General features: G+C 69.9%; 48 protein-coding genes and 4 tRNA genes (2 of these 52 running past the window's edge). 32 read left to right on the top strand and 20 right to left on the bottom strand.

Annotation, left to right across the window (positions count from 1 at the left end; translation table 11 throughout):
- The 4 genes from C3E87_RS06865 to C3E87_RS06850 all read left to right on the top strand — a co-directional run.
- Positions 1–229, top strand: partial view of a sulfate/molybdate ABC transporter ATP-binding protein gene (locus C3E87_RS06865; RefSeq protein ID WP_076060937.1) — the 3' portion only. The gene continues 827 nt to the left of window position 1, outside the view; only the last 229 of its 1,056 coding nucleotides appear in the window; its start codon lies off the left edge, out of view; it ends in the stop codon at positions 227–229.
- Between the two features lie 43 nt (positions 230–272).
- Positions 273–1,721 carry an amidophosphoribosyltransferase gene (gene purF / locus C3E87_RS06860; RefSeq protein ID WP_198928224.1) on the top strand — a complete coding sequence of 483 codons (1,449 nt, stop codon included), beginning with the start codon at positions 273–275 and terminating at the stop codon, positions 1,719–1,721.
- On the top strand, positions 1,718–2,758 hold the full coding sequence (purM, locus tag C3E87_RS06855) for a phosphoribosylformylglycinamidine cyclo-ligase (RefSeq protein WP_076060935.1): 1,041 nt from the start codon (positions 1,718–1,720) through the stop codon (positions 2,756–2,758). The genes purF and purM overlap by 4 nt, the downstream gene beginning before the upstream one ends.
- Positions 2,759–2,863: 105 nt before the next feature.
- The gene (locus C3E87_RS06850) at positions 2,864–3,808 is read left to right on the top strand and encodes a hypothetical protein (RefSeq protein WP_076060932.1); all 945 of its coding nucleotides are present in this window, start codon (positions 2,864–2,866) and stop codon (positions 3,806–3,808) included.
- Here C3E87_RS06850 and C3E87_RS06845 read toward each other — a convergent pair.
- From C3E87_RS06845 to C3E87_RS06830, 4 genes are read right to left on the bottom strand one after another with little or no spacing between them, the layout of a single operon-like run.
- Positions 3,787–4,488 carry an ABC transporter ATP-binding protein gene (locus tag C3E87_RS06845; RefSeq protein WP_076060930.1) on the bottom strand — a complete coding sequence of 234 codons (702 nt, stop codon included), beginning with the start codon at positions 4,486–4,488 and terminating at the stop codon, positions 3,787–3,789. The two genes, C3E87_RS06850 and C3E87_RS06845, sit on opposite strands and share 22 nt — an antisense overlap.
- A complete protein-coding gene (locus tag C3E87_RS06840; protein ID WP_076060928.1) occupies positions 4,485–5,405 on the bottom strand; it encodes an ABC transporter ATP-binding protein in 921 nt (306 codons plus the stop codon). Before C3E87_RS06840 ends, C3E87_RS06845 begins: the two co-directional genes overlap by 4 nt.
- Positions 5,402–8,092, bottom strand: coding sequence for an FtsX-like permease family protein (locus tag C3E87_RS06835; RefSeq protein ID WP_076060926.1), 2,691 nt, complete (start codon positions 8,090–8,092; stop codon positions 5,402–5,404). Before C3E87_RS06835 ends, C3E87_RS06840 begins: the two co-directional genes overlap by 4 nt.
- Positions 8,089–11,445: an ABC transporter permease gene (locus tag C3E87_RS06830; protein WP_076060923.1), complete on the bottom strand. Its 3,357-nt coding sequence runs from the start codon at positions 11,443–11,445 to the stop codon at positions 8,089–8,091. Before C3E87_RS06830 ends, C3E87_RS06835 begins: the two co-directional genes overlap by 4 nt.
- A gap of 145 nt (positions 11,446–11,590) precedes the next feature.
- On the opposite strand from C3E87_RS06830, the gene C3E87_RS06825 reads away from it, so the two are divergent.
- Both C3E87_RS06825 and C3E87_RS06820 read left to right on the top strand, forming a co-directional pair.
- The gene (locus tag C3E87_RS06825; protein ID WP_143570931.1) at positions 11,591–12,295 is read left to right on the top strand and encodes a YceI family protein; all 705 of its coding nucleotides are present in this window, start codon (positions 11,591–11,593) and stop codon (positions 12,293–12,295) included.
- Positions 12,296–12,468: 173 nt separating this feature from the next.
- The gene (locus C3E87_RS06820; RefSeq protein WP_198928223.1) at positions 12,469–13,017 is read left to right on the top strand and encodes a type 1 glutamine amidotransferase domain-containing protein; all 549 of its coding nucleotides are present in this window, start codon (positions 12,469–12,471) and stop codon (positions 13,015–13,017) included.
- Between the two features lie 65 nt (positions 13,018–13,082).
- Here C3E87_RS06820 and C3E87_RS06815 read toward each other — a convergent pair whose 3' ends face one another.
- Together C3E87_RS06815 and C3E87_RS06810 are read right to left on the bottom strand one after the other, a co-directional pair.
- Positions 13,083–14,708 (bottom strand): endo-1,4-beta-xylanase, encoded by a 1,626-nt coding sequence (locus C3E87_RS06815; RefSeq protein WP_076060916.1) that lies wholly within the window; start codon positions 14,706–14,708, stop codon positions 13,083–13,085.
- 239 nt (positions 14,709–14,947) lie between these two features.
- Complete coding sequence (locus C3E87_RS06810) at positions 14,948–17,152, bottom strand: NADP-dependent isocitrate dehydrogenase (protein ID WP_076060914.1); 2,205 nt, start codon at positions 17,150–17,152, stop codon at positions 14,948–14,950.
- Between the two features lie 196 nt (positions 17,153–17,348).
- On the opposite strand from C3E87_RS06810, the gene C3E87_RS06805 reads away from it, so the two are divergent.
- Together C3E87_RS06805 and C3E87_RS06800 are read left to right on the top strand one after the other, a co-directional pair.
- Positions 17,349–17,594 carry a DUF3073 domain-containing protein gene (locus C3E87_RS06805; protein WP_076060911.1) on the top strand — a complete coding sequence of 82 codons (246 nt, stop codon included), beginning with the start codon at positions 17,349–17,351 and terminating at the stop codon, positions 17,592–17,594.
- Positions 17,595–17,707: 113 nt separating this feature from the next.
- Complete coding sequence (locus tag C3E87_RS06800) at positions 17,708–18,556, top strand: alpha/beta hydrolase (protein WP_233120750.1); 849 nt, start codon at positions 17,708–17,710, stop codon at positions 18,554–18,556.
- A gap of 46 nt (positions 18,557–18,602) precedes the next feature.
- Here the strand turns inward: C3E87_RS06800 and C3E87_RS06795 are convergent.
- From C3E87_RS06795 to C3E87_RS06775, 5 genes are all read right to left on the bottom strand, one after another.
- Positions 18,603–18,676, bottom strand: a tRNA-Phe gene (locus tag C3E87_RS06795).
- A 29-nt stretch (positions 18,677–18,705) separates the two neighbouring features.
- Positions 18,706–18,779 (bottom strand) — tRNA-Asp (locus C3E87_RS06790).
- Positions 18,780–18,922: 143 nt separating this feature from the next.
- A tRNA-Glu gene (locus C3E87_RS06785) sits at positions 18,923–18,995 on the bottom strand.
- Between the two features lie 69 nt (positions 18,996–19,064).
- Complete coding sequence (locus C3E87_RS06780) at positions 19,065–20,450, bottom strand: SH3 domain-containing protein (RefSeq protein WP_076060906.1); 1,386 nt, start codon at positions 20,448–20,450, stop codon at positions 19,065–19,067.
- A gap of 360 nt (positions 20,451–20,810) precedes the next feature.
- The gene (locus C3E87_RS06775; protein WP_076060904.1) at positions 20,811–21,458 is read right to left on the bottom strand and encodes a hypothetical protein; all 648 of its coding nucleotides are present in this window, start codon (positions 21,456–21,458) and stop codon (positions 20,811–20,813) included.
- A 42-nt stretch (positions 21,459–21,500) separates the two neighbouring features.
- On the opposite strand from C3E87_RS06775, the gene C3E87_RS06770 reads away from it, so the two are divergent.
- The 3 genes from C3E87_RS06770 (at position 21,501) to C3E87_RS06760 (ending at position 24,153) form a co-directional block, all read left to right on the top strand.
- Positions 21,501–21,576 (top strand) — tRNA-Lys (locus C3E87_RS06770).
- Between the two features lie 69 nt (positions 21,577–21,645).
- Positions 21,646–23,145 carry a CYTH and CHAD domain-containing protein gene (locus C3E87_RS06765; RefSeq protein WP_076060902.1) on the top strand — a complete coding sequence of 500 codons (1,500 nt, stop codon included), beginning with the start codon at positions 21,646–21,648 and terminating at the stop codon, positions 23,143–23,145.
- A gap of 9 nt (positions 23,146–23,154) precedes the next feature.
- Positions 23,155–24,153: a tocopherol cyclase family protein gene (locus C3E87_RS06760; protein ID WP_076060900.1), complete on the top strand. Its 999-nt coding sequence runs from the start codon at positions 23,155–23,157 to the stop codon at positions 24,151–24,153.
- Here the strand turns inward: C3E87_RS06760 and C3E87_RS06755 are convergent.
- Together C3E87_RS06755 and C3E87_RS06750 are read right to left on the bottom strand one after the other, a co-directional pair.
- Positions 24,150–25,613, bottom strand: a complete 1,464-nt coding sequence (locus tag C3E87_RS06755) for a patatin-like phospholipase family protein (RefSeq protein WP_083665459.1) — start codon at positions 25,611–25,613, stop codon at positions 24,150–24,152. The genes C3E87_RS06760 and C3E87_RS06755 overlap by 4 nt on opposite strands.
- Positions 25,614–25,631: 18 nt before the next feature.
- Positions 25,632–28,679 (bottom strand): glycine--tRNA ligase, encoded by a 3,048-nt coding sequence (locus C3E87_RS06750; protein WP_198928230.1) that lies wholly within the window; start codon positions 28,677–28,679, stop codon positions 25,632–25,634.
- 197 nt (positions 28,680–28,876) lie between these two features.
- Between C3E87_RS06750 and C3E87_RS06745 the strand changes: the two genes are divergently transcribed.
- Together C3E87_RS06745 and C3E87_RS06740 are read left to right on the top strand one after the other, a co-directional pair.
- A complete protein-coding gene (locus C3E87_RS06745) occupies positions 28,877–29,818 on the top strand; it encodes an NAD(P)-dependent oxidoreductase (protein WP_076060894.1) in 942 nt (313 codons plus the stop codon).
- 47 nt (positions 29,819–29,865) lie between these two features.
- A complete protein-coding gene (locus C3E87_RS06740; RefSeq protein ID WP_076060892.1) occupies positions 29,866–30,777 on the top strand; it encodes a cation diffusion facilitator family transporter in 912 nt (303 codons plus the stop codon).
- A 132-nt stretch (positions 30,778–30,909) separates the two neighbouring features.
- Here the strand turns inward: C3E87_RS06740 and C3E87_RS06735 are convergent, their stop codons facing one another.
- From C3E87_RS06735 to C3E87_RS06720, 4 genes are all read right to left on the bottom strand, one after another.
- A complete protein-coding gene (locus tag C3E87_RS06735; RefSeq protein WP_076060890.1) occupies positions 30,910–32,097 on the bottom strand; it encodes a galactokinase family protein in 1,188 nt (395 codons plus the stop codon).
- Entirely contained in the window at positions 32,094–32,912 is an 819-nt protein-coding gene (locus C3E87_RS06730; RefSeq protein WP_076060887.1) for a nucleotidyltransferase family protein, read from the bottom strand. The genes C3E87_RS06735 and C3E87_RS06730 overlap by 4 nt, the downstream gene beginning before the upstream one ends.
- A 42-nt stretch (positions 32,913–32,954) precedes the next feature.
- A complete protein-coding gene (gene dhaL / locus C3E87_RS06725; protein ID WP_076060884.1) occupies positions 32,955–33,560 on the bottom strand; it encodes a dihydroxyacetone kinase subunit DhaL in 606 nt (201 codons plus the stop codon).
- A 77-nt stretch (positions 33,561–33,637) separates the two neighbouring features.
- Positions 33,638–33,886 (bottom strand): PLD nuclease N-terminal domain-containing protein, encoded by a 249-nt coding sequence (locus C3E87_RS06720; RefSeq protein ID WP_076060882.1) that lies wholly within the window; start codon positions 33,884–33,886, stop codon positions 33,638–33,640.
- Between the two features lie 48 nt (positions 33,887–33,934).
- Between C3E87_RS06720 and C3E87_RS06715 the strand changes: the two genes are divergently transcribed.
- From C3E87_RS06715 to menD, 4 genes are read left to right on the top strand one after another with little or no spacing between them, the layout of a single operon-like run.
- Complete coding sequence (locus C3E87_RS06715) at positions 33,935–34,924, top strand: AMP-binding protein (protein WP_076060879.1); 990 nt, start codon at positions 33,935–33,937, stop codon at positions 34,922–34,924.
- On the top strand, positions 34,921–35,799 hold the full coding sequence (locus tag C3E87_RS06710; RefSeq protein ID WP_076060877.1) for a 1,4-dihydroxy-2-naphthoate polyprenyltransferase: 879 nt from the start codon (positions 34,921–34,923) through the stop codon (positions 35,797–35,799). The genes C3E87_RS06715 and C3E87_RS06710 overlap by 4 nt, the downstream gene beginning before the upstream one ends.
- The gene (locus tag C3E87_RS06705) at positions 35,796–36,722 is read left to right on the top strand and encodes an o-succinylbenzoate synthase (protein WP_076060874.1); all 927 of its coding nucleotides are present in this window, start codon (positions 35,796–35,798) and stop codon (positions 36,720–36,722) included. The genes C3E87_RS06710 and C3E87_RS06705 overlap by 4 nt, the downstream gene beginning before the upstream one ends.
- On the top strand, positions 36,719–38,251 hold the full coding sequence (gene menD, locus C3E87_RS06700) for a 2-succinyl-5-enolpyruvyl-6-hydroxy-3-cyclohexene-1-carboxylic-acid synthase (protein WP_076060872.1): 1,533 nt from the start codon (positions 36,719–36,721) through the stop codon (positions 38,249–38,251). Before C3E87_RS06705 ends, menD begins: the two co-directional genes overlap by 4 nt.
- Here menD and C3E87_RS06695 read toward each other — a convergent pair.
- Together C3E87_RS06695 and C3E87_RS06690 are read right to left on the bottom strand one after the other, a co-directional pair.
- Positions 38,182–39,942, bottom strand: coding sequence for a TM0106 family RecB-like putative nuclease (locus C3E87_RS06695; RefSeq protein WP_076060869.1), 1,761 nt, complete (start codon positions 39,940–39,942; stop codon positions 38,182–38,184). The two genes, menD and C3E87_RS06695, sit on opposite strands and share 70 nt — an antisense overlap.
- Positions 39,942–40,646 (bottom strand): demethylmenaquinone methyltransferase, encoded by a 705-nt coding sequence (locus C3E87_RS06690; protein WP_076060867.1) that lies wholly within the window; start codon positions 40,644–40,646, stop codon positions 39,942–39,944. Before C3E87_RS06690 ends, C3E87_RS06695 begins: the two co-directional genes overlap by 1 nt.
- A 73-nt stretch (positions 40,647–40,719) precedes the next feature.
- On the opposite strand from C3E87_RS06690, the gene C3E87_RS06685 reads away from it, so the two are divergent.
- Both C3E87_RS06685 and C3E87_RS06680 read left to right on the top strand, forming a co-directional pair.
- A complete protein-coding gene (locus C3E87_RS06685; protein WP_076060865.1) occupies positions 40,720–41,364 on the top strand; it encodes an ABC transporter ATP-binding protein in 645 nt (214 codons plus the stop codon).
- Positions 41,365–41,367: 3 nt separating this feature from the next.
- Positions 41,368–42,999, top strand: coding sequence for a DUF6297 family protein (locus C3E87_RS06680; protein WP_143570929.1), 1,632 nt, complete (start codon positions 41,368–41,370; stop codon positions 42,997–42,999).
- Between the two features lie 54 nt (positions 43,000–43,053).
- On the opposite strand, the gene C3E87_RS06675 is transcribed toward C3E87_RS06680, so the two are convergent.
- Complete coding sequence (locus tag C3E87_RS06675; protein ID WP_233120749.1) at positions 43,054–44,286, bottom strand: isochorismate synthase MenF; 1,233 nt, start codon at positions 44,284–44,286, stop codon at positions 43,054–43,056.
- Between the two features lie 277 nt (positions 44,287–44,563).
- On the opposite strand from C3E87_RS06675, the gene C3E87_RS06670 reads away from it, so the two are divergent.
- From C3E87_RS06670 to nuoL, 13 genes are all read left to right on the top strand, one after another.
- Complete coding sequence (locus C3E87_RS06670; RefSeq protein WP_076060860.1) at positions 44,564–45,853, top strand: geranylgeranyl reductase family protein; 1,290 nt, start codon at positions 44,564–44,566, stop codon at positions 45,851–45,853.
- A 16-nt stretch (positions 45,854–45,869) separates the two neighbouring features.
- Entirely contained in the window at positions 45,870–46,229 is a 360-nt protein-coding gene (locus C3E87_RS06665; protein ID WP_076060858.1) for an NADH-quinone oxidoreductase subunit A, read from the top strand.
- A gap of 12 nt (positions 46,230–46,241) precedes the next feature.
- Positions 46,242–46,796 carry an NADH-quinone oxidoreductase subunit B gene (locus C3E87_RS06660; RefSeq protein ID WP_076060855.1) on the top strand — a complete coding sequence of 185 codons (555 nt, stop codon included), beginning with the start codon at positions 46,242–46,244 and terminating at the stop codon, positions 46,794–46,796.
- On the top strand, positions 46,793–47,494 hold the full coding sequence (locus tag C3E87_RS06655) for an NADH-quinone oxidoreductase subunit C (RefSeq protein ID WP_076060852.1): 702 nt from the start codon (positions 46,793–46,795) through the stop codon (positions 47,492–47,494). Before C3E87_RS06660 ends, C3E87_RS06655 begins: the two co-directional genes overlap by 4 nt.
- A gap of 68 nt (positions 47,495–47,562) precedes the next feature.
- Entirely contained in the window at positions 47,563–48,843 is a 1,281-nt protein-coding gene (locus tag C3E87_RS06650) for an NADH-quinone oxidoreductase subunit D (RefSeq protein ID WP_076061023.1), read from the top strand.
- The gene (gene nuoE, locus C3E87_RS06645) at positions 48,840–49,583 is read left to right on the top strand and encodes an NADH-quinone oxidoreductase subunit NuoE (protein WP_076060849.1); all 744 of its coding nucleotides are present in this window, start codon (positions 48,840–48,842) and stop codon (positions 49,581–49,583) included. Before C3E87_RS06650 ends, nuoE begins: the two co-directional genes overlap by 4 nt.
- Complete coding sequence (nuoF, locus tag C3E87_RS06640; protein ID WP_076060846.1) at positions 49,580–50,893, top strand: NADH-quinone oxidoreductase subunit NuoF; 1,314 nt, start codon at positions 49,580–49,582, stop codon at positions 50,891–50,893. Before nuoE ends, nuoF begins: the two co-directional genes overlap by 4 nt.
- Positions 50,890–53,298, top strand: a complete 2,409-nt coding sequence (locus C3E87_RS06635) for an NADH-quinone oxidoreductase subunit G (RefSeq protein WP_076060844.1) — start codon at positions 50,890–50,892, stop codon at positions 53,296–53,298. The genes nuoF and C3E87_RS06635 overlap by 4 nt, the downstream gene beginning before the upstream one ends.
- A complete protein-coding gene (nuoH, locus tag C3E87_RS06630; protein ID WP_076060841.1) occupies positions 53,295–54,623 on the top strand; it encodes an NADH-quinone oxidoreductase subunit NuoH in 1,329 nt (442 codons plus the stop codon). Before C3E87_RS06635 ends, nuoH begins: the two co-directional genes overlap by 4 nt.
- The gene (gene nuoI / locus C3E87_RS06625; protein ID WP_076060839.1) at positions 54,623–55,183 is read left to right on the top strand and encodes an NADH-quinone oxidoreductase subunit NuoI; all 561 of its coding nucleotides are present in this window, start codon (positions 54,623–54,625) and stop codon (positions 55,181–55,183) included. Before nuoH ends, nuoI begins: the two co-directional genes overlap by 1 nt.
- Positions 55,180–56,001 (top strand): NADH-quinone oxidoreductase subunit J, encoded by an 822-nt coding sequence (locus C3E87_RS06620; RefSeq protein WP_076060837.1) that lies wholly within the window; start codon positions 55,180–55,182, stop codon positions 55,999–56,001. Before nuoI ends, C3E87_RS06620 begins: the two co-directional genes overlap by 4 nt.
- Positions 55,998–56,297 carry an NADH-quinone oxidoreductase subunit NuoK gene (gene nuoK / locus C3E87_RS06615; RefSeq protein WP_076060835.1) on the top strand — a complete coding sequence of 100 codons (300 nt, stop codon included), beginning with the start codon at positions 55,998–56,000 and terminating at the stop codon, positions 56,295–56,297. Before C3E87_RS06620 ends, nuoK begins: the two co-directional genes overlap by 4 nt.
- Positions 56,298–56,355: 58 nt before the next feature.
- Positions 56,356–56,778, top strand: the beginning of a protein-coding gene (gene nuoL / locus C3E87_RS06610) for an NADH-quinone oxidoreductase subunit L (protein WP_076061021.1). It continues 1,434 nt past the right edge of the window; the window shows 423 of its 1,857 coding nt (coding positions 1–423); the start codon lies at positions 56,356–56,358; its stop codon lies beyond the right edge, outside the window.

The following is a 56,778-nucleotide window of genomic DNA, read 5'->3' as shown; positions in this document are numbered from 1 at the left end:
GGTGTCCGTCTTCCGGAGCGCTCCGCACGGGAGCCCCCGCAACGTGCTGCCGGCGGTGGTGGAACTGGTGGAGGACCGGTGGCCGGTGCAGCGCGTGATCCTGCGCGTGGCGGGGCACCGCGTGGCCGCCGACCTCACCCCCGAATCCGTCCGGGAGATGGCGCTGGCGCCGGGGGACCGGGTGCTGGCGGTCCTCAAGGCGACCCAGGTCGCGTTGTATCAGGGCTGATCGCGATGACAGGTCCCAGGCGCTCGGGCGGTAGTCTTGGCGGGTGATCAGCAATGACGATCCCCGCGACTACGAGGGCCCCAAGGAAGAGTGCGGCGTCTTCGGCGTCTTCGCGCCAGAGGAAGATGTCGCCCAGCTGACCTTCTACGGGCTGTTCGCCCTGCAGCACCGCGGACAGGAATCCGCGGGCATCGCGGCCAGCACCGGCAACCGCATCATGGTGTTCAAGGACATGGGCCTCGTGTCCCAGGTGTTCGACGAATCCACCCTGAAATCGCTGCCGGGCCGCCTCGCCATTGGACACACCCGTTACTCGACGCACGGCGCCAGCGAGTGGAACAACGCCCAGCCCACGTTCCGGGCCACGCCCCACGGCGGCCTCGCTCTGGCCCACAACGGCAACCTCACCAACACCGAGGAACTCGAGGAGTGGCTGCACGAGATCGCCCCCGCAGAGTCCGTGCCGCACAAGAGCCGCGTCATGGACTCCACCAGCGACACCGCGCTGATCTCGGCGCTGATCGCCAGCTTCGACGAGGGCAGCCTGGAAGCGGCCGCGCTCAAGGTACTCCCGCGCCTCCGCGGCGCCTACTGCCTCTCGTTCATGAACGAGACCACCCTGTACGCCGCGCGTGACCCGCACGGCATGCGGCCGCTGGTCATCGGTCGCCTCCAGGGTGGCTGGGTGATCGCCTCGGAGACCGCGGCCCTGGACATCGTCGGCGCCACCTTCGTGCGCGAGGTGGAGCCGGGCGAGTTCATCTCCATCGACGAGCGTGGCCTGCGGTCGCAGCGGTTCGCCGCGCCGGATCCGAAGGGCTGCATCTTCGAGTACGTCTACCTGGCCCGCCCGGACACGACCATCGCCGGCCGCAACGTGCATTCGGTGCGCGTCAACATCGGCCGCAAGTTGGCCGAGGAACACCCCGTGGACGCGGACCTCGTGATCCCGGTGCCGGATTCGGGTACCCCGTCGGCCATCGGCTATGCGCAGGGCTCAGGCATCCCCTACGGGCAGGGCCTGGTCAAGAACGCCTACGTGGGCCGCACGTTCATCCAGCCGACGCAGACCATCCGCCAGCTGGGCATCCGCCTCAAGCTCAACCCGTTGCGCGACGTCATCGCCGGCAAGCGCCTCGTCGTGGTGGACGATTCCATCGTGCGCGGCAACACGCAGCGCGCGCTGGTGCGGATGCTCCGCGAAGCCGGCGCCGCAGAGGTACACGTGCGCATCTCGTCGCCGCCGGTGGAGTGGCCGTGCTTCTTCGGCATCGACTTCGCCACCCGTGCAGAACTGCTGGCCCCCGGCCTTTCGCTGGAAGAGATCCGCCGCTCCATCGGCGCCGATACGCTCGGCTACATCTCGCTCGAGGGGCTCACGGAGGCCACCACCGTGCCGGCGGACAACCTGTGTCGCGCCTGCTTCGACGGCAAGTACCCCGTGGCCATCCCACGCGCACAGGCCAAGCTGCTGAACCTGGAGGAAATGTGAACCAGAGTGCCTACGCCGCCGCCGGCGTCGACATCGAGGCCGGAGACCGCGCCGTCGAACTCATGAAGGCCCACGTGGCCCGCACCAACCGGCACGAGGTGCTGGGTGGGCTCGGCGGGTTCGCCGGCTTCTTCGACGCCGCCGCGTTCAAGAAGTACGACCACCCGGTGCTGGCCACGTCCACGGACGGTGTGGGCACCAAGGTCGCCATCGCGCAGGCCATGGACAAGCACGACACCATCGGGTTCGACCTGATCGGCATGCTCGTCGACGACCTGGTGGTCGCCGGCGCCGAGCCGCTGTTCGTGACCGACTACATCGCCTGCGGCCAGGTGGTGCCGGAGCGCATCGCCGCCATCGTGCAGGGCATCGCCGATGCCTGCGTCGCCGCCGGCTGTGCCCTCATCGGCGGCGAGACCGCCGAGCACCCCGGCCTGCTCAGCCCCCACGAGTACGACATCGCGGGCGCCACCACCGGCGTCGTGGAGAAGTCCAAGATCCTCGGCGCGCACCGCGTGCGCGTGGGCGACGCCGTCATCGCCATGGCCTCCTCCGGTCTCCACTCCAACGGCTACTCGCTGGTGCGCCACGTCCTGCTGGAGCAGGCGGGCTGGAACCTGGACCGCCACGTCGACGACCTCGGCCGCACGCTCGGCGAGGAACTGCTCGAGCCCACCAAGGTGTACGCGCTGGACGTGCTGGACCTCATCCGCAACGTCGAGGTGCACGCCATGAGCCACGTCACCGGCGGCGGCCTGGCCAACAACCTGGCCCGCGTGATGCCCACGGACATGACGGCCGTGCTGCAGCGCTCCAGCTGGACTCCGCCGTCGATCTTCCGCCTCGTGCAGGAGGTGGGGAAGATCTCGCAGCCGGACATCGACGCCACGCTGAACATGGGCGTGGGCATGGTCGCGATGCTGCCGCAGAGCGAGGTCGACGCCGCGCTGAGGCTGCTGAACGGCCGTGGCGTCCCGTCCTGGGTGCTGGGCGAGGTCGAAGCCGTGGAAGGCCCCGGCGCCGCCGTCCTCGTCTGACCCCCGCTGCGTATCTGACCGACGCTCGACGAGGTGGGCCCCTCCCGCGGGGGCATAAGCCCCACCGGGGTCAGGGGCCGGTACCCGCCCTGCGATCATCGGAGCATGAGCTCAGCCCTCGGACCCACTCTGGCCAGCATCGTGCCCATCCTCCTGCTGATCGCGCTGGGCGTCCTGCTGCGCCGGCTCAACGTCCTCGACGCCACCACCGTCGAGGGTCTCAAGCGGTTCGTGCTGAACGTCGTCCTGCCGGCCGTGCTGTTCCTCGCCTTCCTGGGCCTGGAGTTCCAGCGCGAGTACGTCGCCCTGATCATCCTGGTGCCGCTGTTGTGCGTGCTGCTGCTCGGGGCCGGGAAGCTTGTCACCGGCTGGCTGAAGGTACCGCCGGTCGGCACCTTCCTGTTCACCGGGTTCGAGTTCGGCATGGTGGGCCTCGCGCTGTTCACCGCCGCCTACGGACTGGAGCGGGCGCCGGTGGCCGCCATCGTCGGCCTCGGGCACGAGTTCTTCATCTGGTTCGTCTTCGTCACGCTGCTGAAGCGGCAGAGCGACGGTGCCTCGTCGCCGGCGGAGACCGTGCGCTCCTTCGCCACGTCGCCCGTCATCATCGCGATCGCGCTCGGACTGGCGCTCAACGCGCTCGGACTCAGGCCGACCCTGGAGGCGAACCCGTTCTCCGGCGCTCTGCTGGCGGCGGCAGGCTACCTGGCCGCCATGATCGTGCCGTTGATCCTGGTCATCGTCGGCTTCGGCGCCCGGCTCACCCTCGGCGGAGTGCGGGAGGCTGCGGGTTTCGTGGCCGTCCGCTTCCTGGTCTGCCTGGTCCTGGCCGTCGTGGTCTCGCTGTTCGTGGTGGGGCAGTGGCTCGGGCTGGGGGTGCCGGTGCAGGCCGCGGTGTTCATGCTGCTGATCCTGCCGCCGCCGTTCATCGTGCCCCTGTACCTGCCGCCGCGGCGCACTGCGGAGATCACGTTCGCCAATAACGTGTTGAGCCTGTACACGCTGGTCAGCGTGGCGGCCTTCGTGGCCTACGTGGTGATCGTCGGCTGACCGGCGAGCACCCCGTCGAGCAGTTCGACGACCCTGTCGGCCCGCTGCCGCAGCAGCGGGTCATGGGTGGACACCACCGTCGCGATGCCCAACTCGTGGGTGAGTTCCACGATGAGGTCCATGATGGTGGCGGCGGTGTCTGAATCGAGCTGGCCGGTGGGTTCGTCGGCGATCAGGATGTGAGGGCGGGCGACGAGGGCGCGGGCGACGCCCACGCGCTGCTGCTGACCGCCACTGAGCTCGTGGGGCCGCTGCTTGGCGTGCCGGGCTAGGCCCACCCGCTCCAACATCGCCGCGACCCGCTCGTTGCGCTGCGCCGCCGGGACTTTGGCCAGCCGCAGCGGCACCTCGACGTTCTCCGCCGCAGACAACACGGGGATCAGCCCGAAGGTCTGGAAGACGTACCCGATCCGCTCCCGGCGGGTGGCCAGGACCTCGCTCTCCGCCAACTCCGACAGGACCCGCCCGTCGTCGAGCACCACGCGGCCGCCGGTGGGGCGGTCCAGGCCGCCCAGCAAGTTCAACAGGGTGGTCTTGCCGGAGCCGGACGGGCCGGTGACGACGGTGAGTTCGCCGGCGTGCACCTCGATGCTGACGCCGTCGAGGGCGTGCACCTCCGTGTCGCCCGAGCCGAAGGTGCGGCGCAGGTCAACGCCAGCGATCCGTGCGGTGGTGGTCATGCGTCCTCCTCAGGGGCCGAACGGCGGGCGCGCGAGCCATTGGGCCAGACCCCGACGTGGCCGGTCTCGCGGGTGATGCGCACCCTGTCGTGCAGCCCGAGCTCCTCGACGTGGGCCGGCGGCAGCTGCAGCCGGCCGGAACGGTCGATCACGGTGTACTCCTCGGCGACCTCGCGGGCCACCCCGCCGGGGCCGATCTCCGTGCGGCGCAGCACCTCGGTGGAGGTGCGGCCGTCGCGGATCTGGACGGTGCGGGCCACGTGGTCGCTGACCATCGGGTCGTGGGTCACGATCAGCACCGTGGTGCCCAGCTCCGTGGCCGCCGCGCGCATGAGGTCGAGGACCTCGGCTGAATTCACCTCGTCCAACTCGCCGGTGGGCTCGTCCGCCAGCAGCACGTCGGGGGAGTTGGCCAGCGCGGTGGCGATGGCCACGCGCTGCTGTTGGCCGCCCGACAGCTGCCGGGGGACGCGGTTGGCGCAGTCGGCCACGCCCAGCAGCTCAAGCAGTTGCAGCGCCCGCCCCCGCCGCTGGGAGCGCCCGGCGATCACCATGGGCATCGTCACGTTCTCCGCGCCGGTGAGGAACGGCAGCAGGTTGCGGGAGGTCTGCTGGAAGACGAAGCCCACGCTGTGCCGACGGAAGTCGATGCGTTGCCGCCTGCCCATCGCGGTGAGATCATGCCCGGCGACCCGGGCCCGGCCGCCGGTGGGCCGGTCGAGACCGGAGAGGATGTTGAGCAGCGTGGACTTGCCGGAGCCGGAGGCGCCGACCACCGCGACCACCTCGCCGGGGTCCACGGTGAGGCTGAGCCCCTGCAGGGCCTGGACCTCGACGCCCTCCGTCGTGTGGATGCGAACGAGGTCCTCGCACCAGATGTCTGGGCCGTGGTGACTGCGGGTGATGGTGTCGTTCATCGTTCCTCTCCGATGCGGAGTTCCTGTGCGAGGTTGGTGCGGCCCACGAGCCAGGCGGTGGCGGCGATGGCCACGGCCACGGTGAGGGTCAGCAGGGCGCCGACGCCGCCGAGCAGCGCCGGATCGAGGTGCAGCGGGGGCGGCTGGGAGCCGCCGGTGAGGCTGCGGAAGTCGAGGGTGGCGAGCAGCAGCGCCGCCAGGGCGATGCCGACCCCCACACCCAGGAGGAGGCCGAGCAGAGCGCTGGGCGCGGTCTCCCAGGCCGTCAGCGCCCGGAGTTCCCGTCGCCCCATGCCGAGGGTCCGCAGGACGGCGCCGAGCCGGGTGCGCGCCCGGGTGGCCATCAGCTGCGAACCCAGCAGGGTGAGCGTCAGCAGGGCGGCGGTGGCTGCAGTGAGGGCGGCGAAGGTGGTGGTGAGCCCGGACACCGTGGGCGTCTCACGGATGGCGCTGAGTTCCTCGTCGGCGACGGTGATGCGCGCGTTGCCCACCACCTCGCCGATCCGCGCGCGGGCGACCCGGGAATCGGTGCCGGGCGCCAACGACACCAACGCCAGGGTGGCGGGCGGCAGGGGTTGGGCCTCGGCCCACCGCTCCGCGCTCATCATGGCCCAGGCTTTCCCCGTCCGGACGCCCGGCGGCGCCGGCAACGCGTCGAGCACCGTCACGCCCCCGATGCCCTCCAGCCGGGCGCCGCCGGCCTGCACCGGCACGGAGTCGCCGAGCACGATCCCCGGCGCACCCTCCCCGGCGAACAGCCGCGCAGGGAGGGCCGACCCGAACGGTGACGCCGCGTAGGCGTCCTCGACGGCCGGCTCCGCCAGCCACAGCCGCACCCGGGTCTCGCCGCCCTGGCTGAGGCGGTGGTTGGAGCCGGCGTCGTGGATGCGGGCGACGGCGAGCACACCGTCGACGCGCTGCAGGTCCGCGAGCATCTCGTCGGTGATCCTGGGGCCGCTGATGTGCACCGACGAGCCGTTGGCCTCCCACGTGGCGCGCTCGGTGCCGGCGATGACGGAGCCGAGCAGGGTGGCGCTGAGAACCGCGATGGTGGTGCCCAGGACAACCGTGAACACCGGCGTCAGGCCGCCCGCCGGATCCCGGTGGGCGCGCACCGAACCGAGGAACCCGGCTACCCCCCGCCCCGGCCGGAGCCACCGGGCCGCCACCCGCAGGGGGAGGGGATAGAGCCGGAGCGCGAGCAGGCAGGCTGCCCCGGTGAGGAGGACCGGTGTGGCGGTGGCGAGGAGGTCCAGACCCTCGGTGGGGGTGTCGCCGCGGCTGAGCAGGGCCCAGAGGCCGGCGGCGCCGGCGATGACGGTCAGGACCTCCGCGACGACGCGCCACCGGCCGGGCCGCAGGGTGAGGTCGGCACGGATGCTGGCGGGACCGATGTGCCTGGCGGCCCAGGACAGGGCGGGGGCGGCTGCCGCCCCGATGAGCAGCGTGCCGGCCCACGACCAGGGTGAGCTGCCGCCTGGCGTCACGGCCGCCGCCAGCAGGTGACCCAGCACTGCCGCGGGCACGCCCAGCAGAAGCCCTTCGAGGCTGAGCAACGAGCGCAGCTGGTGCCAGGACACGCCGCGCGCCGTGACGAGTTCGACGGCGCCCCGCCGGCGTTCGATGACGAGCTGGGCGGCCAGCACCAGCAGGGCCAGACCCACTGCGAGCGGCCCGACCGCGGCCACGGCCACTGCCGCGCGGGTGACGTCCTGCTGGGCGGCGACCGAGGTCAGTGCCTGACCCAGTTCGGACTCCAGCCGGAACTGGGTGGGGGACGGGTCGTCGGACTCCGGGTCAGCGGTCAGGACCGCGTAGCGCTGTGCCAGCAGGCCGGTCAGTTGCGATCGCAGCTCGCTGACGTCCACATCGGCGAGGCCCGCGGTGTCGACGCCGAACCAGGCGTGCATCGTGAGCGTCTCCGTGACGCCGGGGCCCAGCTTCTCGACCGGGATACCGCTCGAGAGGTAGGACTGCGGGAGGAAGAGGCCGGTGACCAGGCGGGTACCGAGATTCGCGTCCTGCTGCTCGACGATGGTGCGGGCGTAGGGGATGTGCTCCCAGCGGGTGTCCCCTTCATCGAGTGGGCGGAACGTGCCGCTCAGGGTCACCGACTCGTTGATCTGCTCACCGATCTCCCACCCCAGGCGCTCAGCCACCTCCGCCAGCGCCGCGACCCCCTGGGGGCCCGTGGGCGTGGCACCCTCCGGGCCCTTGGTGGTTGGCCGCGGGGAGGGCCAGGAACCGGCCACCAGTTCTGCGTGCCCGGCCAGGTCGGGGTCGACGAAGAACAGGAAGCGAGCCTCGAAGTAGCCTGTGGCGGTGGGCGGCACCACGGTCAGGTCGGCCGGCACCTCCGCCATGAACTGGGGCGCCGCCAGGAGCGAGCGCAGGGGCTCCGGCTGGGCACCCCTGAGGGTCTCGAGCGCCTCCCGATGCGGTTCCCATGGTTCCTGGAGGCCCGCAACCGGGGAGTTCATGGTGTTCTGTGCCCAGGTGCCGGCGACATCGCCTTGGAGGGCCGAGAGGCCGGAGAGCGTCTGGGTGAGTTGACGGTCGTCGAGGTTCGCCATCAGGCGTGGAGTGGCGGTGGTGAGGGCCGCGAGGATCAGCACGCTCAGCGCGAGCAACAGCGCGGGCCAGCGCTCCGAGGAGAACTGCCGCCACAGGAGTTTCAGCGCGGTCACCGGACCTCCTCCCGGTACTCCGGGTCCAGCGCCTGACGCTGCACAGTGCGTCCCACCAGCCAGAGGATGAGCAGCAACGCCACGGCGCCCGCGCCGAGCAGGGCCGCCCAGGGGAGGACCTCTGCGGTCAGGGGGCTGCGGTAGCCGGGGCCGGCCGGCTGGGCGGCCTGCACGAGGGGGTCGACGACGAGCCACGCCACCGCGACGCCCGAGGCGATGCCGGCCAGCGTGGCGATGACGAGCAGCCCGCCGGACTCGAGCGTGCGGCTGCGCCGCTGCGCGCGGGGCGTCATGCCGAGCGCCCGGAGCACCGCCACCTCGGAGCGCCTGGCCGCCAGCTGGGTGGCGGCCGCGGCCGCGAGGCCGGTGAGGGACAGGAGGAGCGCGCTCCCGGCGGCGATCCAGAGCGAGCGGGCCGCCGTCGCCGTGCGGCTGGGCGTCTCGTCCGGCGTGCGGAGGGCCGAGACGCCGGGGAGCTGCGCCGCGGCGGCCCGCACCGCGCTGGGGTCACCATCGAGAGTGGCCCAGAGCTCCGAGGGCCAGCGCAACGGGTTGGCGGTGGTGGCGAGGTGGGCCGACACCGCGCCGGAATCGGCGAGGACACCGAGCTCGGTGGTGAGGCCCGGCAGGGCCGGTGTCACGGCCGCGACGACGGCGGGGATGCGACGGCCGAACGCGGCGAGGTCGAGGGCGTCTCCGGGGCCGAGCGTGGTGGCGTCGCCGAGTTCCGTGGTGAGGGCGACGGGCACGGGTGTGGGCTGGGCGGGAGCCGCCCCCGCCATCACGCCCCGGGGGTCGTGCCCCTCGAAGGGGACGTTGGCCCCGAAGGTGATCAGTGGCAGCGCAGGGCTGGTCTCGACGCGCCAGACCTCGCCACGGGCGTCGACGGCGGCCTGGGGCACGGGTGGCTTGTTGCTGACGGGGTGGTGGAAGGTCTGCGTCGTGCCGTCCTCGAAGGTCACGGTCTCGGTGCGCGGTTCCCAGGCGGGTTCCACGGACGCCAGGGCCGCCCGGTAGGGCCCGCCCAACTCCTCGGTGACGGCCAGGTCCGAGGTCCAGTCCCCCACCCCGCCGAGGGGCACGCCGTCGGCGCTGAGCGTGATCTCCAGCCGCGTGCTGCGGTCTGCGTTGTCGTCGGGCGGGCCGACGAGTTGGACGCTCTCCACGACGACCGCACCGTCCTGCGGGAGGGCGATGTCGGCCGCGGCGGTGCCCACGAGGTCGTTCCAGAAGGGGCGGTCCCCCGGAGGGGTGGCGCCGTCGGGATCCGGCTGGTCGATCGAGACGGACGGCCCGTTGACGGTGCGGCTCACCCCGGTGGATGCGTCCCGCAGCGTGAGGCGCAGGGAGTACGACGAGGTCCGCGAGACGCGGTCCAGGTAGTCCTCCGTCCACACCTGGGCGAGGAACTCGGCCTCCTGGGGCGGAAGGTCCGCGGCGCTTGCGCGGTTGAACTCGTCCGCCCGGTCGAAGTACTCCTGCTGCCACTCATCGAGGTACACCCGGCCGTCCAACTGGGCGTGCAGGGTGGTGGCGCCGTCGGCGACGGTGAGGGGCTCGACGCCCTCGACGCGACCCGGGAGCTCGGGGAACGCCAGGCCGGCCGGGAGCGTGGCCACCTCCGACAGACGGTCCAGGGGCCCTGCGAGGACAGCGACGGGGGTGTCGCCGACCCTGCCGGAGTCGTCGAGCCAGACGGGTACCGAGGCCGACACCCCGTCGACAGCCGCGAGGTCCGGCAGCTGCAGACCCTGGGTGCCGGCGTCGAGGCTGGAGAGCGTGGCGCGCAGGGGGGCGCCCGTGACGAGCATGGTCAGGTCGCGGTGGGTGGTGGCCGCGGTGCCGGCATAGAGCGACGCGAAGGTCGCCGTGCCGGTGGCCAGGATGGTGAGTGTCACCGGCACCGCGTGCACCAGCAGGCCGCGGGCCAGTTGCGCGGCGGCGAGCCAGGCAGAGGTCTCGGCCAACCTGCCCGCCGCCTCGACGAGCCTCGTGATGGGGCCGAGGGCTGCGAGGCCCAGGACGGCCGCGGCAGCCAGGAGGAAGGCGGGGGCCAGTGCCGGCAGGAACTGCAGGCTGTCCGCTCCGCGGAGTTGCCACGTGGTGAGGGCGGCGGCCGCGAACACCACCACCAGCGCCGCTGCGCCCGCCACGGCCCGCACCCTGTCTGCAGGCAGCCGTCCCGTCAGGGAGGACGTGGCGCGGATGGTCACGGTCCAGAGCGCCACGACGGTGAGCAGGAGGCTGCCCGCTCCGCCCAGCAACACGATGTCGAACTGCGCCGTGTTGCGCGATGTCAGCCACAGCAGCCCCAGCGCGATGGCGGAGCCGAGTGCTACCCCCACCACGGCCACCAGGGTGGACTCGGCCAGGCCTGTGACGAGGAGTTGGCGGCGGGCAGCGCCGCGGGCGGCGAGCAGTTCATGCTCCCGCTGTCGGGTGGCGGCGAGCAGCCCCGAGACCTGCACCAGGCCGACGGCGGCCACCAGCAGCAGCACGCTCACCGGCACGATGCCGAAGGCGCGGCCCACCTCCCAGTCGCGGGAGGCCCGCTCCGCCGTCGACGCCAAGTCGCCGTCGACGACGATGCCCCGCCCCGTGACGTCGGCCCCGGCCACCAGCGCCTTGGCGCGGTCGGCCCCGGCGGCCAACACGTCGAGTGCCTCGGGCGTGATGCGCTCCGCATCCGGGACCACGGACCACCGGATGAACGGGTTGCCGCCCGTCAGAACCGAGCGGTCCACGATGAGCGGACCCACCGAAGCGGGGTCCGCGCCGTCCATGACGAGGGGGTCGCCGAACCAGAGCGGCGAGGACGGTTCCGAGGCCTCCCAGAGGGCGGTGATCCTGAGGGTGTGGCCGTCGACCGTCAGCGTGTCTCCCGTGGAGAGCCCCAGCTCGGCGGCCGCCCCGGAATGGAGCGCGGCCTCGTCCGCAGCAGCGGGCCAGGCGCCCCCGTCGACACTCAGCAGGCCGGGGGAGAGGTGTTCGCCGGACCACAGCGTCACCCGCTGGGCGGCCTCGCCGCCGTCCACGGTGGGGCGACGCGGCTCGGACACGTGGGTGGTGTGGACAGTGACGGGCGCGGGGGAGAAGCCTTCGGTGAGCGCGCTGCGCGCCACCCCGTCCTGGGCCCTGGGATCCGGGCCGAGGCGGGTCTGGGCCTGGACGGACCCGGCGCCCGGTGCGGCGGTGGAGAGGGCGGCGCGCGCAGCGTCGGTGGCCAGCGTGCCGGCCTGCCCGACGACGAAGGCGAGGATCGCCGTGGTGACGGTGACCAGGGCCAACAGCGTCGCCAGCAGGAGCGAGGAGGCGCGGGCACGGCGTGCAGCCCAGCCCCACCACGTCGTCATTCGGTGAGCCTAGTCCCAAGGGCCCGGGCGTGAATCGGTGACCCTCGATTCGTCAGTAGTTGACGTTTCAAGTAAGTGTCGCTAGAGTAGTAGCATCTTCAACAACCGGTGAGTGATGAGCTCGCCCCAATCCCGGGAGAACCCCATGACTGCACTCACCGCCCTGTCCGGCAACTACGTCATCGACAACAGCCACACCGAGATCGGCTGGACCGCCCGTCACGCCATGGTCACCAAGGTGCGCGGCTCGTTCACCGACTTTGAGGGCACGGCCGCCACCGGTGCCAACCTGGAAGACGCCAAGATCAACGTGGTCATCCAGGCCTCGTCCATCGACACCGGCAACGCGGACCGCGACGGTCACCTCCGCTCCGGCGACTTCTTCGACGTCGAGACCTACCCCACCATCCGCTTCACCTCCACCAAGGTGACCGCGGCCGGCGAGGGCCTGGACGTCGAGGGCAACCTCACCATCAAGGACGTCACCCGCGAGGTGAGCATCCCCTTCGAGTACGACGGTGTCGCCGTCGACCCCTTCGGTAACGAGCGCGTGGGCCTCAGCGGCTCCGTCCAGGTCAACCGCAAGGACTTCGGCCTCGTCTGGAACGCGGCCCTCGAGACCGGCGGCGTGCTGGTCTCCGAGAACGTGAACCTCGTCTTCGAGGTCTCCGCCATCAAGCAGGCCGACGAGGCCGCTGTTGAGGCCGAGGCCGTGGCCGAGCCCGTCGTCGAGGCCCAGCCGGTCGCCGAGACCCCCGCGCCGGCCCGCGCCGCCCAGCCGCAGACCACCGCCCCCGCCACCGCCCAGCAGGGTGGGTTCATGGGATGGCTGAAGCGCGTCTTCGGCTGAATCACTTCACCACTGGGGTGGTGAACACACAGGGGCGGGTCCGTGGGGGCCCGCCCCTTTCAGCAATCGTGTGCCGACGCAGTACCGCCGCCGCCGCTGACCCCACACTTTCAGGTATTGGGTGGGCCGGCATTGGCGACTAGCGTGGAGGACCCCGAACATAGGAGATGAACATGTCCGAACTGTCCGGCAAGAAGGTCGCCTTCCTCCTCACCGATGGCTACGAGGATTCAGAGCTGACCAGCCCCTGGGAAGCGCTCACCACGGCGGGCGCCGAACTGACGCTCGTCGCCCCGGAGAGCGGTGAGGTCAAGGGCAAGAAGGGGCACACCCAGAAGGTGGACGCCACTGTCGCCGACGTCGACGCCGCAGACTTCCACGCCTTGGTGCTGCCCGGTGGCGTCGTGAACGCGGACCACCTCAGGATGGAGGAGGCGGCCGTGAAGTTCACGCGCGACTTCTTCGACCAGCACAAGCCGGTGGGCGTCATCTGCCACGGCGGCTGGATCCTGACCGACGCAGACGTGGTCAAGGGCCGCAGGCTCACCTCCTACGGCAGCCTGAAGACGGACCTGCGCAACGCCGGCGCCGAGTGGGTGGACGAGGAGGTGGTGGTGGACCAAGGGCTGGTCTCCAGCCGCACCCCCGACGACCTGCCGGCGTTCAACGCCAAGTTGGTCGAGGAATTCGCCGAGGGTCGCCATCAGGGTCAGACGACCTGACGCCGCGTCACCGCGCATGCGAAGCGCCCCGCAGCACGAGGCTGCGGGGCGCTTGTCGTCGTCGGCTACTTCGGTTGGAGGGCGGTGATGGCGGCGACCAGTGCCTCGGTGGCCGCGTTCACCTCACCCTGGGTGCGATTGCTGCGGAGCACCGCATTGGCCTTGCCCCGGGTGCTGTTGACGGCTCCGAGCGTGGCACCCTTGTAGTTCTTGCCCCGCAGGTCCAGGCTCTCGGCCCAGGCGATGGCGCCAGTCAGCCTCGACTCGTCGATGATGGGCTTCTTGACGCCCAGCCACCCTTCCGGATCCGCAACCGCGTCAGCGGAGAGCTTCTCGGACCAGTCCATGTTGAACAACTGGGGGTTGTGGGTGGCACGCCAGTTCAGGTAGTCGGTCAGACCCCAGAACGTCACGCGGTCCATGTCCTGTGAGTACTTCTTGTAGACGGCGAAGTACTCGGCGTAGCGCTGCGCCTGGATGGCCTCCAGCTCCATCCGGTTCTCGATCTTGCCCACCCAGTAGGTGAAGCCGTCCTTGTAGAAGCGGTCTGCCACGGTGGGGTCGTCCAGGTCTGCGTAGTTCACCCGGTCGGAGCCCTCGGGCTCGGCGTTCCACGCCTCCCAGACCTGGAGGTCCAGTTCGCTCACGTTGGCGGTGAAGCCCGCCTCGATGATCATTTGCAGGGAGCGTTCGACGGAGGCGTGGTTCGAGCAGGCGCCAGGCTGCCATTCCTCGGCTGCCTCGTCGACCAGCTCAGGGAGCCGGGTCAGGTCGGAGCAGGCGAAGGCCGGGGTCTGGTTGATGTAGTTGTGCGACTGCAGGCCGATGGTCTCGATCAGCTGGCGCGGGTCGTCGGGGTATTCGGCCGCGTAGCGCTCGTTGAGTTCCGTGGCCATGGCGATGATGGCCTTGCCCTTGCCCTCGGACTGGAAGACGTTGAAGTCGTTGTATTCCAGCTTGGTCTCGGGGCCGTACTTGCGGGCGAACACGAAGGCGTCGTAGATGAAGTCGCCGGGTGACTCACCTGCCGCCACGTCCATGTCTGTGGTGTAGGCGGTGTACCAGCCGGAGCGGGCGTAGTCACCGGGGCCGCCGCGGAGGAAGTCCTCCCAGTTCTGCGTCTCGGGGTCGAACGTGTCGAGTCCATCCCTGAAGGCCTCGTTCACCACGTCCCAGGAGACGACGCGGCCCTTGAAGTGGGTGAGCACCTCCTTGATGTAGCGCTCCATGTTGGCGCGGGCCTGGTCTCGGGTGCCCTGGAAGAGCTTGCTGGGGGACTGGCTGTGCCACACCAGCACGTGGCCGTGCACCTTGATGTCCCTCGCGAGGGACTCGTTCACGAAGTAGTCGGCCTCGTCGAACGTGAAGTCCCATGTGCCCGTATCGAGGTTGATGTTGGCGTTGGGGAGCAGTTGGTCCGGCTTCATGATGTTCTCGGCCGTCATGACGTTGTAGTGCCGATCCACCTGGGCCCAGTTCGGGGTGTCCTCCTGGTAGGTCTGGCGGCCGGAGTAGATGTTGCCCACGTTGAAGTAGTCCGCGTAGGTCTCCTTCAGCGAGGGGATGGGGGTATCAGCGACGTCGGCGGGCGCCCCCTGGGCGGGCACGGCGTAGCTGACGGTGGCGAGTGCTGCAGCGAGACCCGCGCCGATCCAGCGGGCCGCGACTCGGCGGCGATGACGAGACAACATTGCTTCCTCTCGTGGTCGCGGGGCCGGCATCCTGGGCATCATCCGTGATGCCCGGCCGCCCCCGCCTCTTTTGGTGCGTCACCAAACTTAATCCGACCATAAGTGGGCCCCGGGAGCATCGTCAAGGGACCCCGGAGTTTTCGATAACGTTTTTTCCAGGGGTTTCGCCCACCGGCGGAAAACGACGATGCCCCGCAGCGCGGGGCTGCGGGGCACCGTGTGTCCCTGGGTGGGGGAGGCTAGAGCGAGTCGATGACCTCGTTCATGGTGGCGCTGGGGCGCATCACCGCCGTGGTCTTCGCGGGATCGGGCCGGTAGTAGCCGCCGATGTCGGCGGGCTTGCCCTGTACTGCGAGCAGGTCCGAGATGATCTGCTGCTCGTTCGACGCGAGCGCCTCGGCGACCGGCTTGAAGGTCTGCGCCAGTTCCGCGTCGTCGGTCTGGGAGGCGAGTTCCTCGGCCCAGTAGCGGGCCAGCCAGTAGTGCGAGCCGCGGTTGTCGATGCCGCCGATGCGGCGGGTGGGGGACTTGTCGTTGTCGAGGAACGTGCCGGTGGCCCTGTCGAGCGTGGCGGCCAGGACGGCGGCGCGGGCGTTGTCCTCGGTCTGGGCCAGGTGCTCGAACGAGGCGGCCAGCGCCAGGAATTCGCCCAGCGAATCCCAGCGGAGGTAGTCCTCGGCCACGAGTTGCTGCACGTGCTTGGGGGCGGAGCCGCCGGCGCCCGTCTCGAACAGGCCGCCGCCCGCCATGAGCGGCACGACCGACAGCATCTTGGCCGAGGTGCCCAGTTCCAGGATGGGGAACAGGTCCGTCAGGTAGTCGCGCAGCACGTTGCCGGTGACCGAGATGGTGTTCTCGCCACGGCGGATCCGCTCGATGGTGTACTTCGTCGCCTCGACGGGGCTCATGATCTCGATGGTGAGGCCGTCGGTGTCGTGGTCTGCCAGGTAGGCGCGGACCTTCTCGATGAGGTTGCGGTCGTGGGCCCGCTCCGGGTCCAGCCAGAACACGGCCGGCCAGCCGGTGATCCGCGCGCGGGTCACGGCCAGCTTCACCCAGTCCTGGATGGGGGCGTCCTTGGCCTGGCAGGCGCGCCAGATGTCGCCCGCGGCCACGTCGTGGCTCATCAGCACCTCACCGGCCGAGTTCACCACCTCGACGACGCCGTCGGACTCGATCTCGAAGGTCTTGTCGTGCGAGCCGTACTCCTCTGCCTTCTGTGCCATCAGCCCCACGTTGGGCACTGTCCCCATGGTGGAGGGGTCGAAGGCGCCGTTCTCGCGGCAGTCCTCGATCACGGCCTGGTAGACGCCGGCGTAGGACGAATCAGGCAGGACGGCGAGCGTGTCGCCCTCTCCGCCGTCGGGGCCCCACATGTGGCCGGAGGTGCGGATCATCGCGGGCATCGAGGCGTCGACGATGACGTCCGAGGGGACGTGCAGGTTGGTGATGCCCTTGTCGGAGTTCACCATCGCCAGCGTCGGGCCGTCTGCGATGCCCTGCTCGAAGGCGGCCTTGATCTCCGCGCCGTTGGGCAGGTTGTCAAGGCCGGCGTAGATCGCGCCCAGCCCGTCGTTGGCCGAGAGGCCCGCGGCCGCGAGGTCTGCGCCGTACTTCTCGAAGACCTCGGGGAAGAACGCCTTGATGACGTGGCCGAAGATGATGGGGTCCGACACCTTCATCATGGTGGCCTTCAGGTGGACGGAGAACAGCACGCCCTGCTCCTTGGCGCGGGCGACCTGCTCCGTGAGGAACGCGTCGAGGGCAGCGGCGCGCAGCACCGTGGCGTCGACCACTTCACCCTCCAGCACCTTCAGGCCGTCCTTGAGAACGGTCTCGGTGCCTTCGGCGGCGCGGTGACGGATGGTCAGGGTGTCTGCGGAGGGCAGTACGACGGACTGCTCGTTGTGGCGGAAGTCGTCGGCGTCCATGGTGGCCACGGAGGTCTTGGAGTCGCTGCTCCACGCGCCCATGCGGTGCGGGTTCTTCTTGGCGTAGTTCTTCACGGACTCCGGAGCGCGGCGGTCCGAGTTGCCCTCGCGGAGCACGGGGTTGACGGCCGAGCCCATGACCTTGCCGTAGCGGGCGAGGATGTCGCGCTCCTCGTCGGTCTGGGGGTCCTCCGGGAAGTCCGGGATGGCGTAGCCGAGGCCCTGCAGCTCGGCGATGGCTGCCTTCAACTGGGGGAGCGAGGCGGAGACGTTGGGCAGCTTGATGATGTTGGCATCCGGCGTCTTCGCGAGCTCTCCGAGCTCTGCGAGCGAATCATCCACCTTCTCCTCAAGGCGATCCGGGAACTGTGCCAGGATCCGGCCCGCCAACGAGATGTCCCGGGTCTCGATGTCGACGCCTGCCTGGCCGGCGAAAGCGTTGACGATCGGGAGGAACGAATACGTGGCGAGGAGGGGGGCCTCATCAGTGAGGGTGTAAATGATCTTGCCCATGCGAAGGAACTCCTTGAGTCGGGATGCGCCTCCTCAGCTTAGCCATCGGGCGAGTTGTTCGTCGGCCGCGAACAGGGGATGAGCGAGACGACGCCTTCTTTGGAGTAAATCGAACGATTAGGTAGCCTGTACCCACGAGTTAGTGACCAGATCCGCGGCAAGCACGCGATGAACAAAGCAAGGGGGTCGACCCACTATGGGGCGCGGCCGTGCAAAGGCGAAGCAGACCAAGGTCGCCCGTGAGCTCAAGTACCGTTCAATCCAGACGGATTTCTCGTCTCTGGAACGGGAGCTGCGCGGGGATGTTGTCGACGAAGTTTACGAGGACGATGACACCAGCGAGACCGAGGACCCTGACCCCTACGCCGAGTTGGCAGCCGAATATGAGGCTTACAACGACGATGAGGATTACGACGGCCTCGGCGAGCGTCGTTCTTCCTGACAGACACTGACGTGTTCAACTGGGTGCCCGACACCGAGTTGCCGGGCTACGAACAGAGCTCGATAGACCTCAGTGATGAACCAACGTACGCCCTGGAACCGAAAGGTTCCCTGGTGGCAACAATTGTGCGCCGCGGCGCGCCCGTCTCCGGGCGCGCCGTGTTGTACGTTCACGGCTGGAACGACTACTTCTTCCAGACCCATCTCGCGGACGCGATGCACGACCTGGGCCATGACTTCTATGCCCTCGACCTGCGTCGGTACGGGCGATCGCTGCGTCCCGGCCTGCTGGCCGGCTACATCGCAGACCTCGCCGACTACTTCGTGGAGCTGGACGCCGCCGTCGACATTGTGCGGGCCGAGGGGCACGACGAGATCGTGCTCATGGGGCATTCCACCGGGGGCCTGACCTCCGCCCTCTTCGCCCATGAGCGGCCCGGCACGTTCGCCGGCCTGATCCTGAACGCGCCCTGGCTGGAGACTTACGGCAACACGCTGCTCAGGCCCGCCGTGACTGCGGCGCGCGCCGTCGCCCCCACGACGGTGCTGCCGCTGGGGGACACGGGCTTCTACCGCCGCTCGGTGGCCGCCTCCGAGGACGGGGAGTGGACCTACAACCTCAACCTCAAGGGCGATCCCGCGTTCCGGGCCCGCTTCGGGTGGCTGGCTGCCATCACCAATGGTCACGCCCGCGTCGCGGAGGGCCTGCGCATCGACTGTCCGGTGCTGGTGGCCATCTCGGAGCGGTCGTTCTTCAGCAAGGCATGGGGCGAGGAGCAGCAGCTGGCAGACATCGTGCTCGACGTCGAACTCATCGCGGCGCGCGCGCCGAAGCTGGGCAACAGCGTGACCATCATCCGGGTGCCCGACGCCATGCACGACCTGACGCTGTCGTCCGAGCGGGTCCGTGCCGTCGTCTTCGAGGAATTCGGCCGCTTCATCCGCTGCTACGCGCAGCGCTGAGGAACCCGGGAAAAGCAGAAACCCCCACGCTGGGCGAGGGGGTTTGTGGCCAGGGCCGGGATCGAACCGGCGACCTTCCACTTTTCAGGCGGACGCTCGTACCAACTGAGCTACCTGGCCGGCTTGGCCTGGCGTTTCCGCCATACCAGCGACCCCGACGGGACTCGAACCCGCGACCTCCGCCGTGACAGGGCGGCGCGCTAACCAACTGCGCTACGGGGCCAATTTCTTGACCTTGGACCGGTTTCCCGGCCCTGCTGGCTTGCACCAGCCCGGTAACTATAGCGTGACATCCTCGCGGTTGTCACATCGGGCGAACCCGTTGTCATTACCTGTTTGCAGCCGAGCCGAAGCTCAGCTGCATCGCATCCCCAACGGGATTCGAACCCGTGCTACCGCCGTGAAAGGGCGGGGTCCTAGGCCGCTAGACGATGGGGACCTAGCTCGAAGAAGTTTAGAGACTCCGAGCCGTTCAGGCAAACCGCGGGCGAACGCCGGCGGTTCCCACTCACCCGTACGTGTTGATGTGCACGTGGTCGTAGTGGTTGGCCGTGTCGCTCCCGCGGGAGGCCATGGCGCGCCAGCCCTCGCTGTTGCGGGCCACGGACCAGATCTTCTGGCCGAAGATGATGTAGTTGATGTTGAACTTCTTCGCGTTGGCGCGGTAGTAGTTCGCGATCTCCCAGCCGAGGGCCTGGTTGCTCTTGTAGCTCGGGATCATCACGTCCACGGCTCGGCCGGCCGGGTGGTCCGGCGTCACGTCGCGACGCCAGCCGTACTGCGTCTTGATCTGCGGGAAGCGTGCCCAGACGTCCCAGGCGATGGCCTGAACGTTCGCGTTGGTCTTGTCGAGGCCGGAGGAGTAGCCCTTGTTGATGTCGCCGCTGTTGCCGCCCGAGGCGCCGCCTGTGGCCGGAGGGGTGTTGGCGACGTAGCGGGCCGTGACCCAGCGCAGCTCGCCGTTGTGCACGATCTGCGCACGGCCATTCTCGACGATGCCGGTGACCTGCAGTTCCGCGCCGCGCTGGATCTCGCCGTTGTACTTGGCGCCCGTGCTCGCGGCCCAGATGTTCAGCAGGGTGGTGGCGTACCGGGTCGACGTCTTGGGCAGGTCTGGCGCTGAAGGCGACGCTGCCTTCAGCGGGATCTGGGTGAGGTACCTGGCGTTGACCCAGCGCACGGCGCCGTTGTGGATGACCTGGGCCATGCCGTTGGAGGTCTTGCCGGTGGTGTCGAAGATCGTGCCGACGGGCGCGTCGCCGTAGTTGATGTACTCGGTCTTGGGGGAGGAGCGCACCATCAGCGCCGCGGTGCCGCGGGCCTTGCCGGTGGCCATGGGGAGGGAGGAGAGGGCTGAGGCCGCGGTGTCACTCAGGTATCGCGCGGCCGCCCAGTAGGTGCTGCCCTTGTAGGTGACCTGGGCGAACTCGCCGCTGACGGTTCCGGTCAACTCCAGGCGCACGGCGCGTTCGACGCGGGCGCCGATGGGGTCGTCGGTAGAGGGGCCCTTGCGCAGGTTGAGGGCGGTGGTCGAGTAGACCGTGCCCTTGCTGCCCTGGCTGGTGCCGTTGGCGATGGCCGACGTGGGCGCACCAGCGAGGACGCTGCTGCCCTGGATGTAGGCGGTGGCGATGTAGGCCGTCGTGCCGTTGAAGGAGACCTCGGTCCAGCCGTCCTTCGAGCCCTGCGCGGGCAGGCTGTCGCCCTTGTTCAGCACGGCGAGGCTCGCGCTCGAGGCGCTGGGCTCCGTGCGCACGTGGACGCGTGTCTTCGCGGTCACCTCACCGTTGGCGGTGGCTGCGGGGCCGAGCGCCAATCCACCGAGCCCCTGCGCCAGGACGGCGATTCCGACCGCGGCCGCGCTGAGCCTCAGGCTCTTCAGTGCCTTGTTCACGTCTCTCCTCGTCGTCGCTGGGGGCGGGAGGACGTGCCGCTTCCCCGGACCGGAAATGGGTCCCGGCACGTCCGCCGGTGCGATGGACAGTAGGAAGGAAACGCGTTGTCAGACAACGGAACTTGAGAGTTTCCTAAGAGGCGGCAAGGTGACACGCGCATCGTTCATGAGAACCACACTGACGTGGTTTTCATGGGCTTTCACGACCCGACTCAGGGTTGGCTAGGGGTTCCGCCGGGGGAGGTGCCGCATCTGGTAGCTGAAGGTCTGGTGAGAAGTGTCAGAAGCTTCAGAAAGAACCCGACTCAAGTGCAGCTTGAGGTTCGACCATCAGGTTGAGGCTTGAGGTTGAGGTTCGGATCAGGGCCGGGCAGAGCCGGGCTCGACCCACGCCCTGCTCGCGGTGCTCGACCAGTGCCGGGCCGTGCCCAGGGCGGAGCCCGGCACGTAGCCGGCCTGGAGATCCGCCCTGCCGAGTTCCTCAGCACCGGTGAGTTCGGCCAGCCGCCGACGGTCCCGCCTGTCGGCCACCGCGGCCACCACCGGCAGGCTGAGGGCGCGGCGGTTCGCGGCGAGCGTGGCCAGGACCTCCGGATGGAAGCCGTCGGCCACCACGACGAGCGGGTCGCCCTCGCGCGCCCACTTCAGCGGCGCGAGGAGTTCCCGCATGGAGCTGAGTTCGCCGTCGACGATCAGCAGCCGGGGGTCATCGTAGGAGGCGCCCTCGGGGTTGGTGGCGAAATCCGGATGGGCGTGGCCGAAGCCGAAGCCCTCGCCCTGCCGGGGGAGGTCGCGGGTGTGCCCAGCGGCGGGCGACGGGAGGTCGTCGATCTCGTCCTGCGTGATGTAGCGCGGCACGTGGGTGTCCACCTGGGGATGTCCGCGTCGGGGTGCGGGTTCGCCGGCGCCGGTGAGGCGTCGACTCTGCCTGCGGTCGAGTAGCACGGCTCCGGCGAGGATGAGGACACCCACGCCGACGACAACGACGAACCAGAGCCAGGAAGGCATGTCCCCAAGCGTGCCATGCCGAAGTGGCGCTATTCTGTCTAGGCCCCTATAGCTCAGTCGGCAGAGCAGTGGACTTTTAATCCATGGGTCGTGGGTTCGATCCCCACTGGGGGCACCAGCGCTCGGTGACACCAGCACTTGGGAACACCAGCGCGGCGCCCGGCGGCTGTCGCGTAGCTTAGGTGTCATGGCTGGACACCTGGAAACAGAGATCAAGTTCGAGCTGGGGGAGGACGGTTCGGTCCCTCCGCTGGAGGGGCTCGTCCGCCTCGGGGCCGTCCACGAGTACCGTCAGCGGGCCGTCTACTACGACACGGTCGACTTCCTCCTGACCAGGCACTCCATCACCCTGCGCCGGAGAACCGGCGGCAGCGACGACGGATGGCACCTCAAGCTGCCCGTCGGCCCCGGGTCGCGTCAGGAGGTTCACGCGGATCTCGAGGATGCGCCCGGCCACCTGCGGGTGCCCACCGTGCTGCGCGCCGCGGTCGCGGCGGCCCTCGGCGCCGACCGGCCCGCTGACCCCGACGACGCGCTGGTCCCGCTGTCCTTCCTCGCCACCCATCGCACCGAGACAGAGCTGCTCGGCCCGGAAGGCGCCGTCCTCGCCAGCCTGGCCGACGACCGCGTCAGCGCCCTGCCCTCTGGGCTGTCGATGCGGGAGGTCGAGGTCGAGCTCGTCGACGGCGACGAGGAACTGCTCGCCGCGGTCGAAGAGCGGTTCGCCGAGCACGGCGTCGAGCGCTCGGAATCCCCGTCCAAGGTGGCGTGGTCCCTCGGCAGCCTGCCCCGCCGCGTCAGGAAGGGGCGCGGCCCCCGTCGGGCGGGGCCCGCGGCGGTGCTGGTGCACTCCTACCTGCGCCGGGAGGTGGCCGCCGTCGTCGGGCGCGAGGACGCGATGCGGGCCGATGAGGAGGACGCCGTGCACCAGGGCCGGATCGCGGTGCGGCGCCTGCGGAGCGCGCTGCGCACGTTCCGGCGGCTGTTCCGACGCGAGGTCTCGGACCCCCTGCGGGACGAGCTGTCCTGGCTCGGCGACATCCTCGGCGCACCGCGCGACGCGGAGGTCATGCTCGAACACCTCGGAGCTGCGCTCGACGAGCTGCCCGCCGACCTCGTCCGGGGCCCGGTCCACGAACGGTTGCGGCACGAGGTGGGCACCCGGCACGGCTCCGGTCACGACGCGCTCGTGGCGGCGCTCAACTCGGAGCGCTATCTGGCGCTCGTGGACTCGCTCCTGGATTTCCTGGGTGACACGCCGTGGCGGGGGCTGGCCGCGAAGCCGGCTCGCAAGGTGTTGCCACCGCTCATCCGCAAGGCGGTGTGCCGGGCCGCTCGCGACAGGGACGCGGCGGCGCACGCGGAGGGCGACGCCCAGCTGCACCTGCTGCACGAGGCACGCAAGCGGGCCAAGGCGGTGCGCTATGCCCATGAGGCCGTGGCTCCCTCGTTCGGCGACCGCGCGGGTGAGGCTGCCGAGGAGTGGGAGGCCGCCACGGACGCGCTGGGGATGCTGCAGGACTCTTCCGTGGCGACCGGCTGGCTGGTGGAGGTTGCCGCCGCTGCGGAGGCCGCGGGAGAGGTGAGCTTCACCTACGGCGTGCTCGCCGGCCTCGAGTACGCCCGCCAGAGCGGCGACCTCAGGGAGGAAGGCGAACGTGCCCTCGACCGGGTACTCCGCCGTTAAGGTGTGCCCATGCCGGATCCCCTGGGCGCCTACCGACGAAGCGGCGCGGACCTCCCCTTCGGGTTCCCGGAGCGGGCCCATGGCGTGGCCATGGAGGGTCACTTCTGGCGGTTCACGCACGTAGCAACGGGGCGCGTGATCATCGCGCTGATCGGCGTCCAACAGACCGTGAGGGGGCCCTGGGCCCTGTGCGGGATCGGCACCTCCGGTGGCTTCTGGCGCCAGGCAGTGGTCGAGGGGGCCGAATGCCGACGGCTCGGTCTGGGCGCCCGCACCCTGGACGGCCGCTTCTTCGGTGACGACACCAGGGTCGCCGTCGATCTCGGCCCGGATGCGCGGCTCGACGTCACGATCAGCGGGCAGCGGCGCTGGCCGCACCGCCTCTTCGGGGGCTCCAGCTACTTCCAGAGCGTGCCCGCGCTCAACCAGTACTGGCACCCCTGGCTCCTGGGCGGCACGGCCGACGGAGGGGCCGTCGTGGACGGCGAACGCTGGGACCTCTCTGGCGCTGCCGTGTACGGGGAGAAGAACTGGGGACGGGCGGGTTTCCCCGAGTCCTGGTGGTGGGGGCAGGCGCACGGTTTCGCCGAAGAGGAGGTCTGCGTGGCCTTCGCCGGAGGCGAGGTCACCGCTGGCCCGCTGCGCACGGAGGTCACGGGGCTGGTGGTCCGCCTGCCCGACGGCGCGGTGCTGCGGCTCGGCAACCCGGTGACATCCCCCGTCCGGGCCACCACCAGCGATTCCCGCTGGCGACTCCGGGCCCGTTCGGCCCGCTGGCAGGTGGACCTCGACGCCGAGGCCGAACCCGCCCACGCGTTGGTGCTTCCCGTCCCCCTCGTCGAGGAGCGCCGCGGCACCCCGGGGGCGCTCGAGCAGTTGGCCGGGCGGATGGCGGTCACGGTCCGACGCGACGGCCGCGTCGTGTGGGCCGGCGAGTCAGACCTGGCCGGCCTGGAGCACGGCGGGCTGGCGCGGGCCGAGGCGGCGGCCGCGCGCAGGCGGGGTTAGAGGCTGAGCCAGGGCGGATCCATCGACGGCGGTACTGCCCGCCGCTCCCACTCGCGCCACCAGTTGCCGGCGCCGGCCGGCATGGGCGTGGAGTGGGCTGAGCGGACCAGGTCGCGCAGCTCCACCTTGGCGCTGCGCAATCGCTGCACGTCGCGCTTCAACGGCGGTTCAAGGCTGAGGAAGTGGTCCTCCAGCTGCACGATCCGCATCCGCAGTTCGATGATGCGCCGGTGTCGGGCCTCCTCGTCCGGGCCGAGCCTCAGGTGCATCTCGGCGGCCCGCAACCAGCCGTAGGCCTCGTTGATCGCGATCAGCGCCGGATGCACGGTCATGGGGTCGTGCACGCTCAGCTCCGGATGGACCACCTCGGCGCCGGTGGAGTGGGCGTAGGCGAGCTCGTCGCGGCCTGCCTCGTCGATGAGGATCTCCGTGGAGCGCATCACCACGGCGAACAGGTCCACGTCGGTCATCGAGGCGCGCCGTTGGACGCCCTGGCTCTGGGAACTCAGCACGTAGTTGCGCGCGCCGCCCAGGTGGCCGATCGCGAGCTCGGCGGGCAGATTCTCCCGGGCCCCGCCGTCGACATAGGTCTCACCGCCGATGGGCACCGGCCGGAAGACCGCAGGGATGGAGCAGGAGGCCAGCACGCCGACGCCCAGGTCGTGGTGGGTGTCGTCGTACGGCTCGTTCAAGCGGCTCACCAACTGGCCGTCCTCCGTCATGAACCGGAGCTCACCGGATTCCAACCCCACCATCGCGATGCGCAGCGTCATGCCGGACCCGGCCACCCGGTCGGGGACGAACATCTCGTCGTGCAGGAGCTGGGCGAGCACCGGACCGGGCCGGTACATCGAACGGGTGCGCTCCAGCCCGGACGCGACGGCATTGAGGTCGCTGAGCCTCAGCCGGCTCAGGGCGCCTGCCAAGGCACCGAGCGTGGCCAACGACCAGTCGGAACGGAGCTCCTCGTCGGGCTGGAGCGCCAGCTCGAGCGGGTCAGGTGCCTCGATCGGCGACGGGGGAGTCACCGGGGTCTGGTGCTGGGGGCGCAGGAATGGGAACTGCAGCAGCGGTTGGCGCGGCTTCGGAGGTTCAGGCCGCAGCGGCTTCATCAGGTCCAACAGGGTGGGCGCCTGGCGCTCCGCCGTCGACAACCACGGACGGGGCGTGAACATGTCACCCTGCTCCCGCATCCCGTCCCAGATGGACCGCAGCCGGGTGAGGTAGCCGTACTGCTCGTCCCTGTCGCGGCCCTGGGCCAGCACGCTGGCGACAATCGACCCGGCGGAGGTGCCGACGAAGATCGTCGGCGTGAACCGCTCGTCGTGCTGGTACAGGTAGTCGAGCGCACCCAGTTGGAAGCTGGCCCTGGAGCCGCCCCCCGAGATCGTGCACGTCACGACCTCCGGTTGCGGATCCTTCGCGAAGAACGGGAGACCGAACCAGCCTTTAACTGCCATGGCCCCAGGTTACTGGCCTCAGCTCAGCGCGATGTCGAGGGCCTTCCAATCGATGCCCGCGGGCGACAACGCCAGCACCGACGCCAGGAGACCTTGGCGGGCGGCGCGGACTGCGGGGTCCTCCGCGTTGACCAGGATGTCGTCGAAGAACGTCCCCGCGGCCTGTACCACCGGGGCGGTGTGCGTCACCACCTCGGCGATGGGCTGCTCGGCGATGCCCGCCCCGACCGCCTCGACGGCCTCCTTGAGGGCGACCTCAGCGGGTTCGGTCAGGTGCACCGCGTCGTAGCCGGCCGCGACACCGTCGGGCAGGATGCGGGCGATGCGCACGTTGGTGGACACGAGGTCGCGCAGCGCCTGATCCGACTGTGCGCCGGCGAGCTCAGCCAGAAGGCGGGCAGCACGCCCGGGCGCATCCGCCGCGGGCAGGATCGCCGTCACGAGGTCTGCGGAGGTGCCCTCGTCGCGCAGCAGCTGCGCGAAGCGGCCGATGGTGAACTCAAGAGCGGCTTCGACGGCGTCCGGGGCCACGTCGACGCCCTGCTCGGCCAGCCGCCCGACGGCGTCCTCGAGCCCGGCGCGGACGGTGAGGCGCTCCAGAGGGGTGCCGGCCGACTCGCGCAGGATGCGCACCACGCCGAGCGCGGCGCGACGCAGGCCGAACGGATCCGAGGAGCCGGTGGGCTTGGCGCCCAGCGCGAACATGGCGGCGAGCAGGTCGAAGCGGTCGCCCAGCGCGAGCAGCGCACCGGGGACGGAGGCGGGCACGGCGTCGGCGGAGGTGTGCGGCTGCTCCATCTCGAACAGCGCGTCCGCCACCGCCTGGGTCTCGCCCTTGCGGACGGCGTACTCGCGGGCGATGAAACCGGCCAGCGAGCTCATCTCGACCACCATCTGGGTGGCCAGGTCGAACTTGGCGAGCTGTCCGGCGCGCGTCAGGGTCTCGCGGTCCGTGCCTTCGATGCCGAGCCGGTCCGCCAGCCTGCCGGCGACGTCGGCGATGCGGCGGGCGCGCATCCCCACCGAACCGAGGCGGTCCTCGAAGGTGAGCTTGTCCAGGCCGGGCACGAAGCCCTCCACGCCTTCTGCGGCGAGGTCGGCGTTCCAGAAGAACAGCGCGTCCTCGTAGCGGGCGCGGATGACGGATTCGTTGCCGGCGCGCACCACGTCGCCGTCGCACAGGCCGTTGGCCATGGTGACGAAGTGCGGGGCGAGCCTGCCGTCGCGGTAGACGGGGAGGTAGCGCTGGTGCTTGCGCATGACTGCGGTGAGGATCTGCTCGGGCAGGTCGAGGTAGCGCTCGTCGAAGTTGCCGAGCACGCCGCGCGGGTCCTCCACGAGGTTGGTGATCTCGTCGATGACGGAGGCCTCGGCGTCGACGTCGATGGTGCCGGCGACGCCCCGGGCGAGGGCCTCGGCCTGGCTGACGACGGCGGCGCGGCGGTCCTCGGAGCTCAGCAGGATGGAGCCCTGCTGGATGGTGGGCAGCAGGTCTGCGGCGGTGGCGACCTCGACGAACCCGACGAGCGCGCCGTCGGAGCGCCTGCCGCTCTCCTGGCCCTCGACTGCGCGCTGCAGGTAGGTGGTGCGACCGGCACTCAGCCCGGAGACGTTGACGGGGACGACGGTGTCGCCCCAGAGCACGACCAGCCAGCGGATGGCGCGGGAGAACGACAGGTTCGCGTCGTTCCAGCGCATGTTCTTCTCGGCGCGCAGGCCGCCGATGATCGAGGAGATCGCCTCGGCGGCCACGTCCACGACGTGGCGGCCGTCGACCTTCACCGACACTGCGGCGTGCTCGTTGCCGCCGATCTCGGCGCGCACGACCTGGTCTGCCGTGACGCCCTGGCCGCGCATGAAGCCCTCCAGCGGCTTGGTGGGGTTGCCGTCCGCGTCGAACGCGGCGCTCCACTTGGGGCCCTTGCGCAGCTGCTCGGCGTCGGGCTCGCGGGCGGCCACGCCGTCGACCACTGCGACGATGCGGCGGGGGGTGCCCGCGACCGTGATGTCGCCGTGGCTCAGGCGCGTGGCGGCGAGCTTTTCAGTGAGCGCGGTGCGCACGGCCTCGATGGTCTGCGGCACGACGTGCGGCGGGAGTTCCTCGACGCCGATCTCGAAGGCCAGCGTCTGGGGGTCGTCGCCGAGCGTGCCCGTGTCGACGGCGGGCGCGGCCTGCTCCTCGACGGCGGCCTCGCGCAGCAGCGGGAAGCCGAGCTCCTCGCGGCGCTCGATCCACAGGGCGGCGGTGTCGCGCATGAGGCGGCGCATCGTCGCGAACGCCTTGGCGCGCTCGGTGGTGGAGATCGCGCCGCGGGCGTCCATGACGTTGAACGCGTGGCTCGACTTCAGGATGTAGCCGTGCGCCGGCACGGGGAGGCGGGCCGCCACCATGCGGGTGGCCTCGGCCACGTAGGTCTCGTACAGGCGGCGGTTGGCGTCGACGTCGGCGTCGTCCAGGTAGTAGCGGCTCATCTCGTACTCCTGCTGGCCGAAGGCCTCGCCGTACGTGACGGGGCGGCCGTCGGCGGCGATGGAGTAGACGATGTCCTTGAAGTGCGTCACGCCCTGCTGTGCCATCAGGATGCGTTCGACGCCGTAGGTGAGCTCCACCGGGATGGGGTCGAGGTTCTGCCCGCCCACCTGCTGGAAGTAGGTGAACTGGGTGATCTCCATCCCGTCGAGCCAGACCTCCCAGCCGAGGCCCCACGCGCCGATGGCCGGCTGCTGCCAGTTGTCCTCGACGAAGCGCACGTCGTGGGCCGAGAGGTCGATGCCCAGCGCCTCGAGCGAGCCGAGGTACAGCTCCTGCGGGTTGCCGGGCTCCGGCTTCAGGATCACCTGGAACTGGGTGTGCATCTGCAGGCGGTTGGGGTTCTCGCCGTAGCGGGAATCATCCGGGCGCACCGACGGCTCCACGTACGCCACGTCCCACGGCTCTGGCCCGAGCACGCGCAGCACGGTGGCGGGGTTCATCGTCCCGGCACCGACCTCGCTGTTGAACGGTTGCCAGGTCAGGCACCCCTTCGAGGTCCAGTAGTCGGAAAGACAGCGGAGGGCATCTTGCATGGTCAGCACCCCGTCATGCTATCGACTTCGCCGCCGGGAATCCCATCCGGGTTTCGCCGGTGGTCGGGCCCGCCCCCTGAGCCGTGAGCAATTGGATGGGGTCGTCGCCGCGACACGCGGAGAAACGTCGTTGTGGGAGCCGTGACCACATCCACTTGCGCACGGGGAATCAGCGCGACCGCGGGTAGCCTGCAGGCATGAAGGTTGTGATCCCCAGCAGTTACCCGGGAGAGGCGCCGCGGTTGGAGGGCGCTGAGGTCGTCGTCGTGCCGCACGACGAGGCGGTGCCGGAGGCGCATCTCGACGCCGAGGTGCTCGTCGTGTGGGGGCAGCCGCAGACGGTGATCGACGACGCCGCCCGGCGGATGACCGGCCTCCGGCTGGTGCAGGGGCTGGCCGCCGGTGCCGACAGCGTGCTGGCGGCGGGGTTCGACGATTCCGTGGTGCTCGCCAACGGCGTCGGCCTGCACGACGACAATGTCGCCGAACATATCCTCGCCCTGACGCTGGCGTTGGTGCGTTTCCTGCCGTTGGCGCTGGTCAGGAAGCGTGAGCGCCGCTGGGACCACCATCTGGGCGGCGCGGTGGCGGCCCGAGGCGACGACGGCCGCGTCGTGAGCCTGCGCGGGGCGAAGGTGACGGTCTGGGGCTTCGGGTCCATCGGGGCCACCGTCGCCCCGTTGCTGAAATCGTTGGGCGCGGAGGTGACCGGTGTCGCCAGGAGCGCGGGGGAGCGGCACGGGTTCCCGGTGGTCGCCGATGAAGGCCTCGACGAGGTGCTCGCGGGCACCGATGTGCTGGTCATGATCCTGCCCAGCCTGGAATCGACGGCGAAGGCGCTGGGCGCAGAGCGACTGGCGGCCCTCAAGGATGGCGCGCTGCTGGTCAACGTGGGGCGTGGCACCACCGTCGACGAGGAGGCGCTCGTGGCGGCGCTGCGCTCGGGTCGCCTGGCCGCCGCGGCGCTCGATGTGACGGCGGTGGAGCCGTTGCCCGCGGAGTCGCCGTTGTGGGACGAGCCGAACGTGCTGATCACCCCCCACATCGCCAGCGACCGGCCCACCGGCGCCTCGGAGTTCGTGGCGCGGCAGGTGGGCGCGCTGGCCACCGGCGGCCAGCTGCGCAACGTCCTGCGCTGAGTGCGCGGCGTTTGGGTTTGACCCGCCAGAAGGGCCACCATTGACGCGTGCTTTCCTCTCCCACCCAACGCGTTGACCTGACCAAGTTCGCGTGGCTGTCCATCGCGGCCGCCCTGATCACCATCGCGTTGAAGATGGGCGCGTGGTGGGTCACCGGCTCGGTGGGCCTGCTCTCCGACGCGGCCGAATCCCTGGTGAACCTGGTGGCGGCGTTCGTGGCGCTGTACGTGCTGAAGCTCGCGGCCCGGCCCGCGGACAAGAACCACCACTTCGGCCACACGAAGGCGGAGTACTTCTCGTCGGGCGTTGAGGGCGTCCTGGTCTTCATCGCCGCCGCGGCGATCCTGGTGTTCGGTATCCAGAGGCTCATGGACCCGCAGCCCATCGAGGAGGTCGGCCTCGGCCTGGGCATCTCGGTGGTGGCGGCCCTCGTCAACGGCGCCGTCGCGTTCGTCCTGATGCGCGCCGGGAAGGAACACAACTCCATCACCTTGCGCGCCGACGCCAAGCACCTCTACACCGACCTCATCACCACGGCCGGCGTCATCGTCGGCATCCTGCTCGTGGGCCTCACCGGCTGGGACTGGCTCGACCCGGTGATCGCCATCCTCGTGGGCCTCAACATCCTGTGGACCGGTTGGCGGCTGGTGCTGGAGTCGTCCTCCGGGCTCATGGACGAGTCGCTGCCCAAGGAGACCAACACCAGGCTGCGCGCCATCCTGGACGAGCACACCAACGAGCACGTGCAGTTCCACGCCTTCCGCACCCGCGTGTCGGGGGCCCGTGCCTTCATGGAGATGCACATGCTCGTCCCTGGGAGTTGGACGGTGCAGGAGGGCCACGACGCCATGGAGGACCTGGTCGACCTCATCCAGGACGAGTTCCCCGACCTTCGCGTGCTGGGCCACCTGGAACCCATCGAGGACCCGCGCAGCTACCAGGACGAATTCCTCATCTGATCCGAGGGGCGGCCGAGCTGCCGCCGCGAGGTGCCGTCGGCGGTGGATGAAAAAGGCTCCCTCGCGGTGGGTTCCGAGCGTGACGTCACGCACGGAACCCCTCGCGAGGGAGCCCTTTTCTCTTGCCGTCGGTTAGAGGCGACGGGCCGGGCCGCCGGGGCGCGTGACGATCGTCGACGCGGTCTCGGCGACCTCGGGGTACTCGGCCACATAGGCAGCCAGCCACCTGTCGGCGAAGGCCTCAGCCTCATCGGTCTGGACCAGGGCCCAGACGGAGCCGCCGAAGCCGGCGCCGAAGCCCGCCGAGGCGGCCGCGCCCAACTCGCGGGCGAGCCGCTGGAGGCGGTTCGTCTCGGGGATCTGGTTGCCCAACTGCTCGTCGGCGTTGCGCTGCGAGAGGTCGGCGGCGCGGCCGAAGGCCTCCAGGTCGCCGGCCTGCAGGGCCTTCACCGCCTGGGGGATGGCGACCTCGGATTCGGTGACGAAGGCCGTCAGGCGCCTGGTGAGGCCCTCATCCGAGGCCGCGATCGCGCGCAGCCCCTCGAGGGCGTCGTCGTCGGAGGCCAGCGCATCTGCGAGGACGGCGTCCTCGCGGCCCGTGGCGTCGTTCCACGCCTCAGCCAGTTCGCGGGCCGTCAGCGAGGCGTTGTTGTACGACTCCAGCGCCGCGCCGGTCTTCTCGGCCAGCACGCCCGAGACCGCCACGACGAACGACCACTCCGGGGGAAGCGCCACCGAGACGCCCTCCTCAATGGGGCAGAACGTGAACTCGGTCAGGCTGCCTTCGTGGCAGCAGAGCATCGCCGTGTGGTCTTCCGAGCCGCCGAACGTGCCCACGCCGCGCATGCCCGCGAGGGTGCCGAAGGTGAGGCCGTTCTCCATCGTGGCCATGTAGCCGGCCAGGTCGATGTCGGAGTGGATGTTGGCCTTCCACTCCTCGCGCTCACGGATGTCGTTGTGGTCCACCACGGCCAGGGCAACGGCCACCACGAGCGCCGACGACGAGCTCATGCCCGAGGCGAGCGGCAGGTTCGAGTCGATCACGAGGCGGGCGGGCTTCAGGTCGCCGAAGTTGAGGAACAGCCTGTCGAGCGTGGCCTGGACGTAGTTTCCCCAGTGGCCCTTCGGCAGACCCGACGGCGACCCCGGGGTGAGCTTCAGCTCACCGGGCACGGCCGTCGTACAGGCGTAGAAGCCTTCGTCCGCGTCCTCCAGGGTGATGGTGATGCCGCGGTCCACGGCAGCCAGCAGCGACCGGCCGCCGGCGTAGTCGGTGTGCTTACCGAGGACCTCGAGGCGGCCGGGGACGAACCACTTCACAGACGGGCCTCGCGGTCACCCAGAGCTTCGACGACGGAGGCGATGTCGCCGCGGTTGCTCATGTCGAGCACGCCGGCGTCGGCCTTCACGACGGCGTACGGGTCGCCGTCCTCGATGGCGCGGCGCACCGCGTCGGTGATCTCATATTCGCCGCGCGCCGACAGCGGGATGGCCTTCGCTGCGGCGAAGATCGCCGGGGTGCACAGCCAGCAGTTCATCGAGATGACGGCATCGTCGCCGAGGCGCTCGATGGTCTCCGGGTCCGGCTTCTCGACCAGTTCGGCCAGGTTGCCCTCCTCGTCGGCGGTGGCCAGCGCGAAGGCGGCGATGCGCTCTGGGGCGATGTTGGACTTGGTGAGCATCCCGTTGCGGGTGAAGCCCACGAGGGCGGAGCCGGGGACGTCCTTCAGCAGGGTGAGGGCCTCGGCGGGGTAGTAGTTGTCCGAGTTGATCACCAGCACGCGGTCGTCGCCGGCGAACTCCTCCGCGGCGAGCACGGCGTTGGCGGTGCCGAGCGGCTCCTCCTGAACGGCGTAGGAGACGGTGATGCGATCCTTGGCCACGTTGTCGTAGTAGTCGCGGATCATGTCGTGCTCCGGGCCGATCACCAGACAGATGTCGGTGAAGTCGGCGTCGGCCAGCGCGGAGATCACGTGGTCGAGGAACGGACGCCCGATGGAGATCATCGCCTTGACGCCTGCGTCGGCAGCCTTGGACTGCTCTTCGCTGAGGTCGACACCCTCAGCTTCCTTGCGCATGCGTGAACCCAGCCCGCGGGCCAGAATGACTGCCTTGTGAGGTGCCTCGTAGCTCATGGCACCCACCCTATGGCCCGCCCCGGGGGAGACGCGAAGTGGTCAGCCGATGTGGTGAACGGCCGTGCGCAGAATCAGGGCCATGGACACGGCTCCCGGGTCGATGATGCCCACCGACCGGTCTGCGTTCAGAGCGGCCCTGCCCCGGCGGGCCACCATGTCGACGGTGGCGTCGCGCCCGGCCTCGGCGGCCGCCGCCGCCTTCTCGAGGGCGTCGGCGAGATTCTCGCCTTCGGCGGCCGACGCGTCGAGCGACGCGGAGGCGGGGGCCAGCGCGTCGATCATCGTCTTGTCGCCGGGCTCGGCCTTGCCGCGAGCCTGGACGCCGCGGAGCGCCTCGCGCAGCGCGAGGGCCAGGCCGTGCGTGGTGAGCGACGGGTCCCAGTGCGCGCCGGCGCGGAGGAAGAATGTGCCGAACAGCGGTCCGGAGGCGCCGCCCACGTTCTGCACCAGAGCCATGCCCACCTGGCGCAGCGCCTCGGCGGCGTGGTTCTGGGCGCTGAGGTCGAGGTTTTCCGCGGCCGCGAAACCGCGCACCATGTTGGTGCCGTGATCGCCGTCGCCGAGGGCACGGTCGAGTTCGTCCAGCTCATCGATGCGGGCAACGAATTCGCGTGAGCATTCCAGCAGCCACTCGGCCACCACCATCACTCCGGCTCCCACGTGCGTCCTCCTCAGACGAGACAACGGGCGAGATTGTACGCCCCCAAGGTGAACGCGCGATGTCAGCGCAGGCCGCGCAGGAAATCCTCGTCGTCATCGGGGGCCCGATGATCGCGGACCTGCGGGTGGTTCTTCAGCGGCCGGCCCAGGACGAGCCAGGACACGGGCCCCACGATGGGCAGCGCGATGACGGCGAAGGCCCAGAGCCAGCGGGGCATGGCCCGGACCCGGTAACCGCGGGACTGCGCGACCTCGACCACGCAGTAGATGGTGAGCATCACCACCGCGATGATGAGGAGGATCCTGGGCATGGGCCAAGTCTACGCCGTCCAACCCGGGGCCCGGTTTAGGGTGAAGGGATGCACACCATCAGCGCACGGGTCCGCGACCTCCTCGACGGCGGCCCCGGCCTGTGGCTGGCCCCCGGCAGCGGTACCGCGCCCGACGGGTGCGCCGTTGTGGCGACCTCCGGCTCGACGGGTGACGCGAAGCTGGTGGTGCTGCACCGCACCGCGCTGGCGGCGGCGGCGCGGGCCGCCGAGGAGCGCCTGGGATTCACCGCCACCTGGCACCTGACTCTCGCGCCGCACTACGTGGCCGGACTCATGGTGCTCGTGCGTGGCCAGGTCGGCGACGGGGTGCGCACCGCGTCCCCAGACCTCACGGACCTCGATCCTGCGCCCGGACGCAACTGCCTCTCGATCGTGGCCACCCAGCTGTACCGCGCCCTCGAGTCACCCGCGCTGAGCGCGATGCTGGGCCGGTTCGACGCCGTCCTCGTCGGGGGCGCCGCGCTGCGTCCCGAACTGCGGGCCAGGGCCGAGGCGGCCGGCATCCGGGTGATCGAGACCTACGGGATGAGCGAGACCTGCGGCGGAGTGGTGTGGGACGGCGTCCCGCTGCCCGGAGTCAGGATCACCGTGGGGGAACTCGGCCGGATCGAGATCGGCGGGCCCACCGTGTTCGAGGGCTACCTCGGCCACCCCGCAGCCGGGGGGGCGGTGCTGACCAACGACCGCGGCCACTGGGCCGACGGCAGACTCATCATCGACGGCCGCTTCGACGATGTCGTCATCAGCGGCGGCGTCAACGTCGACCTCGCAGAGGTGCGCCGCGCCGTCGCCGCTCTGGACCCGGAGACCGACGTGCTCGCCGTCGACGACCCGGAATGGGGCGCGCGCGTCGTGCTGTTCGCCACCGGGGGCACGCTGGAAACCTGGCGGGACACCCTGCGCGGCTCGCTGCCTGCCCCGGCGCTGCCCCGGCAACTGGTCACCGTCGAGACGCTGCCGCGCACCGGCGGCGGTAAACCGGACCGGCGAAGCCTCCTAGGATTGGTCAAATCATGAACGACTCCCTCTCCGTCTGGGTGGCCGGTGCGCGCCCCCGCACCCTCCCCGCCGCCGTCGCCCCCATCCTGGCGGGATCCGCCTCCGCCGCCGCTCTCGGCAGGTACCACTGGGGCGTCGCGGCCCTCTGCCTCGTGGTGGCCCTGGCGCTGCAGGTGGGCGTCAACTACGCCAACGACTACTCCGACGGCGTGCGTGGCACCGACGACGACCGGGTGGGCCCCACCCGCATCACCGCCTCCGGCCTGGCGGCGCCCGCCGCCGTGAAGCGGGCCGCGTTCCTCTCCTTCGGAGTGGCTGCCCTGGCCGGGTTGGGCGTCGTGGCGTGGAGCGGTCACTGGTGGCTGCTGGTCGTGGGGGCTCTCGCCATCATCGCCGCCTGGTTCTACACCGGCGGCCGGCGGCCCTACGGCTACCTGGGGCTGGGCGAGCTCATGGTGTTCGTGTTCTTCGGCCTGGTGGCCACCGTGGGTACTGCCTACGTGATCTCCGACGCCGCGCCGTGGCACGCGTGGCTGGCAGGCGCAGCGGTGGGCGCGCTCGCCGCCGGCATCCTGGTGGCCAACAACCTGCGCGACATCCCCACGGACCGGATCGCCGGCAAGATGACGCTGCCCGCGCGGCTGGGCGACCGCAAGAGCCGCCTCTTCTACGCCGCCCTCGTCGGGCTCACCGTCGCCGCCGTCATCGGCTTCGCTGCGCTGACCACGTGGTGGGCCCTGGTGGCGCTCCTGGCCGTGGGCCTGCTCGTCGAGCCCCTGCGCCGCATCCTCGGGGGAGCCGACGGCCGGGGACTCATCCCCGTGATCCAGTCCACCGGCTTCGCCGAGATCGGCATCGGCCTGGGGCTGCTCGTCGGGACCTACCTCGCATGAGGCTCTTCGTCTACGACATCCCCCTCACCGTCCGGTTCCGCGGCATCACCCACCGCAGCGGGATCCTGTTCGAGGGCCCGGCGGGGTGGGCCGAGTGGAGCCCCTTCCCGGAGTACGACGACGCGGAGGCCGCCGCCTGGCTCCGCGCCGCCATGGAGATGGCCGAGGAGGGGTACCCGGAGCCGGTGCGTGACACCGTGCCCGTCAACGGCATCGTCCCGGGCCTCCCGCCGGAGCAGGCCGCGGCCCGCGCGGTGGCGTCCGGCTGCAGCACGATCAAGATCAAGGTGGCGGCCTCGGGGGAGCGGATCGATGACGACGTCGCCCGGGTCGCCGCGGTGCACGCCTCCCTGCCGGGGGCCAAGCTCCGCGTGGACGCCAACGGCGGTTGGAGCCTCGACGACGCGGCCGCCGCCCTCAGGGAACTGGAGCCGTTCGGGCTCGAGTACGCGGAACAGCCCTGCGCCACCGTCGAGGAACTCGCCGCGCTGCGGCGGCTCGACCTCGGCACGCCCATCGCCGCCGACGAATCCATCCGCCGCGCCGGCGACCCGCTCAGGGTGAAGCGGGCCGGGGCGGCCGACATCGCCATGCTCAAGGTGCAGCCGCTGGGCGGCGTCCGCGCCTGCCTGCGGCTCGCCGAGGAACTGGCCATGCCCGTGGTGGTGTCCAGCGCCGTGGAGACCTCCGTCGGTCTCCGGGCGGGGCTCGCCCTGGCTGCCGCGCTGCCCGAGCTGCCCCACGCCTGCGGTCTGGAGACCGCCCGCCTCCTCGACGGCGACGTCACGGCGAGCCCGCTCCACCCGGTCGACGGCATGCTCCCGGTGCGGCCGGTGGTCGTGGACCCCGCGTTGCTCGAGCGGTACGCGGCCGGCCCGGAACTCACCCACTTCTGGTTGGATCGGTGGAGGAGGGTCTCATGAGCAGCATCCGGTTGGGCAGCACGATCGTCGACGCCCTCCTCAGCATGGGGGTGCGCGACGTGGTGCTCGCGCCCGGCTCCCGCAGCGCGTCCCTGGCCCTCGCCGTCGAGCGCGCCGACCGCGCCGGGGTGCTCCGGCTGCACGTCCGCATCGACGAGCGGGTGGCCTCGTTCACCGCGTTGGGCCTGGCCAAGGCCGGTCAGCGCCCCGTCGCGGTCATGACCACGTCCGGCACCGCCGTGGCGAACCTGGCCCCGGCGGCCATGGAGGCGCGGGCCGCCGGTATCCCGCTGGTCTTCATCACCGCGGACCGCCCCGCCCATTTCGTGGGCACCGGCGCGAGCCAGACGGCAGACCAGGCGGGGGCGCTGGGGCCGGCTGCGCTGGGCGTCGTCCGGTTGTCGTCTGAATCCGGTGACGAGGCGGCCTGGGCCGCCGGCGTGCACCGCGCCGTCGTACTCGCGGCCGGCTACCGCACCCGCCGGCCAGGGCCCGTGCAACTGAACGTCGAGTTCGCCGCCCCGGTGGTGGGCCCGCTACCGGCCCCCGAGCAGTGGCCGCTGCTGGTGAGCCCGAGCCTGCCCGGACAGGTCTTTCGGGCTGCGGCCGGCCTGCGCACCGTCGTGCTGGCCGGCGACGCCCCGCCCGAGGTCGGCGCCGAGGCCAGGAGGGTCGCCGAGGCCGCGGGGGCGCCGCTCTTCGCCGAACCCAGCTCCAACGCCCGCGGAGGGGGCTGCGCCATCGCCGGCTACCGCGACCTCCTGGGCACGCTGGGCGCCGAGATCGAACGGGTGGTGGTGTTCGGTCACCCCACCCTGTCGCGGCCGGTGGTCGCCCTGATGGCCCGCGCCGACGTGGAGCTCATCGTGGTGACGTCCGCCGCGGACTGGACGGACCCCGGGCATCGCGCGGTCGTCATCGCGGATTCGGTCGAGATCCCGGAGCAGGAGGAGTCCTGGCTGGCCCGCTGGCGCGCGGCCGACGCGGCGGGCGTCGGCGAGGGTTTCACCCAGCGCCACGTCGCCAGGGCCGTGCTCGCGGCGCTCGACGGCGGGCACGACCTCATGCTCGGTTCCAGCTCGATCATCCGCGCCGCAGACATGCTCCCGGTGGGGGACGACGCCCCGCGGGTCTACGCCAACCGCGGCGTGGCCGGCATCGACGGCACCATCGCCACCGCCACCGGCATCGCGCTGGCGGACCACCGCCCCACCACGGTGCTGGTCGGCGACCTCACGGTGCAGCACGACCTGGGGGCACTCGTCCGGCCCTCCCTCGAGCCGTGGCCGGGGTTACGCGTCGTGGTGGCCGATGACGACGGCGGCTCGATCTTCCACACCCTCGAGCAGGGCGCGCCGGACTACGCCGACAGCTTCGAGCGGGTGTTCGGCACGCCCCAGGGCCTGGACCTGGTGGCCGTGGCCACCGCCATGGGGTGGCTGGCGGTGCGCGTGGCCGATCAGCCCTCGCTGGAGGAGGCGCTCGCCTCGGACGCCGAGTTCATCGTGGCAGGGGTCCCGAGGCCCTGACCGCCGTCGTGGGCGGTGAGCCAGTTGCGCACGGCCAGCGTGGCGCGCACGTCGTCCTCGTTGTAGTCCAGCACCCGCCGCCGCGCTGAGCTGCGGGCCTCCGCGGTGCCGGCCTTGACGGCCTGCGCGAACCAGGTCTGCGACGCGAGGCCGCCCGGCTCCTCGTCGCGCCAGCGGAAGCCCACTCCGCGGCTGGCGACGACCTTCAAGCCGAGCCCGTCGACGCCGACGAAGTTGTCGCGGACGAACCCGAACAGGTCTGTGAAGTGGTCCTTGATGAGTCCCACGGCCGCGAGCAGCGCCGGGTTGCCGCTGCGTTCCGCGATCCGCCGCAGGTGCACGGTCTCGTAGTCGCTGTAATGGAACACCCTGAGCCCCGGATGACGCGCCACCATGTCCAGCAGCCACTGGGCGAACTCCACCGCCACGGCCGTCTCCGCGTCCTGGGTGAGTTGCTCGAAGCGGCTGAAGTGCTGGAACCGCGAGCCCTCAGCGTCGGTCACCAGGACACCCCAGAGGTACACGGTGCCGTCGTCGGCGGTCTCGATGTCGAGGTCCACCTCGACGGGGGCGCGCGGCACCCCGATGGCCTCGGTGCTGACGCGCTCCAGCTCCACGCCGTTGGCCAGCATCCGGGCACGGCGGGCCGCCTGGCGCAGGCGGTGTTCGGAACGGTCGCGGTGACCCGTGAGCGGCAGGTACCGGGGGAGGATGGCGTCGATGTCGGCCTCCGCCAGCTCCGCGACGGTCTTGATGCCCAGGCCCAGCAGCGTCTGGAGTTCGCGCACGTCGAGCGGCGCCTTGGAGATGCGCAGCGAGAGGTCGTCGTCGTCGATCAGCGGGCGGCACACCTGCCACCACGCGCACCATTCGCACTCCTTGATGCGGATGGGCCGCACCACCGGCGCGGGGTCGGCCACCCCGGTGCGCTCGCGCGCGTGTTCGGCCACGTAGACGCGGAAGCCGTGCTCGTGGTCGTAGCGTTCCAACGCCGAGCGCAGCTTGTGCCCCGCCGTCTTCGAATAGGTCCGGATGAACTTGGTGGTGAGGTCCACCCAGGTGGCCGACGGCTCCGAACCGGCGGCCCGGTCGTCGCCCACGACGGCGGCCAGGGAGGACGAGGACGCGAAGCCGCAGGATTCGAGCAGCCGCCAGTGGTGTGCCAACTCCAGCAGCACGCCTTCGCGGTGGACGCGGTAGCGCAGGTCAGGGAGGGCCTCCAGGGTGCCGATGGCGCCGAGGGTGGAGACCTGCAGTTGCGTGGCCCCCACCTGCTTCTCGCGCACCCGGTACGGCTTGACCTTCAGCGGCCAGTAGCCGGGCGTGCCGGCCTCGGTGTCCGTGCCGCGCACCAGCGCGTCAGGCCGGCCGCTGCGGTGGCCGTCGAGGTCCATGGGCAGGACCCCGCCGAGGATCAGCGGCGCCCCTGCGCCCATGGCCTCCAACGCGGCCTTGAGCCGCTCCTCCCACGAGGCGCCCTGCGCGTGCAGGTTGCGGAGGTCCACGACGCCCTCGGTGCGGGCGGCCAGCCGGTTGAGCACCCCGTCGCGGAAATCCGAGCCGCCCTGGAACGATTCGCGCAGCGACTCGTCATGCGGCTGTGCCGGCTGGGGGAGCGTGGGGTCGAACGTGTGGAACGTCTTCACCGGGCAACTGCGTGCGGCGTAGGCGTCCAGCACGAAACTGTTCATCAACGCTTCCAGCCCCGGTGCAGCGCGACGATGCCGGCGGCATGGTCCTGCCATTCCACGCCCTGCCAGCCGGCCTCGCGCATGAGGTCTGCCAGCCCCTGCTGATCCGGCCAGGCGAGGATGGACTCCGCCAGGTAGCCGTAGGCCACCGGATTGCTGGACAGCTTGGCGATGCGGGGCAACGCGGCCACGAGGTAGTTGGTGTAGACGTGCCGGAAGGCCCGGTTGGTGGGGGTGGAGAACTCCGCGATGACCACGCGGCCGCCGGGCTTGGTGACCCGGTACATCTCCTTCAGCGCGTCCAGCGTGCGTTCGACGTTGCGCAGCCCGTAGGAGATGGTGACGGCGTCGAACGTGTCGTCCGGGAACGGCAGGGCCACCGCGTCGCCCGCCACGAAGTCGAGGCCGGGCTGCTGCCGCCGCCCCTGGGCCAGCATGCCCAGGGAGATGTCGCTGGGCACCACGTAGGCGCCGTGCGCCGCGAGGACGGCCGACGACGTGCCGGTGCCCGCCGCGAGGTCCAGGATGCGCTGCCCGGGCTGCGGGTCCACCGCCTCCACCGTGGCGCGGCGCCACCTCCTCACCTGACCCATGCTCAACACGTCGTTGAACAGGTCATAGCGTTTGGCGACACCGTCGAACATGGCGGCGACGTCACCGCGCCGCTTGTCAAGGGTTGCTCGGCTGCCGGGCTCACTCTGCATTGGTTCACCTTATCGCTGCCCACCGACGGATGCAGGGGACGCCGGTTCGACCCGCTTGTGGCGATGGTGGACAATGGCGGACGTGGCTAAGAATGACGTCGTGCTCCAGGTGGACAACCTCAAGAAGGGCTACGGCCCGGTAACCATCGTGGAGGGCTTCTCCATGAAGGTGCGGGCCGGTGAAGCCGTCGCGCTCACCGGGCGCAACGGCGCCGGCAAGTCGACGGTGCTCCGCTGCCTCGTCGGCGCGGACAGGCCGGATGAGGGCACCGTCATGGTCAACGGGATCAAGGTGTCGGAGACCAACCCGATCATCCGCCGCGACGTGGCCACCGTCATCGACGACCTCGACTTCTTCCCGGACCTCTCCGTCGTGGAACACCTCGACCTGCTCGCCCGTGCGCACGGGCTCGAGCACCCTGACGACCTCGTCGACGAGGTGCTCGAGGAGGTGCAGCTCGTGCCGCAGGCCGGCCAGCTCCCCTCCACCCTGTCGTCGGGCCAGCGACGTCGCCTGGCGCTGGCCACCGCGTTCGTCCGCCCGCGGCAGCTGCTGGTGCTCGACGAGCCCGAGCAGCGCCTCGACGTGGAAGGTGTCGCCTGGCTGGGCCAGCGGCTGAAGGCCGACATCGCCGGCGGCCTGGCGATCGTGCTGGCGAGCCATGAGCCCTCGCTCCTCGAGGCCATCGGCGCGCGCACCATCCGGCTGGGGGTCTGAGCCTTGAGCACCGCCCACGACCACTTCGACGACCTGGGGGTCGTCGACGAGAAGCAGCTCAAACTGCTGATGAAGGACTGGCGACGCGGCCGCGCCGACCGCAGCCTCTGGCAGGCGCTGTCCGACGGCTACGTCATGGTGTTCTCCATCGTGCTGATCGGCGCCATGGTGATCTCCTCGATCGTTCGCGCCCAGCAGGTGGTGGCGATCTGTGACACCGCCGGCTGTCTCGCCGCCCGCGGCCTGCTGCCCTGGGCCTCGGTCGCCGGCATCCTGGCGTCGACGCTGGTGTTGTCGCGCATGTTCGGCCCCGTCGTCGCCTCCGCCGCTGAAGGTTTCTGGCTCATGGACGGCCCCACGGACCGACGGCGGCTGCTGGCCGGCCGCCTCGTCGCGGCCATCGTCCTGGCGCTCGTCGTCGGCGGGCTGCTGGGTGCGTTGATCGCCGCGCTGACGGGGTCGCCGCTTCCCGAGGTGGGCATCTGGGCGTTGGCCGGGGGCTTCGGCTCCGCGGGTCTGCTCGCCTTCGCCGCCGCGGAACAGGGCCTGGACCGCCGCTGGGTGGTGACCGTGTTCCAGTGGATCATCGGCACGGCCGCCATCGGCACCCTCGTCCTCCTCGTGTTCGGTGCCGCCGGCTGGATCGACCTGGGCGGCGCCCACCTCATCGCCGTCGAACTGGCCTACATCGTGGCCGGCGCCGGCCTCCTGCTGGTCCTCGTGGCCGGTTTCGTGGCCTACCGCAGGCTCCGCGGCGTCCGCCGCAACCGGCTCACCGCCGGCGGGTCGCTGCTGAGCGGCCTCCAGGGTGCGGCGTTCGCGCTGGAGTTCGCCCTGATCCGCGACATCCTCATCGAGGCCAAGGCGCGCGAACGCGGGCACGTGAAGCCCACCCGTGGCGCCGGCTCCGGCATGACCGCCCTGGTCATGCGCGACGTGCAGCGCCTCTGGCGCCAGCCCATGCGGCTGGTCACGTTGGCGGCCACCGTCGTGGTGCCCTACGCCGTGCAGGCGTTGGGCCTGGCCACCCTGAACCCGCCGTTGTCGGCGCTGGTGCTGGTGGCGGCCCTGATCCCGTTCATGAACTCGCTGCGCGTGCTGACCCGCACCAGGGGCCTCCAGCGCTGCTTCCCGTTCGATCCGGGCAAGGTCAAGCAGGCGGCGATGGTCGTCCCGGGAGTGCTGGCCCTGCTGTGGGCCATCGCAGCGCTGCCCGCGTTCATGGGCGTGGGTGGCGGCGTCACCGTTGATCCCATCGACGCGGCCTCGGCCGCCGTGGTCACCGGCATCGCCGGCTTCCTCGGGGCGGTGCGCTGGGTCTCGGCCCGCCCGCCGGACTACTCCGGCCCCATCATGTCCACCGGTTTCGGCGCCATGCCGCCCGGCCTGATGTTCTCGCTGTTGCGCGGCCTCGACATGGTGGCGCTCGTCACGCTGCCCATCGTGCTCGGCTGGCCGGTCTGGATCTCGCTGGTCGTCGGCCTCATCGCCTTCATGATCCTGCGCAGCGGCCTTGACCGCGACCAGCTCATGGAGCAGCAGGAGGAGCAGAAGCGCGAACTCGCTGAGGAGCGCCGTCGCCGCGACGGGACGGCGGCACCCAAGTCGAAGATCAAGGTCCAGCGCAACCGCTGACGGCACCCGGGGGAGTGGGCGCGCCGTGGCCGGGGCCGCGGCGCGCTTCGCCGTTCAGGAGCCGTTGAGGCCGAGGGCCTGCAGCATCGGCACGAACTTGGCGCCGGTCTCGGCGAGTTCGGATTCCGGCGAGGAATCTGCCACGATGCCCGCCCCGGCGAACAACTGGATCTCGTTCGGGGTCTCCGGCCGTACCTGGCCGCCGCGCAACGCGATGGCCCATTCGCCGTCGCCGTGGGTGTCCACCCATCCGACGGGACCGGCGTACCGGCCGCGGTCCAGGGATTCGAGCTCTGAGATGACGTCGAGCGCCAGGTGCGTCGGGGTCCCACAGACGGCGGCACTCGGGTGCAGGGCGGCGGCCAGCGTCATGGCGCTGGCGTTCCCGTCGACCACGCCGGTGATGTCGGTGGCCAGATGCATCACGTTGGGCAGCTTCAGCACCGAGGGGGCCTCGGGTACGTTCATCGCGTTGCAGTAGGGCGCCAGCGCCCCGGCGACGGATTCGACGGCGAACTCATGCTCGGAGATGTCCTTGCTCGACTTCGCGAGGCGGGCGGCGAGCCTGATCGGGTCCGCGTCCTCGTCGTCGCCCCAGACGGTCCCGGCCAGGACGCGCGACGTGACGAGACCGCCCTCGCGGCGGACGAGCAGCTCCGGTGTGGCGCCGATCATGCCGTCCACCAGGTACGCCCAGGTCATGGGGTAGGTGGCCATCAGTTCGCGCAGCACGAAGCGCAGGTCGAGCGGGTTGTCGGCCCGGGCGATCAGGTCGCGGGCGAGCACCACCTTGTGGACCTCGCCCTTGCGGATCAGTGACACCACCTCTGCCACGATGTCGGTCCAGGCGTGGTCACCCATGGAACCGCCCATCGAGACCATGCCTGCCGGCGGCCGGACGGGCTCACCCGGAGAGGGGAGGGTGGCGTTGCCGCGGGCAGGGCCGAGCTTCGTCATCCAGCTGAGCCCGCCGCGCCTGCCGATGATCACCTCGGGGACGGTGAGGACCGAGCGCTCCTCGGACCTGTCGGGGTCGAACGTGAAGGTGCCCACCGCGATGGGTCCGGTGCCGAATTCGCCGAGCACCTCGGAGTCGTGGTCGATCTGGCCGGAGATCTCTTCCCACCAGACGTCTGCGGCGTCCAGGCGGTCGGTCTCGAACCGGGCCACTTCGCCCAGTGCCACAAAGCCGTCGCCACGACGCAGGAATGCAGTCGAGGGCCCGGTCTCCGGGAGGAATCTCTCCAGGGCTCCGGGGTCGTCGATCGCGACTGTGGTCGCACGCATCCGAGCGCTCCCGAAGTCCAGAATCACCCTCGCGAGCATAGCCGCGACGCTCGCCTGAGGCCATTCAGCCCCCGATTATGGGACCGCCGTCCGCAGGCGGGGGAGGGGTATCTGCCCCGCGCGGCCCGCCCCGCAATTTAGCAAGCGCATCGTGACCAAATACCCAAGTCAGCAGGCGGTTCGCAGTGTAGCCCGCAGTGGGAGCCTTGGTTGGCCGAAACGTCCCAGCACCCCTAGACTGACTCGGTAATCACCGTCGTAGTCGACAGGAGTGTGTATGTCGTTCGCCAACTCTGGCACGGCCCGCCCCACCCAGGAATCGGACGTTATCGTCGTCGGAGCCGGACCGGGCGGATCAGCGACAGCCACCTATCTCGCACGGCACGGGCTCTCCGTCACGCTGCTCGAGAAGTCTCATTTCCCCCGGGAGAAGGTGTGTGGCGACGGCCTCACGCCCCGCGCCACCCGCGCGCTCACCCGGCTGGGGATCGACACCTCTGAAGAGGCCGGCTGGATCCACAACAAGGGTCTTCGCGTGCACGGCGGCCACGTCAAGCCGTTCGAGTTGTTGTGGCCTGAACTGACTGACTTCCCTCCCTACGGCGTGCAGCGTCCCCGTTCGGATTTCGACGACCTACTGGCCCGCCATGCGGTGGCCGCCGGCGCCGAACTCGTCGAGGGCGCCAACGTGACCAACGCCGTGCTGGACGACCGCACCGGCCGCATCACCGGCGTCGAGACCAAGGACGGCCGCGTCTTCAAGGCCCCCTACGTCGTCGCGGCTGACGGCAACTCGGCGCGCCTGGCCATCTCGATGGGCATCAACAAGATCGACAGCCGCCCCATGGGTGTGGCCGTGCGTACGTACTACAAGAGCTCGCAGAGCAACGACGAGTTTCTTGAGTCGCACCTGCAGCTCTGGGACGGCGAACCGGGCAAGTCCACGCTGCTGCCCGGCTACGGCTGGATCTTCCCGATGGGTGACGGCACCTGCAACGTCGGCCTCGGCGTGCTCAGCACGTCGAAGGGTTTCGGCCAGACCAACTACCGCGACCTCCTGAAGCGCTGGCTGGCCGGCACCCCGGAGGAGTGGGGCTACCGCGACGAGAACATGGTGGGCAAGGTGAGCAGCGCTGCGCTGCCGATGGCGTTCAACCGCCAGCCGCACTACGGCCGCGGGCTCGTGCTCGTCGGCGACGCCGGCGGCATGGTCAGCCCCTTCAACGGTGAAGGCATCGCCTACGCCATGGAGGCCGGAGAGCTGGCGGCCCAGGCGTTGGCCGAAGCGAAGTCGCGCGGCATCGGCACCGCTTCCGCGGAACGGGCCATGCAGGCCTACCCCGCCGCCCTGAAGGACAGCCTGGGTGGTTACTATCGCCTGGGAATGATCTTCACCAAACTCATCGGCGACCCGCGGATCATGTACATCTGCACCCGATACGGTCTACCCCGGCCCATGCTCATGCGCTTCGTGATGAAGCTCCTGGCCAACCTGACCGACTCCCGTGACGGGGACGCGATGGACCGGATCATCAACACCTTGTGCAAGGTCGCTCCGTCAGCGTGATCGGAAGGAAACAACGATGAACCCCTATATCCCCATCGTCGGCATGGTGCTGCTCGCCACCGTGTTCGTCGTGGTATCCATGGGGCTGAGCCTGGTCGTCGGACCGGCTCGGTACAACCGTGCGAAGTACGACAGCTACGAGTGCGGCATCCAGCCCACCCCGCAGCCGATCGGCGGCGGCCGGTTCCCTGTCAAGTACTACATCACGGCGATGATGTTCATCGTGTTCGACATCGAAGTGGTGTTCCTGCTCCCGTGGGCCGTGGCCTACAACCAGCTCAGCATGTTCGCGATCATCGCCATGATCGTGTTCATCGTGCTGTTCTTCATCCCTTACATCTACGTCCTGCGCCGCAACGGCCTCGACTGGGAATGATCGGAGATAAACATGGGTATCGAAGACAAGATTCCTAGCGGCATCCTGCTGACCACGTTCGAGGGCGTCTTCGGCTGGGTCCGGAAGGCCTCGTTCTGGCCCGCGACGATGGGCCTCGCCTGCTGCGCGATCGAGATGATGGCCTTCGGCACGCCGCGCTACGACTCGGGTCGCTGGGGCCAGGAAGTGTTCCGCGCCTCTCCGCGCCAGGCTGACCTGATGATCGTCTCCGGCCGTGTGTCACAGAAGATGGCCCCGGTCATCCGTCAGGTGTACGACCAGATGCCCAACCCCAAGTGGGTCATCTCCATGGGCGCCTGCGCGTCCTCCGGCGGCATGTTCAACAACTACTCGATCGTCCAGGGCTGTGACCACTTCCTGCCCGTCGACATGTACGTGCCCGGCTGCCCGCCGCGCCCGGACATGCTGATCGAGGCCATGTTCAAGCTGCGCGAGAAGGTGCAGAAGCACCCGATCGGCGCCAACATGGACACCTGGGTCGAGGACACCGAGCAGGCAGCGCTGGCCGCGCCCGCGAAGGTCGAGATGAAGGGGCTCATGCGATGAGCGACGATCAGACTCCTGAGGAGAACCTCCCCGCCACCTCGGGTCTTCCCGCCCAGCAGCCCATCTTCACCAGCAAGGCGGGCATGTGGTCCCGCGGCTCCGGCGACACCTCCGGCTACGGCGGCCTCACCCGCGGCCTCAGCATGCCGGGCCGCACCGAGCCCCCGTTCGACGACCCGTCGGACGCCGTGTACGGCAGGGCCCTGGAACTGCTGCCCGAGGAACTCGGCGGCGCCCGGGTGCTGTTCGACCGCGGTGAGCTCACGATCTACGTGCCGCGCGAGCACCTCGCCGCCGTGGCGCGCACCTTCCGCGACGACGCGTTCCTGCGCTTCGAGGTCTGCGTGTCCGTCTCGGGCGTGCACTACCCGAGCGAGAAGGGCGCGGAACTCCACTCCGTGTACCACCTGCTGAGCTACACCCACAACCGTCGGGTCCGGCTCGAGGTCACGTGCCCGGACGAAGATCCCCACATCCCGTCGGTCGTGGCCACCTACCCCATGGTGGATTACCACGAGCGTGAGACCTGGGACATGTTCGGCATCATCTTCGACGGCCACCCGTCGCTCACCCGCATCCTCATGCCGGACGACTGGAAGGGCCACCCGCAGCGCAAGGATTACCCGCTGGGTGGCGTCGACGTCGAGTACAAGGGCGCCAAGGTGCCCGCTCCCGACAACAGGAGGACCTACTCGTGACCCACACCCACGCAACCACCGAAGACGTCTTCGCCGGCACCAGCGAGGAGAAGGTCGACCGCGTCTACCTGGCACAGGGCGGCGACTGGACCGACATCGCGGCCGAGCAGGCCGAACGTGGCGACGAGACCATCGTCGTCAACATGGGCCCCCAGCACCCGTCGACGCACGGCGTGCTGCGCCTGATCCTCGAGATGGACGGTGAGACCGTCAAGTCCATCCGCCCGGGCATCGGCTTCCTGCACACGGGTATCGAGAAGAACGCGGAGTACAAGACGTGGGTCCAGGGCGTGACCTACGTGACCCGCATGGATTATGTCGCGCCGCTGTTCAACGAGGCCGTCTACTGCCTGGCGGTCGAGAAGCTGCTCGGTATCACCGACGACATCCCGGAGCGCGCCAGCGTCATCCGCGTGCTCATGATGGAGCTCAACCGCATCGCCTCGCACCTGGTCGCCATGGGCACCGGCGGCATGGAGATCGGCGCGCTGACCGTCATGACCATCGCGTTCCGTGAGCGTGAGATGATCCTGGACTTCTTCGAGGCCATTTCGGGCCTGCGCATGAACCACGCGTTCATCCGCCCCGGAGGCGTGGCCAATGACCTCCCCGAGGACGGCATCAGCCAGCTGCGCACCATCGTGGACTGGCTCAAGAAGCACCTGCCGGAGTACGCCGCCTTCTGCAACGAGAACCCCATCTTCATCGGCCGCCAGTCCGGCGTCGGCGTGATGGACCTCACCGCGGCCACGATGATGGGCATGTCCGGTCCTCCGCTGCGCGCCACCGGCTACGCCTGGGACCTGCGCAAGACGCAGCCCTACTGCGGCTACGAGACCTACGACTTCGACGTCGTGACCTGGGATTCGGACGACGCCTACGGCCGTTTCCGGATTCGTCTGCAGGAGTGCTGGGAGTCCCTCAAGATCGTCGAGCAGTGCATCGACCGCCTCGAGCGCACGCACGGCCAGCCGGTCATGGTGGCAGACCCGAAGATCGCCTGGCCCGCTCAGCTGTCGCTGGGCGCCGACGGTCAGGGCAACAGCAACGAGCACATCAAGCACATCATGGGCGAGTCCATGGAAGCGCTCATCCACCACTTCAAGATCGTCACCGAGGGCTTCCGGGTCCCGGTGGGGCAGGTCTACCAGGCCATCGAATCCCCCAAGGGCGAGCTCGCGTGCCACGTCGTCTCCGACGGCGGGACGCGCCCCTACCGGGTGCACTTCCGCGATCCCGGTTTCAACCATCTGCAGTCGATCCCGATGATGTGCGAGGGCGGCATGATGTCCGACGTCGTCGTCTCGCTCGCCAGCCTTGACCCCGTACTTGGAGGTGTGGACCGATGAGCGGCCACTTTGCCAGCCACTTCCCAGATTCCGGTTCGGTGGACTACACCGACCAGTCGTCCCAGATCGACGACGGCACCATCGCCGAACTGCGCGAGCTGGCGGCCCGCTACCCGCAGCCTCGTTCCGCACTCCTGCCGATGCTCCACCTCGTCCAGTCGGTCGACGGCCGGATCAGCCCCCGGGGCATCGAAGCGTGCGCCGACGTGCTGGGCATCAGCACGGCGCAGGTCTCCGGCGTCGCGACGTTCTACACCATGTACAAGCGCCGCCCCGCAGGCAAGCAGCACGTCGGCGTCTGCACCACTGCGCTCTGCGCGGTGATGGGCGGCGACATCCTGCTCGACCGGGCCAAGAAGCGCCTCGGCATCGACGAGGGTGAGACCACCCCGGACGGCCAGATCTCGCTGGAGCGCCTCGAGTGCAACGCGGCGTGCGACTTCGCCCCCGTGATGATGGTCAACTGGGAGTTCTTCGACAACATGACGCCGGAGAAGGCCGACGACCTGCTGGAGAAGCTGCAGAAGGACGAGGAGGTCGTCTCCTCCCGTGGCGCGACCATCACCTCCTGGCGCGAAGCCGAGCGCGTCCTCGCCGGGTTCCCCGACGGCCGGGCCGACGAAGGGCCCTCCGCAGGTCACGCCTCGCTGGCCGGTGTCGACATCGCCCGTGAGAACGACTGGAAGGCCCCGGCCGCTGACGCGAAGCCGGCCGCCGCCGAGCAGGAGGCCGCACAGTGACCGACCTGCTCACCCCCGTCCTCAGCGAACAGTGGGGCGCACCCAACTCCTGGAAGCTCGCCCGCTACGAGGCCACAGGTGGCTACCGCGCGATGCGCAAGGCCCTGGCCATGCAGCCCGCAGACCTCATCTCGCTCGTCAAGGACGCCAACCTCCGCGGCCGCGGTGGCGCAGGCTTCCCGACGGGCATGAAGTGGTCCTTCGTCCCGCAGGACAATCCCAACCCGAAGTACCTCGTGGTCAACGCCGACGAGTCGGAGCCGGGCACCTGCAAGGACATCCCGCTCATGATGGCCACGCCGCACACGCTGGTCGAAGGCGTCATCATCTCGTCGTACGCGATCAACTGCCACACCGCGTTCATCTACTGCCGCGGTGAGGTCCTGCACGTCATCCGCCGCCTTCAGCAGGCCGTCCGTGAGGCCTACGCGGCCGGCTACCTGGGCAAGAACATCATGGGCACCGGCTACGACCTCGACGTGATCGTGCACGCCGGCGCCGGCGCCTACATCTGCGGCGAGGAGACGGCGCTGCTGGACTCCCTCGAGGGTCGACGCGGCCAGCCCCGCCTCCGCCCGCCGTTCCCCGCCGTCGCAGGTCTGTACGCCTCCCCGACGGTGGTCAACAACGTGGAATCCATCGCCTCGGTGCCGGCCATCATCAACAACGGGGCTGACTGGTTCCAGTCGATGGGCACCGAGAAGTCCAAGGGCTTCACGCTGTACTCGCTGTCGGGCCACATCAAGACGCCCGGCCAGTTCGAGGCCCCGATGGGCATCACGCTGCGCGAGCTCATCGAGCTCGGCGGCGGCATGCGCGACGGCCACGAACTGAAGTTCTTCACCCCCGGCGGCTCCTCGACGCCGATCCTGACGCCGGAACACCTCGACCTCCCCATGGACTACGAATCCATGGCGGCGGCCGGTTCGATGCTCGGCACCAAGGCACTGCAGATCTTCGACGACACCACCTCCGTGGTGCGCACGACGCTGCGCTTCGTCGAGTTCTACAAGCATGAGAGCTGCGGCAAGTGCACCCCGTGTCGTGAAGGCACCTGGTGGCTCGTCCAGCTCCTGATGAAGTTCGAAGCCGGCACCGCCCGCGAGGGCGACGTCGACAAGCTCCTCGACATCTGCGACAACATCGGTGGCCGCTCGTTCTGCGCGCTGGCCGACGGTGCGGTGGCAGCGGTGACCAGTGCCGTGCGGCACTTCCGCTCCGAGTTCGAGCAGGGCTACCACACCCCCGCCTGGGAAGTGTTCCCGTATGAGAAGAGCGCACTGTTCGCCGCGGAAGGAGACGTGCGATGACCGTCGACGCCAAGACGACCTCGGGTGAGGTGGCTCCGAAGCCCGACCTGGTCACCCTGACCATCGACGGCACGGAGGTGAGCGTCCCCAAGGGCACGCTGATCATCCGCGCCGCCGAGATGATCGGCACCGCCATCCCGCGCTTCTGCGACCACCCGCTGCTGGACCCGGTGGGCGCCTGCCGCCAGTGCATGGTCGACATCCCCGACGCCGGCAACGGCCGAGGGTTCCCCAAGCCCCAGGCCTCCTGCACCATGCCGGTGGCCGAGGGCATGAAGGTCAACACCCAGCGCACCTCGCCCGTCGCCGAGAAGGCGCAGCGCGGCATGCTGGAGTTCCTGCTGATCAACCATCCGCTCGACTGCCCCGTCTGCGACAAGGGCGGCGAGTGCCCCCTGCAGAACCAGGCACTGGCCAACGGCCCCGGTGAGAGCCGCTTCGAGGGCTTGAAGCGCACCTTCCCCAAGCCCGTGGCCATCTCCGCGCAGATCCTGCTGGACCGCGAACGCTGCGTGCTGTGTGCGCGCTGCACGCGCTTCTCCGAACAGATCTCCGGTGACCCCTTCATCGCCCTGGTGGAGCGCGGTGCGCTGCAGCAGGTCGGCACCTACGAGCAGGACCCGTACGACTCGTACTTCTCCGGCAACGTGGTGCAGATCTGCCCCGTCGGCGCCCTCACCTCCGCCGCCTACCGCTTCCAGGCGCGTCCCTTCGACCTCGTGTCGAAGGTCACCACCTGTGAGCACTGCGCGTCCGGCTGTGAACTGCGCACGGACCAGCGTCACCACCAGGTCAAGCGTCGCCTCGCGGGCGACAAGCCTGAGGTCAACGAGGAGTGGAGCTGCGACAAGGGCCGCTTCGGCTTCATGTACGGCCGCGGCGACGACCGCATCACCCGCCCGCTCGTGCGCCGCGGGGGAGTGCTGGAGCCCGCGTCGTGGCCTGAGGCCATCGACGCCGCGGTCCAGGGTCTCCGCGCCGCCGGCTCCGCCGTCGGTGTCCAGACCGGTGGTCGGCTGAGCGTCGAGGCGTCCTACGCCTACGGCAAGTTCGCCCGTGCTGTGCTGGGCACCAACAACGTGGACTTCCGCTCGCGTCCCGCCTCTGCCGAAGAGGCCGACTTCCTCGCGGCCCGCGTGGCCGGCAGGGGAGTCGACGAGGCCGTCACCTACGCGGATCTGGACGCCGCCAAGCACGTCGTGCTAGTGAGCTTCGAGCCCGAGGACGAGTCGCCCATCGTGTTCCTCCGCCTCCGCAAGGCGGTCCGCAAGGGGCACCTGAAGGTCACCACCCTCGCGCCGTTCGTCTCCCGGGGCTCCGACAAGCTGTCCGCCACCCTCGTGCCCACGGCCCCCGGCCGTGAAGCCGAGGCGCTGGACGCACTGACGGACCTCGACGCAGGCTCGGTCATCCTCGTCGGGGAACGCGCCGCGGTCCTCCCCGGCGTGCTGAGCGCCGCCGCCGCGAAGGCGGACGCCACCGGCGCCCGCCTGGCCTGGATCCCCCGTCGCGCAGGCGACGTCGGAGCCATCGAGGCCGGCTGCCTGCCGGGCCTGCTGCCCGGTGGTCGCCCGGTGGCAGACCCCGCCGCTCGCGTCGATGTCGCCTCCCACTGGGGCGTCGGCTCGCTGCCCGCTGAGGCCGGTCTGTCGGCCGATGAGCAGTTCACCGCGCTGGTCCAGGGCACGCTCAAGGCCCTGGTGGTCGCCGGTGTGGACCCGCACGACCTGGGAGACCCGGCCACCGCGCTGGCCGGTCTCGAGGCCGCGCAGTTCGTGGTCAGCATCGAGCAGCGCGCCAGCGCCGTCACCTCCCGCGCCGACGTGGTCTTCCCGGCCGCCCTCCTCGAGGAGCAGTCGGGCCACTTCCTGAACTGGGAGCACCGCCACGGCCGCGTCAACGTGATCGTCAAGCAGCCGGTGTCGCCGATGACCGACATCCGCATCCTGGCCGCCCTGGCTGATGCCCTCGGCTCGACGCTCGGCTTCCGCGCCCCGAAGCAGGCCTATGCCGACTTCACGGAACTCGGTGCCTGGGACGGCGTCCGCCCGGCGGCCCCCGCCGTCGCGACGGCCCCCGCCCATGCCGGTCCGGTCGTCGCGGGATGGCGCGAGCTGCTCGACGCCTCCCAGGGCAACGACTACGAACTGGCGCTGCGTGCCACCGCACGTCCGCCGGTCGCCCGGGTCTCTGCCGCCACCGCTGAGCGGCTCGGTCTGACCGAGGTCGCCACCGTGGAGGCAGCGGGCAGCAGCCTGGTGCTGCCGGTCGACATCGTCCCCGGCATGGTCGACGACGTCGTCTGGGTGCCCGTCAACCCCGGCCTGGGGGAGCGACTCGTCGCCGCGCCCGGTTCGCCGGTCCGCGTCACGGCCGTCACCGTCGTCGAAGGAGCAACGGCATGAACATCTTCATGAACGATCCCTGGTGGTTGATCCTGATCAAGGTGGTGGCGCTCTTCGTCGTCCTCCTCGTCTGGACGATCTTCAACGTGTGGTACGAGCGTCGCCTCGTCGGCAAGATGCAGCACCGCCTCGGCCCCATCATGAACGGCCCCTTCGGCCTCGGCCAGGCGCTCGCAGACGGTATGAAGGCCCTCATCAAGGAGGACTTCCGCCCGAAGAACGCCGACAAGTGGCTGTTCAACATCGCCCCCGTGCTCACCGCCGTGGCCGCCTTCACCTGCTGGACGGTCATCCCGTTCGGTGGGCAGGTGACGATGTTCGGCGTCGAGACCCGCCTCCAGCTCACGGACCTGCCGGTCGCCGCGGTGTTCATCCTGGCCTCGGCCTCGATCGGCATCTACGGCATCGTGCTGGCGGGCTGGGCCGGCAACTCCACCTACTCCTTCCTCGGCTCCATCCGTTCGACGGCGCAGATGATCTCCTACGAGATCTCGATGGGCCTGTCCATGGTCGCCGTGTTCCTGATGGCCGGCTCCATGTCCACCTCGGAGATCGTCGAATCGCAGCGCCTCCCGCTGCAGCTCGTCGTGCCGTTCACCGACATCGCCCTGCCGCTCGGGCTGCAGACCTGGTACTTCCTGCTGCTGATCCCGTCGTTCATCATCTACGCCATCGCCATGGTGGGCGAGACCAACCGCGCACCGTTCGACCTGCCCGAGTGTGAGTCGGAACTCGTCTCCGGTTACCTCACGGAGTACTCCGGCTTCCGCTACGCGCTGTACTTCCTCGCGGAGTACATCAACATGGCGACCGTCTCTGCGGTCTGCACGACACTGTTCCTCGGCGGCTACCTGCCGATCTGGCCGCTGAACAACATCGAGTTCTTCAACAACCCGTGGTTCGGCCCGATCTTCTTCATGCTGAAGGTGCAGTTCCTGATCTCGGTGTTCGTCTGGCTGCGTGGCACGCTCCCTCGCCTCCGCTACGACCAGTTCATGGGTCTCGGCTGGAAGGTGCTGATCGAGATCTCGCTGATCTGGATCATCGTGGTGGCGCTGGTCGCCAACACCCAGTTCCGCAACGCCACCCTCGGCCTCGGCCTCGCGCTGCTCATCGTCCTGTGGTGGCTGTTCGGGGGCAAGGACCCGGTGGCCGAACTGCCGGAGCAACGCCCGGTCGTCGAAGAGGTCTACGACCCCTTCGCCGGCGGCTACCCAGTACCCCCGATGCCCGGGCAGATGCTGCCCGAGCTCGCAGGCGTCGTGCGCGGACCCGCGCAGGACCAGACCATGGCCGAGGTCACCGCAGAAGGGAAGGAAGCCTGATGGGCATCTTCGATCCGTGGGCCGGCTTCGGCATCACGCTCAACACCATCTTCCGCAAGACGTTCACGCAGTCGTACCCGCACAAGAAGGGCGCGGAGAAGGTCACCATGCCGCGCTTCCACGGCCGACACCAGCTCAACCGCTGGCCGGACGGCCTGGAGAAGTGCGTGGGCTGCGAACTGTGTGCCTGGGCCTGCCCGGCGGACGCCATCTACGTGGAGGGCGCCGACAACACCGACGACGCCCGCTACTCGCCGGGCGAACGGTACGGCCACGTCTACCAGATCAACTACCTGCGCTGTATCTTCTGCGGCCTCTGCATCGAAGCCTGCCCCACCCGGGCGCTGACGATGACCAATGAGTTCAAGATCTCCGACGACACGCGGCTGAGCCTGATCTACGAAAAGGAAGACCTGCTCGCGCCGCTGCTGACCGGCATGGAGCAGCCGCCGCACCCCCGTCGCCTCGGCGCGGACGAGCGCGACTACTTCCTGGGGCTGCCCGCGACGGGCACCCCCGACACCCGCACCGGCTCGACGACCACAGGAGCGGCCAAATGATCCCCATGATCCCGCTGGTGACAGCCGGTGAGGTCGCCTTCTGGGTGTGCGCGCCCATCGCGGTGATCTGCGCCCTGATCTTCCTGCTGTCGCGCAAACCCATCCACTCGGCCATCGCGATGGCCGGCGTGATGGTGGCGATCGCGGTCCTCTACGCGGCCCAGGACGCGCCCTTCCTGTTCGTCATCCAGATCGTCGTCTACACGGGCGCCATCCTGATGATGTTCCTGTTCGTCGTCATGCTGATCGGCGTGGACTCGCTCGACTCGGTCGTCGAGACGCTGAAGGGCCACCGCATCGCCGCCTCGCTGGTGGCGCTGGGCATCGGCATCCTGATGATCTCCGCCGTCGGTCAGTTCACCGTCGGTGGGCAGCCCGCCGGCCTGGCGGCGGCCAACGCCGAGTACGGCGGCAACATCCCGTCGCTGGCCAACAAGCTGTTCGGCGAGTACGTGTTCCTCTTCGAGGCGAGCGCGGCCCTCCTGATCACGGCCGCGGTCGGCGCGATGGTGCTGGCCCACGGCGAGCTCCTCAGCAAGAAGGTCAGCCAGGTGGAGTCCGCTGAACTCCGCAAGCGCGCCTACGCCGAGCTCGGCGAGCACCCCGGCCCGCTGCCCAACTCGGGTGTGTTCGCCCGGCACAACGCCATCTCCATCCCGGCGCTGCTCCCGGACGGGTCCATCGCCGAGAAGTCCGTCTCGCGCACCCTCACCATGCGTGGCGTGGTGGTCGACGTGGACGAACTGCGCGCACCCACCTCCTCCGCCTACCGGGCGCTCGAGGGTCGCACGCTTGAGATCGAAGGAGACGACGAATGAGCCCCGAGGGTTACCTGATCCTCTCGGCGATCCTGTTCGCTATCGGTATCGCAGGGTTCCTGCTGCGCCGCAACGCGATCATCGCCTTTCTGAGCATCGAACTGATGCTCAATGCCACGAACCTCGCATTCGTCGCATTCGCCCGATTCCACGGGAACCTCGACGGACTCGTCGCGGCGTTCTTCGTGATGGTCGTGGCAGCCGCTGAAGTTGTGGTCGGCCTGGCGATCATCGTCGCCGTTTACCGGTCCCGTCGCTCGGCCTCCGTCGACAACGCCAACCTGATGAAGCTGTAAGGGGACTACGAGCGTGCAACTCCTTGAATCCGTCTCCGCACTGTCGAGCACCGGCCTGATGGTCTGGCTGCTGGTGGCCATCCCGCTGGCCTCGGCCGCCTTCCTGCTGCTGGCGGGCAGGGCGACCAACGCCTGGGGTCACTGGCTGGGCACCCTGGCACCGATCGCGTCGTTCGCCATCGGCCTGGTGCTGTTCCTGCAACTCCTCGGGGCGTCCCCCGACGACCGCGCCATCAACGTCCAGCTGTACGAGTGGATCGCCACCGGCAACTGGTCGGTCGGCGTCGGCTTCCTGGCAGACCAGCTGTCGATCCTCTTCGTCCTGCTGGTCACCGGCGTCGGCTCGCTGATCCACATCTACTCGATCGGGTACATGGAGCACGACGAGCGTCGCCGTCGCTTCTTCGCCTACCTGAACCTGTTCATCGCCGCCATGTTGATCCTGGTCCTGGCGGACAACTACCTGGTGCTGTTCGTCGGT

Origin of the sequence: Tessaracoccus sp. ZS01 (assembly GCF_022342445.1) — a bacterium.
Taxonomy (GTDB): Bacteria; Actinomycetota; Actinomycetes; order Propionibacteriales; family Propionibacteriaceae; genus Arachnia.
Note: the sequence above shows the minus strand (reverse complement) of the source record. Positions and strands in the feature narration are given on the sequence as shown.

Coding starts and splice junctions, on each gene's coding strand:
- C3E87_RS06850 (WP_076060932.1), top strand. CDS start 2,864: ATGAGCTCAGCCCTCGGACCCACTCTGGCCAGCATCGTGCCCATCCTC.
- C3E87_RS06845 (WP_076060930.1), bottom strand. CDS start 4,488: ATGACCACCACCGCACGGATCGCTGGCGTTGACCTGCGCCGCACCTTC.
- C3E87_RS06840 (WP_076060928.1), bottom strand. CDS start 5,405: ATGAACGACACCATCACCCGCAGTCACCACGGCCCAGACATCTGGTGC.
- C3E87_RS06830 (WP_076060923.1), bottom strand. CDS start 11,445: ATGACGACGTGGTGGGGCTGGGCTGCACGCCGTGCCCGCGCCTCCTCG.
- C3E87_RS06825 (WP_143570931.1), top strand. CDS start 11,591: ATGACTGCACTCACCGCCCTGTCCGGCAACTACGTCATCGACAACAGC.
- C3E87_RS06820 (WP_198928223.1), top strand. CDS start 12,469: ATGTCCGAACTGTCCGGCAAGAAGGTCGCCTTCCTCCTCACCGATGGC.
- C3E87_RS06815 (WP_076060916.1), bottom strand. CDS start 14,708: ATGTTGTCTCGTCATCGCCGCCGAGTCGCGGCCCGCTGGATCGGCGCG.
- C3E87_RS06810 (WP_076060914.1), bottom strand. CDS start 17,152: ATGGGCAAGATCATTTACACCCTCACTGATGAGGCCCCCCTCCTCGCC.
- C3E87_RS06805 (WP_076060911.1), top strand. CDS start 17,349: ATGGGGCGCGGCCGTGCAAAGGCGAAGCAGACCAAGGTCGCCCGTGAG.
- C3E87_RS06775 (WP_076060904.1), bottom strand. CDS start 21,458: ATGCCTTCCTGGCTCTGGTTCGTCGTTGTCGTCGGCGTGGGTGTCCTC.
- C3E87_RS06765 (WP_076060902.1), top strand. CDS start 21,646: ATGGCTGGACACCTGGAAACAGAGATCAAGTTCGAGCTGGGGGAGGAC.
- C3E87_RS06760 (WP_076060900.1), top strand. CDS start 23,155: ATGCCGGATCCCCTGGGCGCCTACCGACGAAGCGGCGCGGACCTCCCC.
- C3E87_RS06755 (WP_083665459.1), bottom strand. CDS start 25,613: ATGGCAGTTAAAGGCTGGTTCGGTCTCCCGTTCTTCGCGAAGGATCCG.
- C3E87_RS06750 (WP_198928230.1), bottom strand. CDS start 28,679: ATGCAAGATGCCCTCCGCTGTCTTTCCGACTACTGGACCTCGAAGGGG.
- C3E87_RS06745 (WP_076060894.1), top strand. CDS start 28,877: ATGAAGGTTGTGATCCCCAGCAGTTACCCGGGAGAGGCGCCGCGGTTG.
- C3E87_RS06730 (WP_076060887.1), bottom strand. CDS start 32,912: ATGAGCTACGAGGCACCTCACAAGGCAGTCATTCTGGCCCGCGGGCTG.
- dhaL (WP_076060884.1), bottom strand. CDS start 33,560: ATGGTGGTGGCCGAGTGGCTGCTGGAATGCTCACGCGAATTCGTTGCC.
- C3E87_RS06720 (WP_076060882.1), bottom strand. CDS start 33,886: ATGCCCAGGATCCTCCTCATCATCGCGGTGGTGATGCTCACCATCTAC.
- C3E87_RS06715 (WP_076060879.1), top strand. CDS start 33,935: ATGCACACCATCAGCGCACGGGTCCGCGACCTCCTCGACGGCGGCCCC.
- C3E87_RS06710 (WP_076060877.1), top strand. CDS start 34,921: ATGAACGACTCCCTCTCCGTCTGGGTGGCCGGTGCGCGCCCCCGCACC.
- C3E87_RS06705 (WP_076060874.1), top strand. CDS start 35,796: ATGAGGCTCTTCGTCTACGACATCCCCCTCACCGTCCGGTTCCGCGGC.
- menD (WP_076060872.1), top strand. CDS start 36,719: ATGAGCAGCATCCGGTTGGGCAGCACGATCGTCGACGCCCTCCTCAGC.
- C3E87_RS06695 (WP_076060869.1), bottom strand. CDS start 39,942: ATGAACAGTTTCGTGCTGGACGCCTACGCCGCACGCAGTTGCCCGGTG.
- C3E87_RS06690 (WP_076060867.1), bottom strand. CDS start 40,646: ATGCAGAGTGAGCCCGGCAGCCGAGCAACCCTTGACAAGCGGCGCGGT.
- C3E87_RS06685 (WP_076060865.1), top strand. CDS start 40,720: ATGGCGGACGTGGCTAAGAATGACGTCGTGCTCCAGGTGGACAACCTC.
- C3E87_RS06675 (WP_233120749.1), bottom strand. CDS start 44,286: ATGCGTGCGACCACAGTCGCGATCGACGACCCCGGAGCCCTGGAGAGA.
- C3E87_RS06670 (WP_076060860.1), top strand. CDS start 44,564: ATGTCGTTCGCCAACTCTGGCACGGCCCGCCCCACCCAGGAATCGGAC.
- C3E87_RS06665 (WP_076060858.1), top strand. CDS start 45,870: ATGAACCCCTATATCCCCATCGTCGGCATGGTGCTGCTCGCCACCGTG.
- C3E87_RS06660 (WP_076060855.1), top strand. CDS start 46,242: ATGGGTATCGAAGACAAGATTCCTAGCGGCATCCTGCTGACCACGTTC.
- C3E87_RS06655 (WP_076060852.1), top strand. CDS start 46,793: ATGAGCGACGATCAGACTCCTGAGGAGAACCTCCCCGCCACCTCGGGT.
- nuoE (WP_076060849.1), top strand. CDS start 48,840: ATGAGCGGCCACTTTGCCAGCCACTTCCCAGATTCCGGTTCGGTGGAC.
- C3E87_RS06635 (WP_076060844.1), top strand. CDS start 50,890: ATGACCGTCGACGCCAAGACGACCTCGGGTGAGGTGGCTCCGAAGCCC.
- nuoH (WP_076060841.1), top strand. CDS start 53,295: ATGAACATCTTCATGAACGATCCCTGGTGGTTGATCCTGATCAAGGTG.
- nuoI (WP_076060839.1), top strand. CDS start 54,623: ATGGGCATCTTCGATCCGTGGGCCGGCTTCGGCATCACGCTCAACACC.
- C3E87_RS06620 (WP_076060837.1), top strand. CDS start 55,180: ATGATCCCCATGATCCCGCTGGTGACAGCCGGTGAGGTCGCCTTCTGG.
- nuoK (WP_076060835.1), top strand. CDS start 55,998: ATGAGCCCCGAGGGTTACCTGATCCTCTCGGCGATCCTGTTCGCTATC.